General features: G+C 66.7%; 43 protein-coding genes (1 of these 43 running past the window's edge). 35 read left to right on the top strand and 8 right to left on the bottom strand.

Going from position 1 to position 57,671, the window contains the following annotated elements; genetic code table 11:
* From OG225_RS40720 to OG225_RS40605, 24 genes are all read left to right on the top strand, one after another.
* A protein-coding gene (locus OG225_RS40720) for a cutinase family protein (protein ID WP_331758385.1) crosses the window boundary here: on the top strand, positions 1-809 show its 3' portion. Its footprint begins 691 nt before the window's first position; the window shows 809 of its 1,500 coding nt (coding positions 692-1,500); its start codon lies off the left edge, out of view; its stop codon occupies positions 807-809.
* The gene (locus OG225_RS40715; RefSeq protein WP_331758384.1) at positions 806-1,645 is read left to right on the top strand and encodes a hypothetical protein; all 840 of its coding nucleotides are present in this window, start codon (positions 806-808) and stop codon (positions 1,643-1,645) included. The genes OG225_RS40720 and OG225_RS40715 overlap by 4 nt, the downstream gene beginning before the upstream one ends.
* A gap of 13 nt (positions 1,646-1,658) precedes the next feature.
* A complete protein-coding gene (locus OG225_RS40710; protein WP_331758382.1) occupies positions 1,659-2,354 on the top strand; it encodes a DUF6668 family protein in 696 nt (231 codons plus the stop codon).
* Between the two features lie 3 nt (positions 2,355-2,357).
* On the top strand, positions 2,358-2,645 hold the full coding sequence (locus tag OG225_RS40705) for a hypothetical protein (protein WP_331758380.1): 288 nt from the start codon (positions 2,358-2,360) through the stop codon (positions 2,643-2,645).
* 15 nt (positions 2,646-2,660) lie between these two features.
* The gene (locus OG225_RS40700) at positions 2,661-2,930 is read left to right on the top strand and encodes a hypothetical protein (RefSeq protein WP_331758378.1); all 270 of its coding nucleotides are present in this window, start codon (positions 2,661-2,663) and stop codon (positions 2,928-2,930) included.
* Between the two features lie 38 nt (positions 2,931-2,968).
* Positions 2,969-3,595, top strand: coding sequence for a hypothetical protein (locus tag OG225_RS40695; protein WP_331758376.1), 627 nt, complete (start codon positions 2,969-2,971; stop codon positions 3,593-3,595).
* Positions 3,592-4,461, top strand: coding sequence for a hypothetical protein (locus OG225_RS40690; protein ID WP_331758374.1), 870 nt, complete (start codon positions 3,592-3,594; stop codon positions 4,459-4,461). Before OG225_RS40695 ends, OG225_RS40690 begins: the two co-directional genes overlap by 4 nt.
* A complete protein-coding gene (locus OG225_RS40685) occupies positions 4,458-6,038 on the top strand; it encodes a hypothetical protein (protein ID WP_331758372.1) in 1,581 nt (526 codons plus the stop codon). The genes OG225_RS40690 and OG225_RS40685 overlap by 4 nt, the downstream gene beginning before the upstream one ends.
* 48 nt (positions 6,039-6,086) lie before the next feature.
* Positions 6,087-7,571: an SCO6880 family protein gene (locus tag OG225_RS40680; RefSeq protein ID WP_331758370.1), complete on the top strand. Its 1,485-nt coding sequence runs from the start codon at positions 6,087-6,089 to the stop codon at positions 7,569-7,571.
* Between the two features lie 3 nt (positions 7,572-7,574).
* Entirely contained in the window at positions 7,575-9,317 is a 1,743-nt protein-coding gene (locus tag OG225_RS40675; RefSeq protein ID WP_331758368.1) for a hypothetical protein, read from the top strand.
* Between the two features lie 126 nt (positions 9,318-9,443).
* A complete protein-coding gene (locus OG225_RS40670) occupies positions 9,444-10,235 on the top strand; it encodes a TnsA-like heteromeric transposase endonuclease subunit (protein WP_331758366.1) in 792 nt (263 codons plus the stop codon).
* The gene (locus tag OG225_RS40665) at positions 10,232-12,292 is read left to right on the top strand and encodes a helix-turn-helix domain-containing protein (RefSeq protein ID WP_331758364.1); all 2,061 of its coding nucleotides are present in this window, start codon (positions 10,232-10,234) and stop codon (positions 12,290-12,292) included. Before OG225_RS40670 ends, OG225_RS40665 begins: the two co-directional genes overlap by 4 nt.
* On the top strand, positions 12,289-13,377 hold the full coding sequence (locus OG225_RS40660; protein WP_331758362.1) for an ATP-binding protein: 1,089 nt from the start codon (positions 12,289-12,291) through the stop codon (positions 13,375-13,377). The genes OG225_RS40665 and OG225_RS40660 overlap by 4 nt, the downstream gene beginning before the upstream one ends.
* Positions 13,377-16,301 (top strand): TniQ family protein, encoded by a 2,925-nt coding sequence (locus OG225_RS40655; protein ID WP_331758360.1) that lies wholly within the window; start codon positions 13,377-13,379, stop codon positions 16,299-16,301. The genes OG225_RS40660 and OG225_RS40655 overlap by 1 nt, the downstream gene beginning before the upstream one ends.
* A gap of 185 nt (positions 16,302-16,486) precedes the next feature.
* The gene (locus OG225_RS40650) at positions 16,487-17,137 is read left to right on the top strand and encodes a hypothetical protein (protein ID WP_331758357.1); all 651 of its coding nucleotides are present in this window, start codon (positions 16,487-16,489) and stop codon (positions 17,135-17,137) included.
* Between the two features lie 43 nt (positions 17,138-17,180).
* A complete protein-coding gene (locus OG225_RS40645; RefSeq protein ID WP_331758354.1) occupies positions 17,181-17,381 on the top strand; it encodes a hypothetical protein in 201 nt (66 codons plus the stop codon).
* A gap of 5 nt (positions 17,382-17,386) precedes the next feature.
* The gene (locus OG225_RS40640) at positions 17,387-17,875 is read left to right on the top strand and encodes a hypothetical protein (RefSeq protein ID WP_331758351.1); all 489 of its coding nucleotides are present in this window, start codon (positions 17,387-17,389) and stop codon (positions 17,873-17,875) included.
* A 176-nt stretch (positions 17,876-18,051) separates the two neighbouring features.
* Positions 18,052-19,800: a hypothetical protein gene (locus tag OG225_RS40635; RefSeq protein ID WP_331758348.1), complete on the top strand. Its 1,749-nt coding sequence runs from the start codon at positions 18,052-18,054 to the stop codon at positions 19,798-19,800.
* 113 nt (positions 19,801-19,913) lie between these two features.
* Positions 19,914-21,614, top strand: a complete 1,701-nt coding sequence (locus tag OG225_RS40630; RefSeq protein ID WP_331758346.1) for an enoyl-CoA hydratase-related protein — start codon at positions 19,914-19,916, stop codon at positions 21,612-21,614.
* 162 nt (positions 21,615-21,776) lie between these two features.
* The gene (locus tag OG225_RS40625) at positions 21,777-22,769 is read left to right on the top strand and encodes a hypothetical protein (protein WP_331758344.1); all 993 of its coding nucleotides are present in this window, start codon (positions 21,777-21,779) and stop codon (positions 22,767-22,769) included.
* Positions 22,766-23,113, top strand: coding sequence for a transposase (locus tag OG225_RS40620; protein ID WP_405183633.1), 348 nt, complete (start codon positions 22,766-22,768; stop codon positions 23,111-23,113). Before OG225_RS40625 ends, OG225_RS40620 begins: the two co-directional genes overlap by 4 nt.
* Entirely contained in the window at positions 23,110-24,738 is a 1,629-nt protein-coding gene (locus OG225_RS40615) for a M23 family metallopeptidase (protein WP_331758338.1), read from the top strand. Before OG225_RS40620 ends, OG225_RS40615 begins: the two co-directional genes overlap by 4 nt.
* A gap of 75 nt (positions 24,739-24,813) precedes the next feature.
* Positions 24,814-25,368: a hypothetical protein gene (locus tag OG225_RS40610; RefSeq protein ID WP_331758335.1), complete on the top strand. Its 555-nt coding sequence runs from the start codon at positions 24,814-24,816 to the stop codon at positions 25,366-25,368.
* A 137-nt stretch (positions 25,369-25,505) separates the two neighbouring features.
* Positions 25,506-26,270, top strand: coding sequence for a helix-turn-helix domain-containing protein (locus OG225_RS40605; RefSeq protein WP_405183632.1), 765 nt, complete (start codon positions 25,506-25,508; stop codon positions 26,268-26,270).
* Between the two features lie 70 nt (positions 26,271-26,340).
* Here the strand turns inward: OG225_RS40605 and OG225_RS40600 are convergent, their stop codons facing one another.
* A complete protein-coding gene (locus tag OG225_RS40600) occupies positions 26,341-26,952 on the bottom strand; it encodes a TY-Chap domain-containing protein (RefSeq protein WP_331758328.1) in 612 nt (203 codons plus the stop codon).
* Between the two features lie 231 nt (positions 26,953-27,183).
* On the opposite strand from OG225_RS40600, the gene OG225_RS40595 reads away from it, so the two are divergent.
* Positions 27,184-28,509: an IS4 family transposase gene (locus tag OG225_RS40595; RefSeq protein ID WP_331758796.1), complete on the top strand. Its 1,326-nt coding sequence runs from the start codon at positions 27,184-27,186 to the stop codon at positions 28,507-28,509.
* A gap of 16 nt (positions 28,510-28,525) precedes the next feature.
* Here OG225_RS40595 and OG225_RS40590 read toward each other — a convergent pair whose 3' ends face one another.
* The gene (locus OG225_RS40590; protein WP_331758325.1) at positions 28,526-29,848 is read right to left on the bottom strand and encodes a DUF6301 family protein; all 1,323 of its coding nucleotides are present in this window, start codon (positions 29,846-29,848) and stop codon (positions 28,526-28,528) included.
* Positions 29,849-30,330: 482 nt separating this feature from the next.
* On the opposite strand from OG225_RS40590, the gene OG225_RS40585 reads away from it, so the two are divergent.
* From OG225_RS40585 to OG225_RS40560, 6 genes are all read left to right on the top strand, one after another.
* Positions 30,331-31,443, top strand: a complete 1,113-nt coding sequence (locus OG225_RS40585) for a hypothetical protein (protein ID WP_405183631.1) — start codon at positions 30,331-30,333, stop codon at positions 31,441-31,443.
* A 183-nt stretch (positions 31,444-31,626) separates the two neighbouring features.
* Positions 31,627-33,414, top strand: coding sequence for a hypothetical protein (locus tag OG225_RS40580; RefSeq protein ID WP_331758320.1), 1,788 nt, complete (start codon positions 31,627-31,629; stop codon positions 33,412-33,414).
* Between the two features lie 76 nt (positions 33,415-33,490).
* A complete protein-coding gene (locus tag OG225_RS40575) occupies positions 33,491-35,299 on the top strand; it encodes a hypothetical protein (protein WP_331758317.1) in 1,809 nt (602 codons plus the stop codon).
* Positions 35,300-35,490: 191 nt separating this feature from the next.
* Entirely contained in the window at positions 35,491-37,254 is a 1,764-nt protein-coding gene (locus OG225_RS40570) for a hypothetical protein (protein ID WP_405183630.1), read from the top strand.
* 85 nt (positions 37,255-37,339) lie between these two features.
* Positions 37,340-39,163 carry a type IV secretory system conjugative DNA transfer family protein gene (locus OG225_RS40565; RefSeq protein WP_405183629.1) on the top strand — a complete coding sequence of 608 codons (1,824 nt, stop codon included), beginning with the start codon at positions 37,340-37,342 and terminating at the stop codon, positions 39,161-39,163.
* A complete protein-coding gene (locus OG225_RS40560; RefSeq protein ID WP_331758308.1) occupies positions 39,160-40,038 on the top strand; it encodes a DUF4913 domain-containing protein in 879 nt (292 codons plus the stop codon). Before OG225_RS40565 ends, OG225_RS40560 begins: the two co-directional genes overlap by 4 nt.
* 108 nt (positions 40,039-40,146) lie before the next feature.
* On the opposite strand, the gene OG225_RS40555 is transcribed toward OG225_RS40560, so the two are convergent.
* From OG225_RS40555 to mobF, 6 genes are all read right to left on the bottom strand, one after another.
* Complete coding sequence (locus tag OG225_RS40555) at positions 40,147-41,013, bottom strand: pentapeptide repeat-containing protein (RefSeq protein WP_405183628.1); 867 nt, start codon at positions 41,011-41,013, stop codon at positions 40,147-40,149.
* 538 nt (positions 41,014-41,551) lie between these two features.
* The gene (locus OG225_RS40550; RefSeq protein WP_405183627.1) at positions 41,552-42,205 is read right to left on the bottom strand and encodes a hypothetical protein; all 654 of its coding nucleotides are present in this window, start codon (positions 42,203-42,205) and stop codon (positions 41,552-41,554) included.
* A gap of 136 nt (positions 42,206-42,341) precedes the next feature.
* Entirely contained in the window at positions 42,342-42,644 is a 303-nt protein-coding gene (locus OG225_RS40545; protein ID WP_331758299.1) for a hypothetical protein, read from the bottom strand.
* 168 nt (positions 42,645-42,812) lie between these two features.
* Complete coding sequence (locus OG225_RS40540; protein ID WP_331758296.1) at positions 42,813-45,407, bottom strand: LuxR C-terminal-related transcriptional regulator; 2,595 nt, start codon at positions 45,405-45,407, stop codon at positions 42,813-42,815.
* Between the two features lie 151 nt (positions 45,408-45,558).
* A complete protein-coding gene (locus OG225_RS40535; protein ID WP_405183626.1) occupies positions 45,559-45,798 on the bottom strand; it encodes a hypothetical protein in 240 nt (79 codons plus the stop codon).
* A gap of 147 nt (positions 45,799-45,945) precedes the next feature.
* Entirely contained in the window at positions 45,946-52,152 is a 6,207-nt protein-coding gene (mobF, locus tag OG225_RS40530) for a MobF family relaxase (protein ID WP_405183625.1), read from the bottom strand.
* Between the two features lie 397 nt (positions 52,153-52,549).
* Between mobF and OG225_RS40525 the strand changes: the two genes are divergently transcribed.
* From OG225_RS40525 to OG225_RS40510, 4 genes are read left to right on the top strand one after another with little or no spacing between them, the layout of a single operon-like run.
* Positions 52,550-53,311 (top strand): TnsA-like heteromeric transposase endonuclease subunit, encoded by a 762-nt coding sequence (locus OG225_RS40525; protein ID WP_331764093.1) that lies wholly within the window; start codon positions 52,550-52,552, stop codon positions 53,309-53,311.
* Positions 53,311-55,344, top strand: a complete 2,034-nt coding sequence (locus OG225_RS40520; RefSeq protein WP_331758849.1) for a Mu transposase C-terminal domain-containing protein — start codon at positions 53,311-53,313, stop codon at positions 55,342-55,344. The genes OG225_RS40525 and OG225_RS40520 overlap by 1 nt, the downstream gene beginning before the upstream one ends.
* Entirely contained in the window at positions 55,341-56,456 is a 1,116-nt protein-coding gene (locus OG225_RS40515) for an ATP-binding protein (protein ID WP_331758288.1), read from the top strand. The genes OG225_RS40520 and OG225_RS40515 overlap by 4 nt, the downstream gene beginning before the upstream one ends.
* Positions 56,453-57,580, top strand: coding sequence for a TniQ family protein (locus OG225_RS40510; RefSeq protein ID WP_331758286.1), 1,128 nt, complete (start codon positions 56,453-56,455; stop codon positions 57,578-57,580). Before OG225_RS40515 ends, OG225_RS40510 begins: the two co-directional genes overlap by 4 nt.
* Positions 57,581-57,671: the final 91 nt, after the last annotated feature.

The following is a 57,671-nucleotide window of genomic DNA, read 5'->3' as shown; positions in this document are numbered from 1 at the left end:
GTGGTCGGGTCGCGAGCTTCTGCGCGGCGGGGGACCTGGCCTGCGATACCCCGACCGACGCGCCGATCCTGCGGGTCGTCGACAACATCCTCGGCACAGCCGAGGACTCCGGCGGTGACCCGTTGCGGGCGTTGGCCTCGGTCACCCAAGCACTCGCATTCACCGCGATCAAGACCGTGACCTCGGTGGTCAACAACGACGTCTCCGGGACCTCGCTGTCGTCGGTGTCGCTGTCGTCACAGACCTCACTTGCGCAGCGGGTCGCCGAGGCCAGCGACCCCCGCACCCCCCTGAACATCGACAACGTGATGAAAGCGGTCCTCAAGATCGGCACCATCGCCGTCAACGCCGTCGTCACAGTCGCGAAAACCGTTCTCACCCCCGCCAATATCACCGAAATCGCCGCAGCCGGGTTGTCCAATCCCGCTGCGGGACTGGCGGTACTGGGCACCAAACTCCTCGGCGCGCTGCCACAACTGGTGCCGCCCTCGACCGCGACACGACTGGTCGGACAAGCCTTCACCGCGGTGACCTCCACCGTCACCGACAACACCGGACTGATCGACACGACGAACTGGGTCCGCTACAGCGACGCCCTCGCCTCGCGCGGCACCTACAAATCCGACCCGGTCACCGCGACCGGCCAGTCACCGGTCCAATACGCCACCGCCTGGCTCCAAGCCCTCACCGACGACCTGGCCGCCGCACCCGACACCGCCTCCGTCACGGCAACGTCCTCACCCTCGTCAATCCCGCCCTCGCCGACTCCGACGATCGCGACCACCACTCCGGCGCCGACGAGCCGATGACCACGACACCGGGACCACGACGAGCCGACGCGGCGGCAGATCCGTTGCGCGCCAGCGCCGAACACGGTTCCGCGCCCACCCCGGCCCGAGACAACCCAGCACGCGGGAGCTACCACCACGAGCAGCAGTGGCAGGACTGGATCACTCCGACACCGCCGACCCGCGCGAATTCCGCCGAACCCCGCGACAACGCAGACGGCTGGGGCGAGATCGGTTACGCCCAGTGGCTCGACCCACTGTCTGTCGCTCCTCCCTCGGCCCGGCCGGAGCCGTCGCCGCCCAGCGAAACATCCCCATCACGTTCACCGCTGTCGACCTGGATTCTCGGGAGCACCGCTGTCGTGCTGGTGGCCGCGCTCGTCGGTGCCGTGTTCTGGTTGATTCCCGAGCGGGCGGGCCCGGATTCCGATCGCGTGCCGACAGCGCTGGCTCCCACGGCGGTGACGGCCGCGAGCGCGCCACCGGCACCCGCGTGGTGCGCCAGCCTGGACAGTCCACAACGGTTGCGAGGCAACGGCGGCGGGTCACCGGAATTCGCGCCGCAGGTGATCCTGGCCTTGGAATACGCCTACTACATCACCCGCACCGCGAACGCGGTGCGCGCACTGCTGTCACCGGACGGACGTTTCGGCAGCGACGCCGAAATCCAAGCCGGAATCGACGCCGTCCCGGTCGGCACCGAGCACTGCGTGGAAATCACCCCCGCCGGTCCGGACCGGTGGACCGCGGTGATCACCGAGAAACACCCCGACGCCAAGACCGTGATCCACACCCAAACCATCACCACCACCTCTCGTGAGGGCCGCGCGTTGATCGCCGCGGTCGAGACCGCCTGACATGGCCGGGGCGATGAGCACCATGACCAGCACCGCGCACCCGAGCGACCCTGCCACCGCCACCCCACGACCGCGTGCCCGGAAACGGGAGCCGACGCGCGCGGTTCTCGCCCCGCCCGCCGACCAGCGCGCACCGATCTGGGATAGCCCGGTTCCCTTGGTGCACAACGCTACTGGTAGCCCACGTCCCCCGCTGCTGTGGCTGCTCGGTGCACACGGCGGGGCGGGTGTCACCACGCTGGCACGGTTGCTGGCTCCGGCGGCGGACTGCGGCCGCCGCTGGCCCGCGCCGGTCGCGGCGGAGTCCCCGTATGTGCTGGTCGTGGCCCGTGAGACCGCGATCGGGTTGGCCGCGGCCGACGCGCTGCTGCGCCAGCATCACGCCGGACTCGCCGGAGACAGCGAGGTGGTCGGGTTGGTGACCGTGGCCGCCCGGCCGGGGCGGATGCCGACCGGGATCCGCCGTGACCGCGACCTCTACAGCGGCCTGGTCACCCACCTGTGGCGGGTGCAGTGGCACGAGGAATGGATGCTGGCCCGCCACACCGATCTCCCGGTCTGGCACCCGGGCGACGCGGCGCCGGACAAACAGCGGCGCAGTAGCGAACTCGACACCGCGCCAACCGATATCGCCGATTTCGGGCGCGAACTGGTCGCGCTCATCACCGCACTGCATCACCACCGATATTCGACCGAAGGAGACGAATAGCTGATGAGCTGGTTACCGACCGTCTTGGACCACGGTGCCGTGCTGGCGCAGGTCAAGAACTACACCCCCGAACAACCGCCCGGCTCGGCAGGGCTGGAAAAACTCATGCGGTATCTGGCGTGGATCGTGCTGCTCTCCGGCGTCGCGGCGATCATGTTCGCCGGGGGCAAATTCGCCTGGGAAAAATGGCAGGGCGGGATGCTCGAGAGCCCGAAAATGGTGCTCGGCGCGCTGATCGGCGGCATCCTGGCCACCAGCGCGGGCACCATCATGAACGGCATCGTCAGCTGAGCCCGGCCCCCTGTCATGTTGTCGACGTTGCTGGCCTACAAGCAGTTACCCGACGAGGTCACCGAACAGATGGCACAGCTGTTCCGGTGGCTGTTGTGGATCGTCGAGGTCGGACTCATCGGCCGACTGATCTGGGTGGGAGGCCGCGCGGGCTGGGAACTGTACCGGCCCCCGCCCGGCCCGCCCCCCGCACCCGGCGCGGTCGTGCGCGCGATGGTGGCCTGGATCCTCGCCAGCGTCGCCTGGCCACTCGCCGCATCACTACTGATGAACCTCGCCTTCTAACACCCCGACATCCATCGGCGATCCAGAAAAGGTTGGCAATGACACGAATTCGGCGCTGCACGTACCTCGTGGCTGCGGTGTTCGCGCTCGGCGTCGCCGGTTGCGGAGACGACCAGCACCAGCACGACACCTCACCCGAGACGGTCGTGGATCCGAACACGGTCCCGGCCGGGTTGGGCTGGCGCGACTACCAAGGCGTCGCGGTTCCTGTCGGTCGGGACGGTCCCACCGTCCTCGAGGCGGGCAGCGCGACCGGGTTCGCGGCCAGCCCGGCAGGAGCGGCGCTCGCGGCGATCACCCACACCGTGCGCATGTCCCTGGCCACCGACCAGTACTGGGTGCGGGTCGCCGAACGCGAAATCGCTTTCGGGCCGGGCAAAGACGAATGGGTCACCTCCCGGGCGCTGTTGTCGATCACCACCCGTGCCGACCCCGCCCAAGCGCCACGCGTACGCGGCTACACGATCACCGACTACCGCCCCGACCGCGCCCGGGTCGAGATCTACACCAGCTATCCCGACAACTCGATCGCGGTCAACACTGCGGTGGTGGTCTGGCAGCACGGGGACTGGCTACTGCAACTGCCCGACCCGGCCTCCACCACTCCGGTTGTGCGCGCCACATCGACGATGGATGCCGCCGTGAAAATTGAGGCACCCCAATGACATCGGATCCGAAGAACTTGGCGCCGGAACGTCGGCAGCCGCGGATGGGGACCATCGTGTCCGGGGTGTTGGTGGCCGCGATCTTGATCGCTGCCGCGATCGCTTTCGCGGTACGCCAAACCAGCCCCGACCCGATCGCCGACCCGCAGACCGCGGCCACGCCGTCGGCGACGGCGACCCCGCTGCCGGGTGGGGTGGCCGGGTTCGCGGTGCCAGAGGTCGATATCTTCGGTCGCCGCGTCGACATCCCGCTGCACCCTGACGGGCAACTGCGCGAGCAACAGATCCCGTCGAAGACCTCGACCGACCGGGACTGGCTCACCGCGCCACCGGCGGGGTTGCGCGAACCGGGTGGTTGGCAGCGGGTGCACGGGGTCGTGGTGCCGTTCTCCACCTCCGACGGCCCGACCTGGATCCGTGACGGTGTCGCGGGCGGCTACGCCCACACCCCGCAGGGTGCGGCGCTGGCAGCGGCGATGAGCGTGTATCAGGTCGCCGCCCGTCCCGGCGACCGCGCGGTCCTGACCCAACGCCTGGTCCTCACTCCCGCCGATCAGGCACGTTTCGACGCCGGGATCGCGGCCGGGAGACTGCCGAGACAACAACCCGCCGCCCGCACCCGCGGACTGTTGGCCTATGACGCGTTCCGTGTCGAGAGCTACGCCCCCGACCTCGCCGTCGTGCGGCTGGCATCACGTTCGAACGAACCCACCACCACAGCTGCTGGTTCCTCTGCTGCCCGGGCCTGGATCACGGCGTCGGTGCCGATGGTGTGGAACGGCACCGACTGGCTGTTGCGCGGCAACGGCAATTCCTTGTCCACCAGCCAGATTTCGGACCTCAGCGGCTGGACGAGCTGGTCATGACCTTGCTGACACGCACCCTCGCCCTGGCCGCCGTCGCGCTCACCCTGATCCTCGGCAGCGCGGGCATGGCCTCGGCCCAACCGACCACCACCCCGACACCGGCTCCAGCTCCAGCGCAGGAGGATTCGACGACCTACGGGTTCGACGAAACCTGCAACCAGATCCACGACGCTCTGTCGGATATCCCGGTGATCGGGACCTGGGCGGGGAACACGAACGCACTCGGGTGCAAATTGGGCAACGCCGCCACCCATCCGGGCAGCGCCGTCGATGCCACCACGGCCAAGCTGTGGGATTCGACGTTCGGCAAGGTGACCGAGACGCTCATGGACGGCCTGGCCGAGGCCTTGTCGCTGAGCATGCTCTGGATTAAGTCCCCCAACGACGTGCTGCTCGAAGGCGCGGGTCCGGATGCCTCGGAATCGACCTTGTGGGGGCGGGTCGATTCCTACACCCGCCAGCTGCAGACGTGGGTGTTGGCGTTCTCGATCGCGATCTCGGCGTTACGGATCGGGATCGCCCGCGCCCAAGCCGCCGCCGAGCACGCCGAGGAAACGTTCAAGATGCTGGCGCGTTCGACCATGACCACCTGGGTCGCTGGCGCGGCGATCCTGGCCGCGGCGCGCATGACCGACGACCTCTCGGCGTGGATCATCACCGACGCCACCGGCGGCGACGCCGAAGGCGCAGCGAAACTGATGTTCGACACCGGCCGATTCGGCGTCTACGGGCCCGGGTTCATGTTCCTCGTCGCGATCGTCGGCATGCTCGGAGCACTGGCGATGTTCGTCCTCACGATCCTGCGCCAAGCATTGCTGGTCGTCGCGGTCGGGTTCTACCCGCTGACCGCCGCCGCCTCGGGCACCTCGAGCGGCAAACAGGCCTACGAGCGCCTCGGGGCCTGGATCATCGCGTTCCTGCTGTTCAAACCGGTCGCGGCGCTGGTGTACATGATCGCGTTCGTCACCGCCGACGCCACCGCCAACGATCCCGGCACCGAAGGCGTTTACAGCCTCGACGCTGCCCACCGTTCCTTCGTCGCGCTGGTACTGCTGTGCAGTGCCGCGTTCGTGCTGCCCGCCCTGATCCGACTGGTCGCACCGGCCCTGTCGGTTTTGGGGTCGGGAGGCAGCGGCGCGGGAGCCGCGGCTGCCCTGGCCGGGATCGGCGTCACCGCGGCCGCCGCAGGCATCGGCATGGTGGGAGCCCGCGGCGCGACCACGGGTGCGGGCACCGCAGGCCAGGTCCCCGCTACCGGTACACGGGCCGCTCCCGCTACGGGCGCACGCCAACTCCCTGCGCTGGGCGGCGGTAACCCAAGCCGCGGCGGCCTTCCGCCGGGTGCGGGCGCTCCCGGCTCGGGCGGGGTGGTGGTGGCAGGTCAGTCGCGACAGCCCGCGTCCCGCGCCGGTGGCGTCGCCAGCGCCACGGTCGCCGGAGGAGTACAGCGTGCGGGCACCGAATCCGTGCGCACCGCCGACGACGCAGCCGGTGGGCCACCAGCGCTACCCCCCGGGCAACGGCAACTTCCGCGGGGACCCAGTGGCACGGACGGCCCACATCGAATCGATCGATGAAACAGAGAGCCCCACAACGGATATCGAAAGAACCTTTGGAGGTGAGCGGTGAGTGAGTACGTAGAACGCACCTACAGTGCCGGTACCCGTCCGCGCGCGGAAGGCCTGTTCGGGCTCTCGGCGGTAGCGATGCTCACCGCCGGTGTCGTGATCGTCGTGGTCATCCTCGGCCAGGCGATGTTCGGATTCAAAGTCGCCGGGATCCTGGCCGGTGTCGGGGTGACCGTGACCGCGCCGTTGGTGGTCCAGATCGGGGGGCGCACCGGATATGTTCGTGCGCTGTTGCTGTGGCAGTGGTGGGGCGGGGTCCGGCGCAAGGAGCACTCCTACCGCTCCGGCTCGTTCTCCGCGATCCCGGGCGGCGCGACTGTTCTGCCCGGACTGTTGGCGCCGTCGCGGCTGTATCGCGGCCAAGCCGTGGACGGGCACAACTTCGGGATGATCCACCTCCCGAAATTCGGGGAGTACACGATCGTGCTGCGCGCCTGGCCCCAAGGCGGCGAAGCAGTCGATCAGGACCTGGTCGATCAGTGGGTCGCAGCCTGGGGCGCGTTCCTCGCTTCCTTGGGCAGCGCGCCGGATGTGAAAGCGATCGTGCCGGTGATCGACACGGTCCCCGAGACCGGTAACCGGCTCACCGCCGAAGTCGCGGCGATGATGCGCCCGGGTGTGCCCGAGGTCGCCGAGCGGGTGATGTGGGAACTGGCAGACCAACTCGCCTCCCAGCGAGTGCAGTTGGAGCCACGTCTGGCGATCACTTTCGAAGCGACCACGCCCGAACGGCGCAAGATCCCCGCCGAACAGGCCCTCGAGATCGGCCGTCGCCTGCCCGGCATCCTCGCCGCCCTCGCCGAGGCCGGTGTACGGGCCGAACCGATGACTCCCGAACAGATCATCGCCTTCGTCCGCCGCTCCTACGATCCGGCGTCGCAAGCCGACCTGGAAGCCGCCGCCACCGACCCCGACGGACACCGTCTGACGTGGGCGATGGCCGGTCCAGCTGACGAGCAGCAGCGCTACGACCGGCTCCTGCACGCCGGGGCGGTGTCGATCACGTGGGAGATGACCGCCGCCCCGCCCGGTGTCGTGACCGACCGGGTGCTGCAACGGCTACTCGAACCCAACCCCGAACTGCCCCGCAAACGCATCGCACTGGTGTATCGACCGCATTCGGCGGCCGAGGCCACCGGCATCGTCGACGACGACTGGCGCAACGCCCGCGTCGCTCAACAGAACACGAAAGGTGGCCTGGTCTCGGCGTCGGCGAGCATCCGGGTCGCCAACGCCGAACAAGCCCGCCAGGAACAAGCACGCGGGCACGGATTGACCCGCTACGGAATCCTGATCACCCTCACCGCCCCACGGGGCGCCGACATTCCCCGCATCGAAGCCCTCGTCCGTGACCTGTCCACCCAGGCCCGGTTGACGATCCGCCGGTGCAACACCTACCACTCCGCGGCGTTCGCCGCGTCCCTCGGCGTCGGGGTCATCCTGCCCGAACACGCCACCATCCCCGAAGCCCTGGAGGGCTGAACCATGCCCACCCCGACGTCGACTCGACAGCGCCCGGCCGCGACCGGACAGAGCCGAGGACCGCGGACTCTGGACGAGACCGCCCGCGCGAAACTCGAAATACGCCACCGCGCCGGAGGATTGCGCGCGATCTGGGCGGGAATGATGCTGTCGCGCGACGACCGCCGCCACCGCAACCGTGCCATGCTCGCCGACGCCGCAGTACACGACGACTTCGACCGGCCCGCACTGCGTCTGACCGACAGCGGCTACGCAGGACCCGGCGGGGGACGGGTCAGCGCGGTCGGGCGTCCGGCCGAATGGCGCGGCACCACCGCCCAGGTCGTCGGACTGTGGCCATGGGCCGTCGGTGCCGGAGCGCCCCTGGTCGGCACACCGTTGGGGCCGCATCTGCGCACCGGGGCCCCGGTGTGTTTCGACCCGATGAACTGGTTCCAGCGCGGCGGGTTCATCACCGCGCCGAGCCTGTTCGTGTTGGGGCTCAACGGCTTCGGGAAGTCCTCGCTCGTGCGCCGGATCGTGCTCGGCGGCATCGCCCAAGGCATCACCCCGTTGATCCTCGCCGACGTCAAACCCGACTACCGGCGCCTGGTCGAACTGGTCGGCGGCCAGGTCATCGACCTCGGCTACGGGTACGGGCACCTCAACCCGCTCGACACCGGCGTCATGGGTGAAGTCCTCACCCGTCTGGAAGCCGCCGAGAAATTCGAACAAGCCCACACCCTCGCCCAAGAACTCCGTGCCCGCCAGATCGCGCTGGTGTGTGCGCTGGTCGAACTCGTACGCGGCCAACGCGTCGCCGACTACGAGGAAACCGTCATCGCGACCGCCCTGTCACTGCTCTACACCCCCACACACGCGGGTGGTCCGGGTTTCGGGCCCGGCCGGGCACCGATATTGAGTGATCTGCTCGCGGTGATCGTCACCGGCGGTGACGAATTGCGTCTGGACGCGGCCGCCGACAGTGACGAACGTTATCAAGCGGCGATCGTGCCGTTACGGCAGTCGTTGCGGGCGTTGACCAAAGGCCCGTTCGGGCAGGTCTTCGACGGACAGACCAGCGTCGCGATCGACCTGGACTCCACCGCGGTCTGCATCGACGTCTCCCACATCCCCAAAGGCGACAAGAAACTCAAAGCCGCAGTCATGCTCGCCTGCTGGGGAGCCGGGTTCTCCGCCGTGGAGGCGTTGAACATGCTCACTGACGCCGGACTCGCCCCGCAACGCTACTTCCAGGTCGTCATGGACGAACTCTGGCAGGTCCTCGGCCTGGGAGAGTCCATGGTCGAACGCGTCGACGAACTCACCCGCCTGCAACGCGGCATCGCGGTCGCGCTGATCATGATCAGCCACACCATCAAAGACCTCCAAGCACTCGACTCCCCGGCCGCGATCAGCCGCGCCCTCGGCTTCCTCGAACGCGCCCGCGCCAAAATCCTCGGCGCACTACCAGGGGAGGAGATCAGCCGCCTGGAATCGATCATCCCGTTCACCAACGTCGAACGCGCCATGGTCACCACCTGGTCCGCACCCCAAGCCCTCACCGGCGAAGCGATCCGCCGCGACCAACCCCGACCCACCCCACCCGGCACCGGCAAATTCCTCCTCAAGATCGGCGAAGGCCGACAACCCGGCATCCCCTTCTTCGTCGAACTCAGCGAAACCGAACGACTGACAGGAATCCACGACACAAACACACGCTTCGCCGGATTCGACACTGCCGCTGCCGAGTCGAGCGACTTGTAGATTCCCATGATTTTTGTCGGTAGTCCCATCCATTTGTCGGTGACCTGTCGTTTACGACAGGTCGGTGGGAATCGAGTCCGGCGTGTCATTGCCCTCATATTCGGCGAAAGGAGTTGGGTGTCGGTCATGACTTATGAAGGAACAGCCCACTTTTGGGCCGGTAGCGCGGGTGTCGTCTCGGATTCTGATGTGGCCGTGCGCTTTCGGATGGACAACGGCGAGTTCGTAGATATGACCCTGCGGCGGTTGCCGTTTGACGATGTCTTGGCAGGTAAGCCTGTCCGCGAGTTCCGGTGGTGGAAGGGCAAGCGCCACTATTCGGGCTGGTACTGGTCATCGACGACCGGCGGGCATGTGGTCTACGAGAGTCGGTTGGAGCTGGCGAGGATTCTTCTGGCGGACCATGACGGGGATGTCGTGGCGATCGCTGCGCAGCCGTTTGTCCTGGAAGGAATCGACGGTGGTCGCGTGCGCAGGCACGTGCCGGACCTTCTGCTGGCCAGGGCGGACGGTGGGTTGACCGTCGTGGATGTCAAAGCAGTTGCTCGCCTGTCGGATCCGAAGGTTGCTTCGCAATTTGCGTGGGCACGAGATGTCTGCGAGGCGCACGGCGTCGGCTTCGAGGTCTGGACCGGTTGTGACCCGGTGTTGCTGAGCAATGTGCGGTTTCTGGCCGGTTTCCGGCGACCGGTGACGATCGCGTTGGAATGGGTCGAAGCGGTGATGTCGTTCGCGGTCGATCCGATCGAGTTCGGTTTGCTGGAGCGGAGTTTGGTTCGGATGGCGCCGCCTGCGGTGATCCGGCCGGTGATCTTGCATCTGCTGTGGCGGTCATGGTTGTCGACGGATCTGACGCGAAATCTCGGTCGCTCCACTGTTTTGGCCGCGGCTGCGACCCCGGCGGGGGTCTCGGCATGAACGCGCGCACGGTGAGGGTCGCGGTCGGCGCGACTTTGCTGATCGACGGGGAAGGGGCGCGGGTCGTCGAGTTCGACGGCCGCAAGGTGGTCGTCCGTTATTCCGATGACCGCTACGCCAGCTTCGCGATGGCGGAATTCGTTTCCCGGGCGAGGAGTCTGGAGCCCGTCGAGCGTGACTGCGACCCGGGGTTGGTGCTCGAGGGGTTGACGCTGCAGGAGCGGGAGCAGGCCGCTGAGCGGGGCGGGCACATCCGGGAGGTTCTGAGTGGCTATCGGTCGGGCTATGCCGAAGCTGCGGCGGAAGGCGAACCGCGTCCGGACTATGCGGCGGGGCAGCTGTTGGCAGCTCGGTGCGTGGCGAAAGCGCGGGAGTTATCGGTGTCGATGCGCACGATCGAGCGGTGGTTGGCCGCTTATCGGGACGCGGGGGAGGCGGGACTGGTCGATGACCGGGCGCGCCGGGGGCGGCGGTCGAGGGTCGATCCACGGTGGGACGCCGCTGTCCGGGCCGAGTTGGCGGCGCGAGTGTCGGACTCCACGCTCACCCGTTCGGCGGTGTTGCTACGAGTGGCACAGCGATTGGACCGCGAGCACGGAGTCGGCGTGGTCGCGATCCCGGCGAAGACGACCGCATACCGCAGGCTCGCGGAGCTGACCAAGGGCACCAACGCGGTCAGTGGTTCGGCGAAGGCCCGCCGGTCGATAGCCGATCGCCCGCAAGGGGTTTACGGTCGGCTGCGCGCGAGCAGGCCGGGGGAGTACCTGATCCTGGACACCCAGGATCTCGACGTCTTCGCGATGGAGCCGGTGACGTGTCGGTGGGTTCGCGCTCAGCTGACCGTCGCCCAGGACCTGTTCGATCGCCAGATCCTCGGGCTGAAGGTCACCCCCGTCTCGACCAAGGCGATCGACGTCGCCGGGGTCCTGTTCGAAGCGGTGACCGGTCGGGGTTCCGGGCGTCCGACGCTGGGGCCCGCGCACGGGCTGCCCGATCACCTGGTCTTCACCGAGACCGGCGAGATCTCCGAGATCTGGTGCCCGCCGGAAACATTGGTGATCGACCACGGCAGGGCGTTCTTGTCCTCGCATGTGATCGGGGTCTGCGCGCGGCTGGGGATCTCCATCCAACCGGCGCAGTCGCGCAAGCCGACCGACAAACCGACCGTCGAGCGGTTCTTCCGCACACTGCGCGAAGGGCTGATCCAGCACCTTCCCGCCTACAAGGGCCCGGATCTGCACAGCCGCGGTGAAGGACTCGAGGAGCAGGCATTCCTGTTCCTGCACGAGCTCGAGGACACCATCCGCGACTGGGTCACCACGGCTTACCACCGCGGCGAGCACGACGGGCTCGTGGTCGCGGACTGGCCCGAGCTGGAGATGTCGCCCAACGACATGTTCGCCGTCGGCATCGCGAAGTCGGGCCTGATGCGGATCCCGGCGGACCCGACGCTGGCCTTCGAATTCCTGCGGGTGGTCCACCGCAGCATCCAGCACTACGGCGTCGACATCGGCACGCGCCGCTACAACGGAGCGGGTCTGGACGGGCACCGCAACGCGACCAGCCCCTACGGCGGAGCCGAACCGGGGAAGTGGCCGATCCGGGTCAACGACGACGACGTCCGTTACGTCTGGTTCCAGGATCCAGACAGCGGTGACTGGCACCGGCTGGACTGGGAACACGCCCCGATGCTGGACACCCCGTTCTCTGACGAGGCCGCCCGCTACGCCCGCATCCTGACCCAACGTTCGGATCGCTTCGTCGATCCGGTCGAAGCCCTCGCCGAGGTGTTGGCTCGTTGGGACGTCGGGGAGGTCCTCGACCGCCGCGAGCGGCGGATGGCCGCGCGGCTGTCCGCCGAACGCGCTGGGCTGGCCGCAGCTGCGGAACTGGAGTCGGCCGCCGATCGGACACCAGCTCTGCCTGCCTACGTCGATCCCGGCGCAGCGCCACCCGGCGATGGCGACAACGAGGACGAGATATTCGACGACAGTGAGGATTTCGACAGCGCAGCAGCCGAGGAGTTCTACGCCGACGCGCTGGAGGTGCTGGAATGAGAGGCGGCTACAGCCTGTCCCGCAAGGACGGATGGCAGCGATTCTGCGACACTCCCGGACGCGTCCGCCCGGAAGTCCTGACCCGGAAAGCGCTTGCGGCGCTGGGGGAGGACGCGCTCGAGGAACACAACGACAAGCGGATGGACTGGCACGCCAATTTCGGCACCATCGCCACTCCGCAGCTGAGTCACGCGCGTGATCAGTTGGAGTTGATCGTCGATTCCAACCGCCAGGATTCGGATCGGGTTCGTGGCGCCGCGGTCATCGACGGCCTGCCGGGGCTGGGCAAGACCACACTGGTCAACCTGTTCGGGCGTGACTATCACCGCAAGGCGATTCGGCGCCACGGCCTGGTCACCGATGGCGGTGACGAACACATTCCGGTGTTCCGTGTCGGGCTGACCTCCCACACCACCCTGCGCGAGCTCAACCACCGGATCTGCCAGTTCTACGCCCACCCGGGAGCCGACCGCGGCAACGCCGCCCAGCTGGGCGCCTACGCGCTGGACTGCGTGCTGTCGTGTTCGACCCGCATCGGGATCATCGACGATGTTCACTTCATCAACCAGCAGTCCAAGGACGGGCTGGCGGTCTCCAACCATTTGAAGTGGCTGGCCAACGAGCTCCCGGTGACCTTCATCTATGCCGGGGTCGGGCTCGAGGAGCGGCGGTTCTTCGAAGAGGGGCTCTCGGGCCGGTCGAGTGCGCTGGCCCAGTCCGGGCGGCGCTGGACGCGCATCGGGGTCGGGTTCTTCGAGTTCGACGACCAGTGGACGGCGCTGATCAAGGCCATCGACAAGCAACTGATCCTCACCCGTTGGCGGCCGGGGCAGCTGTCGCGGCACGCGGAATATCTGTTCGACCGCACCGGCGGGCACATCGGGTCGTTGATGACGCTGGTCAACCGCGCCACCGTCCGAGCGATCCGCACCGGCGGCGAGGCGATCACCCGCGACCTGCTCGACACCGTCCCCATCGATGAGACCGCCGAGAAGGGACGGCGCCGCAACGAGGCCGTTTCCCGGCAGCGCAGACCGCGGCGCAAGCCTCCCGCATCCGGCGCGCCGCTGAAGGCGGGGCTGTGATGGCCGTGTTGCTTTCGCTGCCTTTGCGCACCCCGATCCGCGACGGGGAGAGCCTGGACTCCTGGATCGACGCGTTCGCTCGACGCAGTCAGATCTCGCCGCGGGAGGTGCTGCGCGCGTTGGGAATCGACTATCCCGCCCACACCGTCGCGCAACTGCTCGACCACACCAGCGACGCACGGCTGCGCCACATCGAAGCCGCCACCGGCTTGGCGCCGCACCGGTTGGACGCCGCGGTCGCGGCCGGGCTGGCCGGAGCCGCGCACCTGCGGTCGCGGGGCTCGCGTTACTGCCCTGCGTGTTTGGCCGAGAGTGGTGGCCGCTGGCAGTTGATCTGGCGAACCAAGTGGACCGTCGCCTGCCTGCACCACCGGACGTTGCTGCGCGAGACCTGCCCGGCCTGCGACACCATCCCGCGGCGAGGGTTGATCAGCGCCTCACGCGAGCGGCCACCCGCGCGCTGCGAACACATCCTCGACAAGCGGACACAGCAACGCTGCCGCACCGACCTGGCCGACGCGGTCACGGTGAGCGCGACCGCCGAAGCGATCGACGCCCAGACCTGGATCGAAACCCTGCTCGCCCAAGCCCACGATCGCACCGGCGCGCAAGCCCGGGGGATCATCGCCGACCTGCACGCCGTCTGCGCATGGTTGCTGCGCAACGACGAAGCATCACTGCTCGCCGCAGCCGACCGGATGGACCCCGGCCGCACCCGCAGCCGGGCGGCGATGGACGCCTCGGGAGGCGATCCGGCCCTGACCGCGGCCATGCTGATCCGCGCGAAAACGATCCTCGGCCCGGACGAGCACGTCGCGAGCCGCTCGATCCGCCACCTCGTGGACATCAGCGGGCGCGGCAAGAGAATTCCGCCACCGCGAATGAACAACCCCGTCTGGTATTCGGGCACCACCGCTCGATTCCAGAACCGTTATCTACGCGCCGTCGACACCGACCTGGCACCCACCGAACGACTGCGGCTGCGATCCACGTTGCCCGAGGCCGGCCTGCCCGGCGACCGAGCACCGTCACGGACCCACATGATCCCGCAACTGATCTGGCCGGACTGGGCAGGGCGCCTGCTGCCCTCGGAAGGGCATTGGGCCGACCTGCACCGCGGTGTGATGAGCGCAGCACTGCTGATTCCCGGCCACCCCGAACGCAATCAATCCGAGGAGATCGCGGGCTTCAACGCCCGGATCAGCCGCGCCGCCATCGCAATGCCGTTGCGCGGCCACGACCAGGTGATCCGGGCACTGGCCCGCATCGCGGCCTACCTCGACGAGCACGGATCGCCCATCGACTACCACCGCCGACGTCGGCGGATTCCCGGCGAAACGATCGACTGGCGAACTTGGTGGGAGTTGGCCTGCTCGGCCGACGCCCACCCCGGCGACGAAGCCACCGGACAACGACTGCTCAACGTCAACCGCTACCTCAACCAGTTGTTGACCGGCGCCGACCTCGCCGATCCACGACACCGGCTGGCATTCACCGGCAGTGACGACCGCAGCCACCACCTGCGCTTCACCCTCAACATGACCATGGGATTGCGGCAGGCACTGCGCGAACACGCCGCCGCGGTGCTCGCCCGGCTCGACATCGACGAGCCCTTGACCTGGTCGCCGCCCGCCGGTCTCGCCGACGGGCTCACCCTGCCCGGCATCGAGGTCGCTGAACTCGACATCGACAAGATCGAACAGCTGGTCATCGTCGAGAAACGGCGCCTGGTCGACGTCGCCGACATCATCGGAGTCCACATCGAACACATTCGCTTCGCTCTCGAACGACTCGACCGGCCCCAACGAGCCTGGCCCAAAGGCACACCGCCAGGGGCACGGCGACGCGAACAACAAGCCCAAGCGCTGCTGACCCGGGAATTCTTCGAACGCGAACACATCGACGGTCAGCGCAGCCTCAAACAGCTCAGCGCCGAAACAGGATTCAGCATCACCGAACTGTCCCAATACGCGCGACGCCGCGGCGTCACCATCCGCAAGGGACAGGCGCCGACCCGAATCGACCCGACCTGGTTACGGGAGCAATACCTCGATCGTCGACGCAACATGTCCGACATCGCCGCCGAACTCGGCACGATCCACGGCGTCATCGCCAACGCGCTGGAGCGATTCGATATCCCCGCTCGCCCCACAACCGGCGTCGCCAGCTGGACCGAGACCAACCGCACCTACGACAACCTGCCCGACGGCGTCCGCGCAGCCCTCGAAGGAACCTACAACGGCTGGGAACGCCTGCGCCGCTTCCAGATAACCATGCAGTTCCCCGCACTCAAACCCGCCGCCGCCTACCTCGGAATCAAACAGGCGAACCTGGCCAGCCAGCTCGAACTGCTCGAACGACACCTCGGCGACGCACTCTTCACCCGCTACAAACGCCCCACAGCGCAGCAACCGACCACGCTCGGGCGAAACCTGCTCGACGAGCTGGCAAGCGAACCGGTCCACACACAGATGGTCACCGCCCTCGGCGAAACCAACTGCCCACCGATGCCACCACCAACGTCACTCTCCACCATCCGTCCCTTCGATGACCTTGCAGTGCAACCACTCTCGCACTACCGCGGACAGGAAAAGCTACTACGGATCATCGCCGGCCACGGACTCGACACCGAGTTCTGCTGCATCGAAATCGCGGCACAAGCCAACGCCCACAACTCGACCACGAACCGACTGCTCATACGCATGGCCGCAGCGAACTGGGTGACACGACGCGAAGAGACCGAGACCGAACGCGAGACACGCGTGCGCACCAACAGCCGTGCACGCCAACGCATCTACTACCGCTTCACACCCGACGGCCACAAAGCCGCCCTCCGATCACTCCACCTCACAGAAAGCGACAAACCAATGAGAAAGCAACGGCGACAAAACGATGGGAAAACCCATGATTCGCCCAGGAGATAAACGCGGTGACCGCCAACTACGGGCGAAACCTACACGACTAGGTCCGCGGTGATGTCCGGAATTCGACGACGGCGCCACGCTCGCCGTGGCCGCGCGGCCACGCACTGCGCAGGTACGTGGTCGGCGGGTGCAGCCGATCCGCCCCGGTCGCAGGCAGCGCACGGTGGCCCGGCCCAGGAGCGGCGATGAGTTTCGACCGACCCGATCTTTCTCCCGCGCATACCCAGGCCGCGCGGTCGCGGACTGCGGGGTTGTGGACGGCCGAACCTTTCGACACTGCCGATCCCGCCGATGTGTGCAACCCGAACCATTACGAAGGAAAGACCGACTCGTGGGTCGAACAAGTCCTGCGCGCGGACTTCGCGCGCTACCACCAACTCCGCGACGCCGCAGACCGCTCGAACAGCCCCGCCGAGATCCAAGCGCTGACCACCCGCGCTGCCGCGATCGAAACCCCGGGGCTCGACCGCGCCAACAGTTGGACACGGACCTGGGAACACGCTGTCGAGGTCCGGACCGACTGGATCGACGCGCCGGACACGATGTCTCACCGGCTGGGAGCGCTCGAGGAAGAACGCATCCGCGGATGGCACACCCTCACCGATCTCGAACTGCGCACTCTCTACCAACTACGTGAACTGACCGGCAACGGCATCTGGGACCAGACCCAGAGCCCTACCGAGTCGGATCGACCGGTCGACGCCCAAGCCGCGCAGATCATCGAGGCCGCGCTGGTGCCCGAACTCCGCGCAACCTCCCACCTCCACATCGTCGCCACCGATCCATCCGAGGGTGCCGATGCCGAACGGTTCCTCGAGGAAGGACCTGGACGGTGAAGGGCCGAAACCGCCGCATATTCAACAAGATCCGAGGACAGCGATGATCAACCCGCCTGTACCGCCGCCGCCGCGATCCGCCCACCCCAGTGGGCCGATATCGGCGTGGCAGCCGTTCATCTGGATCCACGCACCGGTCGGGAACCTCACCCGGCTGGGGTACCTGCTGGCCGGGATCGCGTTGGAGAGCGCCTACCACGCCACTAGCGCGGCATTTCGAACACTCGTGACGGTCCGAGGCTGATTTCGTTGGAACATAACCGCATTCAGCTCGCCCCGCTGGACGATAGCGTTCCCGACCGCGAGGTATTCGTCGGTTGGGACCGGGCGCTGGGTACCTATTTCGTTCAGGTCTTCGACGGCCGTGACCGCGCGGGCGAGGACATTGTCCGCGTCGACCTCGGCAACGAGTTTGGTGAAATCACCACTCCCGCCCAGGCGATCGATGCGGTTCGCCCGTACGCGCAGATATCCGAGACCCTCGCTGATGTCCTCGACCAGCAGCGCAACGCCACCGTGTCTCTGCAGAGATCACCGTTCGAGTCGTGGGCTCGTGCATCATTCTTGCCGCAAAGCCGGGCAGCCGTCGACACCCCGGATGTGGACTTCGGATCTGGATTGATCGAGGCAGCCGGACTCGCTGACGGTAGGCCCATACGTCCTGCGACGGGCATCGACAGAACTACAGCAGATTCCGCAGCACCCATCCAGGCGCCGGACGTGGGGCCAGACCTATGACCTCTACAGCCAGCATCGCGTCCTGCGATCAGCCGGGCAGGACAGCCTGTCGCGAACGCAGCACGGATGCAGAGACGAAAGGGGGCTCTTCGTTCGACGCGGACCTGCGAATCCTCAGTCCGCTCGTCGGTAGGTACCCCGTCCCACCAAGCTCGACAACGATTCGAGGTAGACAAATGATCGAACCGCATTCGCCGGTGGCCCGTGAAGCCTCCGTCCGCGATTGGCAAGTGGCGCACAGGCAGCCGCTCATCTGGATCCACGCGCCAGCGGGCGGCTTGGTCCGGCTGGGATACCTGCTAGCCGGGATCGCACTGGAAAACGTCTATCGCTCCCACGCCACCCGGTCTCCGGGTCCGATCGACCCACATGCCCGTGAGGCGGCCGAGCAACGGCTGACCTCCCCAGATGCCACCGCGACCGCGTTCACCGCGTGCGTGGCTTTGGCCGACGCTCTGATCTGGCACGACGAGTCCGCTGTCGCGCGCGCGGCGCTGCCTCCGCTGATCGAGCACTACCGGATCGAGTACGGCGTGCTCATCGACACCCAAACCCCCGCCATAGCACTGGATCCTGAGTTCGACGACGACGCCACGCAACACACGCGCCAGACCCGGCGCGCCGACGAACGCGCCGCCCGCATGTGGCAAGCGTCCGCGCAGGTGTTGGATGTTGCGGGCGAAGCCAGCGCGGCTGCGTTGCGCGCGACGCAATCCGGACTGCATGACCAGCAACTCACTGAGGCGCTGGCGACGGCGGGTGTGAGTGAAACCGTTCGCCAGGCAGTGCTCTTCATCGACGCCTATCTGTTCGACTACACCGCCGGTATCGATCTGGAGGTGCCGCCACTGCCGCTGGTCGACCTCGCCGAAGAAGCCAAGAGCGTGGTGCAGTCCGGCCTGGACCGCCTCCAGAAGCCCTCCGAGGAAACCATGTCGGCACCGATCCCCGAAGAACTGAGACTGGATCCGGGATTCCGGCTCGCGTACTCGGTCCTATCGCCGCCGGACCGTGCGCGCGTCGACGCGGCACTGGAGGCGTTCTCCGACGACGGCGCACCGCCGGTGCTGTGGCCTCACCACCTGGACCGCAATCGCGCGGACGAGCTGCTGGTGCGATACAGGGACCGGAGTCAGAGCGTGCAGTCCTACGCCGCACGACTGCCCGCGGTGGTCGATGACGCCGAACACCACGCGCGGATCACCGGCTATGTCAGCGAACTCGCCGAGATGGCCGGTGTTCTGCTCGACGCCGCCCGCCACGGGCGTGGCCTGATCGGAATCGAACGCGAACTACTGATTCAGACGACGGCCGGGGCCGAGATCAGCGTGCGCACACCGCGTCTGCGGTTCGTCGGGGAGCTGTTTCTGTTCACCCAGGAAATGCGTGAGCACCAGGAGGCCGCAACGGAGTTGATGACCGACTACAGCACCGAACTGGCCTCCGCGGTCTATGAAGCCTTCGCCGAAGGTGACGACGAGTACCGCGAGCACTCCGCACCCGACAGCCTGCACGAACCGCTGTTGGAGGCGTTCTACCAGCTCGCCGACCGCCCCGACATCACCGGCTACGCCCACCACCGACACCGTGCCGCGCTCGCCAGGTGGGACGAATGGATGGCAGGGCAGGGCCATTCCGCCCTCGTGCGTCAGCAGGCCAGGGCATCGATCGCGGGCTACGTCGAAGAAGCGATCGGCCAAGCCGACATGTTGGCGCGGTCCCATCGGTTCTGGACCTCGAGATTCGAGCAATTCACTCACCGACAGCAGCCGGGGAACACACCCGCACCTGCCCGCGACCGATCCGAGCCCAGCGTTCGGACACATGCCGCTACCGCGACACATACCGATACCACCGAGCCACATGCTCGGGCAACAGGCGATATCGCTCACCACTTCGGCAGCTACCGCCCCCCACACCAATGACATGACCACACCTGCCGCAGTGCAGATCGCGCCTCGCGCCAGCTCCCGAGCCACAGCCACCGCCATCCGAGCCGAACATCGCCGCCCGTCGCTCACCCAGGAGGAAAGTTACTATGTCCCAACGTGTTCTGTTGATGTCCAGTGCCCGCAACGGGCTGACCCAACGAGCTGAGCTCGCGCTGCGCGGTCACGGTCACGGTCACCAGGTGCATACCGCTGTGGTCGCCGACGCGGCCGCGATGGACGCCGCTGTCGCCGCGCACGAGTTCGACGTGGTCATCTGCCCGTTTCTGACCACCGCGATCCCGCCCGGGATCTACGAGCATCACCGTGTGGTCATCATCCATCCCGGTCCGGTCGGCGATCGTGGACCCGCCAGCCTGGACTGGGCACTGACCGAGGGCCGCACCCGGTGGGGTGTCACCGCGATCGGCGCGGTCGCCGAGATGGACGCGGGCCCGGTGTGGGCGTGGCGCACGGTCACCGTCGAGTACCCGCAACGCAAATCCACCCTCTACAACACCGCCGTCGCCGACGCCGCGATCGAATGCATCCTGGAAACCGCCGCCCGGGCCGAAGACCCCGATTTCGTGCCGATCGACCAGGACCGCGCGCCGCGTCCGGTACCCGATGCCCGCACCCGGCCGCCGATGCGCCAACACGATCGACAGGTGGCCTGGACCGTCCCCGCCGCGACGATCCTGGCGCGCGTTCACACCGCCGACGGCGCCCCCGGACTCCGGACCACTCTGGCCGATCACACCGTGCATCTCTACGATGCCCACCCCGGCCGTATCGGAGTGGACGCCGAACCCGGAACGATCATCGGCCGCCGACACCACCTCATCGAAATCGCATGCGGCACAGGTGAAACGATCTGGATCGGGCATCTGCGGGCGCGGCTCGAGGACGGTCCGACCTGCAAAGGTCCCGCGGCCAGCGTGCTCGCCCATATCGGCGTCGATCTGGGGGCGGTGCCGGTCCGGGCGGAATCGGGATGCCGGGACATCGACTACCGCCGTGACGGCGCTATCGGCACCCTCACCGTGGACGCCTACAACGGCGCGCTGACCACCGAGCAATGCGACCGCCTCGCCGCCGCGCTGCACACCGCGGCCGCGCAGGACACCGATGTGCTGGTGTTACGCGGCGCTGGCTCGCATTTCTTCTTGACCGGCATCCACCTGGGAGCGATCGAACTGGCCCCCGATCCCGCCGCCGAGGGCTGGGCCAACATCAAAGCGATCAACCGGGTCTGCAAGGCGTTGCTGGCTTGCCCGCAGATCACCATCGCCGCGATCACCGGCAACGCGGGCGCGGGCGGGGTCGCGCTACCGCTGGCCGCCGACATCGTCGCGGCCCGACGCCGGGTGACGCTGACACCGGCGTACAAGCCGATGGGGCTGACCGGTTCGGAATTGCACACCGTCACCCTCCCGCACCGAGTGGGTGCGCAGACGGCTCGGGCGCTGCTGGAAAGCGGTGACGCCCTCGACACCGCCACCGCCCGCGATATCGGCCTGATCGACCACGTCGGCCCCGACAGCGGCGAATTCGACGGTTGGCTCGACGGGTTGGCGCGCCGATACACCGATCCGCAGTCCCGTGGAGACGCCCTGCGTCGCAAAGCCGCTCGGCTCGCGGCGCTCACCAAACCGATCGACGCCTATGAAGTCGCCGAACTGACCGAAATGGCCGAAGACTTCTTCACCGATCGCGGTGAGTTCCGAAGACACCGGCAGGAATTCCTCCGAGTCGGCGCAGCGTCGCCCGCATCGCACCTCGGGCGTCCGCTGGCCCGCAACAGTCACTGACCATCGCTGCACCGACACGACGTGAGGCACCGACAGGAGAAATCCCCATGGCAGGGCACAAGCGAGGTCCCCGGCGGCCAGCACCCCGAACAGACCTGACACACCAGCGCAGTGGAGGCGCGGCACCTCACAAGCGATCAACGCCGCGAGAACCGGCCTGCCGTGAGTGACACACGCAGCAAAGTCATGAACGCCGGTGCGCGGTTGTTTCACGGATCGGCGACCGCGGGCATCGCCCAGCTCGCCCGCGCCGAGGAAACCACCGTCGGGGCGGGGGTGTACCTGGCTGACGAGCCGACAGCCTGTGGATACGCCAGGCACCGAGCCGAATCCGGCACTCCGGTGGTTTATGAGGTCGAAGTCGACCGGCTACGTCTGGTCGATCTCACCGATCCCGGAACTGTCGAGCAGGTGATGACCGAGTTCCGCTCTGTTCTGTTGGGTGAACTCGTCGATGCCTCCCGCGCTGGCGCAAAGTACTACGTGACCGCGAGTTTGCTGCGGACGATCGAGGATATCGACAAAGGCCGCGTGCGCCCCGGAACAGTGAAGCTGGCCGCTCAACGATGCGACCAGTTGTTCTCAGACCATCTGAGAGGTCGGGGATTCGACGGTGTCCTCGCCCTCGAGGGCGGCGAGGGCGAGATCGGAAACCATCTGACCTACCTGGTATTCGACCCCGCAAAAGTCCGCATCCGAGAGGAGCGCACACTCACCCCTTCACCCCCACCAAGACGGGTCGACCGCGTGAGCGCGCGGGTGACCGGCACGGAGAACCCGACGCGATCCCGCCAACTGCGGTTGGATGCCGCACACGGTCCTGTAGATCTGATTTCCTCGGGATCAGAGCGCCAATCAGACGGTGTGACCGGTCTTGCCCCTGTCCACCGAAGCGACATCCTCAAGCAGGCCGTGCGCGCCTATTCGCTCGACTTTTCATTGCGGGACGCGCCTGCGGTGAGGCATGAGCCCGTGGTCCAGCAGCTCCGAACCGCCGAGACCGACGCTTCCGAACCAGCACACCCTGACAGCGGGGCCGACCTGATCGGCGCGGCACTGCCACTGCACGGAATTCTCGAACTGGATACATCGCGTTCCGTCGCCTATTCCGATGTCTGCGACACTCCTGCGCTTGAGCAAGGCCTGAGCCTGTGAGCAGCCCCGGATATGGGAGCAGGCATGGCGCGGGCGAGACGTTGGGTCGCTACCGCGATACCGACGCCGCCGTACGCGAGGCGGCGATCGCGGCGGTCGTTGCTCTCGAGTCGTACGGTCAGTCCGAGGCCGCTGCCCGGCGTGCGGTCGCCGAACAGATCGGGGTGTCGGCCAGCGCGGTCCGTGAGTGGGTGCGCGCGGCCGAAGGCACCCAACGCAATATCGTCTCCGCGTCCCAGCTTCGCCGTGAACTCGCCGACACCCATGCCCAACTGGCCGTCGCCCGCCAGCTCAACCGCGACCTCGCCGCCGCGCTGAACAACCGACGAGGAACACGGCGATGAAGCTGCTGGCTGCGGTGCTCGCGCTCTGGCTCGCCGCGCTCACCCTGGTGCTGCTGCTGGTGCTCGACGAACCCGAAACATCCTGCAAGGTCGTCGAATCTAGTACGACCCCACCGCTTCCGGCGGGTTCTCGGGTATCACCGATGAAATCGGGCACCTACACCCTGACTTCCGGGTTCGGAGTGCGTGGGGGCGGGGAGTTCCATCAAGGCGTCGACATGGCCGCCGCGGCGGGCACCCCGATCTACGCCGCCGCCGACGGGAAGGTCATCGACGCGGGACCAGCGTCGGGGTTCGGATCCTGGGTGCGGATCGCCCACAACATCGACGGCGCCGAGATCATCACCGTCTACGGACACATGTTCCCCGACGACATCTCCGTCACCGTCGGTGAGAGCGTGCGGGCGGGACAGCAGATCGCGCTCGTCGGCTACAACGGCCAAGTAGATCCTCCCGGCCCGCAGGGTGCGCATCTGCATTTCGAGACCCGACGCGGCGGCACGGCCGAGGACCCCGCCACCTGGCTCGCCACCGCCGGAGAACCCGGCGCGCCCACCGCGCCGTCCACGCTCCCACCGGACAGCAGCAGCCCGGATCCGCAGTCGGTCCCCGACACGGCCGTTGCCGAGGGCGGGTTGGCACCTTTGCCGCCACAGGTCGGGTCCGAGGAGCACCTGCAACCGAACGCGGTGCGGTTGGCACGCACGATCCTGACACGGTTCCCCCAGATCACCCGAATCGGAGGCTGGCGCGCGTCCGACCCGTTTCCCGACCATCCCGACGGGCGCGCGATCGACGTCATGATCCCCGACTACGCCAGCGGTGAAGGCAAGGCACTGGGCGACGCGGTCGCCGACTACGCCATCACCCAAGCCCCCTACCTGCGCGTGGAATACATCATCTGGCGCGGCGTCTACCGTCCCGCCACCGGTGAACCCTCCCCGAACTTCGACCCCGACGCCGGTGACACCGCCAACCATTTCGACCACGTCCACATCACCGTCACCACCGGCGATCCCGCCGACGGACCGGTCGCCGCGACAGCCCCCGCGACCAACGGTGGCGTGCCCGGATGCGGGCCGGAAAGGGGTGGCGGGTCGGTTGATGACGACCTGGCGCCCGGGTCGGTGCCCGCCGAATACGAGCAGTGGTACCGCCAAGCGGGGACCCTGTGCCCGCAGATCAAACCGTCACTGCTCGCCGCGCAGGGCCACGCCGAGTCCGGGTTCAACCCGCAGGCCGGATCCGGTGCCGGAGCGTTGGGGATCGCGCAGTTTCTGCCCGGCACCGCCGCGGCGAACAACCCCGACGACGGCCGCCCCTATGTCCTCGATTCCGACGGCAACGGCACCGCCAGCGTGTGGGATCCCGGCGACGCCATCATCGGCCAAGGCCGCTACATGTGCGCCATCGCCAACAAGGTCGACGCCTGGATCGCCGACGGCAGCGTCTCGGCACCCAACGGGGCCACGGAACTGTATCTGGCTGCCTACAACGCCGGAGAAGGCGCGGTGCTGTCCTCGGGCGGATTCCCCACCGGCGCCACCGATTACCAGGTCCAGACCCGCCCGTACGTCGACAAGATCCTCGCCACCGCACCCCAATACAGCAACCAACTCGACTGAACCGCAAGACAGGAGAATTTCCATGCCGCCCTCACCCATTGCGGACCTCGGCCGTCATGTCGCGGGACGTCGATCATGAGGAAACGCAACGGCATTCTGCTCGCCTCCGTGGCCACGGTCCTGATCGTGGTGACCGTCGCGACCCGGCACGATAGCCGATCACCAGATACTTTTCCGTCGCACCTCTCGGGCGGGGACGCTGACCACGCGCACCTCGGTCCGCAGCCACACGACGCGTCCCCGACCACAGTGGCCGAGCAGGGCTTGGCGTTGATGTTCAGTTGGCAGCCTGTCACCGATGCCACACCGGGTTCGGCGATGGTGCGGGCACGTGCCTGGCTGACCGCCGACCTCGCTGCCGCTGCTGCCACCGACCGCTCACCTGCTCAGGTTCGCACACCGGCCGTGTGGGAGAGCTGGCGACGATCCTCCGACATCGTCACGGCCACCACCCGTGCCGACCTTGCTCCTGTGTGTGAGCACGGCCATTGCACGGTCATCGTCCATCTCACCCAAACGGTGCTCCACCGAGACGCCACCAACACGCCCTACAGCGCGTCGACGATCGCCGCCGCCACGACACGCACTCCGGACGGGTGGCGCTTGGCCGGCTACCGCATCACCAACTGACCCGCCACCTCGGGGGCACCATCGCATCAGGAGAGAGGCCAATGCCCGCGCCGGAGCACAGACCGTCTTCGAGAACTGCTGCGGCCAGGTCTGTTTCACTGTCCTTGTCGTCTGGTGCGGCGTTCGGGGATCTGTCGGTGCCGAGCCTGGGACGGTTCCTGCGTCAAGTCCGCGAATCGACGCTCAATCCGCGCACTGGTCGGCCGATATCCCAGGAGACCGCCGCTCACCGGGTCGGACTGAGCACCGCTTATCTCGTCCAGATCGAGCGAGACCTGCGGATACCGACACCTCAAGCGCTGCAACTGCTCACCACCGGCTACACCCTGTCCGCCGCGCAGATACGTCATATCCGTGAACTTCGTGACCCGCCTATTCCGGTGCTGAGCACCGAGATCATGCGGGCACGTATCCGGCAGAGCACCGCGATCGCTGAACGTCTGAGGATCCTCGACGAGGCGGAGGTCCGCGCGGCCTATTTCGACCCGTTCTGGAACCTGCTCGCCGCCAACGCTGGTGTGCACGACATGTTTCCCGGGCTCGACGGGGTAGACAACTTGGTGGTCTGGCACTTCAGCGAGCACGCCCGCGATCGCTTGGCCGACTGGGGAAACGAAGCCGCGTCGGTGGTGAGCGCGTTGAAAGCGACGCTGGGTCTGCACCGACGTTCACCGGGTGCGCGGACCGTGCTCGGCCGGTTGCGCCACGACCCCGACTTTCAGGGGCTGTGGAACCGCACGACCCGTATCAGCTATCACCGTGACCTTGCGCTGCCGTTGCGGATTCGAACCGCCCACGAACAGTCTCGGTCGCTACACGTCGAGTCCAGCATCATCGCCGAGGTCCACGGCTACATCCGGCTCTTCCAGGCGATAGCGGCAGTCACCGACACTGCTGCCTGACGCGCTGGTCCACGTCTGCCACCGTCCGGTTGCTCGACTACCCGTGGTGGATGGGCAGCGGCGGGTCGATTCAGGACCAGGGCCACGCCACCGTATGCGTGGTCGCGGCTTCTTCGATGTGGATCTCGAGATCCTCGGGTTCGCAGGACTTTCGGGCGCGTAGCGCCCACGTCACGGCCCGGGCGAGTTTGACGTAGTCGGCGAATGTGGCGGGTAGGGGCAGGTGCCTGTGCCAGGTGGGGCGGGTGTCGCTGGGCTCGTACCAGCCCAGGTGATCGGTCATGAACTGGTGATGGCTCGGCAATCGCCAGCGTGGATCGAGGAAGTCGGGGTTGCCGAGTTCGACTTCGACCGTGTCGGGGTGGGCGGTGAAGCGGGCGAACCAGTTGTCGCCGCCGCCGAGGCGCAACCTCGACCCGGTCGGTAGATCGACGACGAGAAGGGTCGCGAGGTCGTCGTGCAGTTGGATCCACGATCTGCGGGCGATATCGGACGTGGCGTGGTGCAGCCATCTCGTTCGACCGTGTTCGATGACCGAGGGACCGACGAGTTGAAGGACGATTTTGTCCGACGGATCGCGAACCACCCCGACCACGACGCCGGGCAGATCCCAGCACAGGCCCATTGTGTGGTGCAGGGTGCCGTACACGGGATCGCCGAGTGCCTCACGTAATCCGACCATGGCTGTGTGGAGCGCGCGATCTAGATACAATGCCGCGTAGTTAAGGTTGCGGGTCTGTCGTCAAGTCGATGGGCTCGGTGTCGGGTGTTGATCGGCATGTGGTATCGAATGTTGTTGATGGCCAGCATGTCTGGGTGATGCAGAACAGCGGAACTCCGGGTATTGATGGGTGTGTCCTCGCAAGACAACCTGTCGCTACCGGTCGGAGTTCCGCTGTCTGCTCAGTCTGTCATCCCCCGTGTCGTCGCGGTAGCCGAGGGCGCGTTCGCGCCCGGTCATCTCGGCGAGCTGACCCGGATCGTGCCGTTCGAGATGGTCGATGCCGTTCTCGAAGAAACCAAGAGAACCCAGCGCCGTGTCCGGGACCTGCCCTCGCGGGTGGTGGTGTATCTGCTGCTGGGGGCCGGGTTGTTCACCGAGACCGGTTACGGGCAGGTCTGGGCACGGTTGACCGCCGGGTTGCAGCAAGCGGCGCGCCCGAGCAGCTCCGCGCTGGCCCAAGCTCGGCGACGGATCGGGGTCGAACCCCTGCGGGCGCTGTTCGCGCTGCTCGCGGGCCCGCCCGCCGGAGCCCGACGGTGGCGGGGTCTGCTGGTCTGCGCGATCGACGGCACCTTGATGTCGATACCCGACAGTGCCGCGAATCTGACCCGCTATACCCACCACACCTGCAACAACGGTGGCAGCGGATATCCGATCCTACGACTGCTGACAGTCGTGGCGTGTGGCACCCGCACCCTCATCGACGCCGTGTTCGGACCGGCCGGAATCGGCGAGACGACCTACGCCCCCGACCTTGTCCGCTGCCTGCGCCCGGGCATGCTCCTGTTGGCCGACCGTAACTTCGCCGTCGCCGCTCTGATCGCCGCGATCGCCGACACCGACGCGGATCTGCTGATCCGCTGCAAGAACAACCGCAGACTTCCCCCGATCCAGCGCTACCCCGACGGCTCCTACCTCACGATCCTCGCCACGGTGAAACTGCGTGTCATCGACGCGGAGATCGCCGTGACCGGCACCGGGAAATATCGAGCCAAGCGTCGCGTCGGACGCTATCGACTACTCACCACCCTGACCGACCACGATGCCTTCCCCGCCCGCGATCTCGTCGAGCTCTACCACCAACGCTGGGAAATCGAGACCTGCTACCTGGAACTGAAATCCAGCATTCTCGGTGGACGCGTCCTACGCGCCCGCACCCCCACCGGCATCGAACAGGAGCTCTACGCCCTGCTCATCACCTATCAAGCCCTGCGGTCGGCGATCGCCGACGCCACCACCAACCACCCCACCACCAGCCCCGACCAGGCAAGTTTCACCATCGCCCTACACGCCGCCCGCGACCAAGTCATCCACGCCGCGGGCGTCATCACCGACACCACCATCGACCTGATCGGCCGAATCGGACGCGCCGTCCTGGCCGACCCACTACCCCCACGCCGAACCAGAATCAGCCCACGCGTGGTCAAACGCGCCAACTCCAAACACCAAGCCCGAACAGGCATCGACCGCACCAACTACCAAACCCAAATCAACATCCAGATACTGCCCGGTTGACAACCAGACAGAAGCCCTAACTACGCGGCATTGGATCTAGATACCCGTCGTAGTGGGCGTATCCCGGGTCCTCGAGGTCGACGTCACCGAAATCGTCACTGATGGTGACCTTGACCGTCTCCAGGGTCTGGCCTGCCAGCCAGAACAGCGCACCCATCCAGCCAGCGGGGAGGTCGGTGTCGGCATAGACCTGACGATCGGATCCAGGACTTGAGTGGATAGACCACCCGAGTTGATGGGCGAACTGTGCCACGTCGACGGCAGTCCAGGTCCAGGGAAATGTCGAGGCCACACCGATCACCTGCAGGGCACCGGCGATGTCGAGGGTGATCTCGTCGTTCCAGTCCGAGCGGGTCAGGTCTGTGCCGTGCTCGTGGGAATCGGTGCGTTCGAACGGCTGCGGGCGGTCGTCGGCGGGACGGATCGAGTCGGTGTAGAGGGGGCGGTAGCCAGCACGCCAGGCTTGGGGATTCAACTGGGCAGGGGACTGAACGCCCATCGCCACGAGTCCGGCGACAGCGTGCCCGGCCAGGTCGAGATATCGGGTCGCCTCGATCAGTAACGGATATTCACGTATCCAGTTCTGGGAGGGATCGGCCGGTAGCGTCCAGCCGTTTTCGGTAAGGATGTCGGCGACCAAGGTGCCGTATCTGTACTCGGCGTCGACGTATTCGGCCCTGCTCAACTCCACCACCAACCCCTCGGAGTGCTTGAGGAACTGGACGTAGCGGTTCCCCGGCGCTTCGATGATCAGCACCGATTCGAAGCGGATGTCTTCGAGGAAGCGAGCCAGGGATTCGGCGTAGCGGTCCCACTGGGTCAACCCCGCACGCCGTGTCACCCGTGCGCGATGGCGCTGCTCCCAGAATTGTTGGCAGAGGGGACTGACCAGCATCAACTCGACCGCGTGGCGTGAGGTCACCACACCGAACGTCAGCTCCGGCGTCGCCCAGCGTGGCCCGTAGTCGCTGCCCAACGGTCCGAGGGTGGGTGCACCGAGCAACTCGGTGAGCCGATCGGTCAGCCGCTGCGCGGCTTCGGTGACCGCCCGGGCGGTGCCGTCTTCGAACTCGTCCGGACGGTCGGAGACGACCACGTGCACGCATTGCAACGCGGGGCCACGGTGCCAGAAGATGGCCGGAGCCCCCAATACCGCGAGCGGTATCGCCGAGAACAACGCCCGTGACGGGCCGTCCTGGATCTCCGCGGGCGGGCTCCACCGCACGGTATCGGCGAACCGCGCAGCATCCGGGGACGTCCAAGTCCAATCGAACGACAATGCCGCCCCGACGATCTCGACCGTTCCTGCGATATCCACCCGTACCGGAATCCCTGCCACGACCGCGACGCTAGCGCACCCCACCGACCAACCGTGTCCAGCGCCACGCACCAGAACTTCCCCCGGCCCCGTCCGGCCCGGAATCGGCAGCGCCGTATAGATATCGGCTGCGGCGACCGGGGATACCGCGACAGTGCGCGGTAACGGTTTGTACCGATGCTGGCCAGCATCGGTACAAACTGCATCGGCTGCGATGCTGGCCTGCTCGCGCCGGATTGGGTGTGATGGATGTGAGGACCAACATCGGCCCGTGACAACCAGTTTCGGTTTATCACGCGGTCCCCGAACTGGGTCGCTGTTGAGTCCTCACCCACTCTTTCGAACCACGGCCGCGAACGTCGCAGATCATGAGCCCGTCGGTTCGGTGCCATCCCCTGCTGCCATTCGCGCGCCAGCTGTCCGTGGGATCGCCGAACATCGACGGCCCGGAAAGCCATTGGGAGTCTTCGGTGAGCGAACCAGTCGACGAGATCACCCACTCGATGAGCGCGGGCTTCATCCAGGGTGTCAACCGGTCGCGTGCACTGGGCGATGCACTGCGGGGCGTTCTCGCCGACTCTCGATCAGCAAACGCCGACTCTCGATCAGCAAACGAAAGTGTGCTGCGGGCTGCGCTATCTCAGGCCCGAATCGCCGCCACGGTCTTGGAGGCAGATCAGAAGACCCAGCGACATGACCTCGACGTGGCCGGCAGGTACCGAGAGCAGCAGCGCCGCGATGAAGAACTGGAGTGGAAGCGCGATGCCAGCGTCCAAGCCAGCGCCCGTGAAACCGGGTTCACCAGCGCCCGCATCGGAGAAGTCAACCTGCGCGGGCGAAAGGTCGTGTTCGACGCCTTTCTCAGTGCACTGCAGGACGAGCGCCGAGCGGCCGAGCACAAGGCCAACCTCGACCTCGCCAACGCACGCACAGCTACGGCGCGAACCGAAGAAGAGATCAAGGTCGCCGAATTCGTGGAACGCCAAACCGACCGCGAAGCCGCCCGAGAGTTCACCGAGAAGAAGAACACGGCAGACCTGGACCTACGGACGAACCGGGAGACCCGGGACCAGCAGCGCCACGACCTCGAGATGCAACTGACCCAGCAACGCATCGACAAGCTACAACGGGCAGACGAATTCCAGACCGGCATCGCGCATCAGAACTCCGGCCGCAAGGCCAGCTACGAAGCCGCTGCGGGATACGCCGCCGCCGAGGGCAGCGCCGATCAGGGAGCCGAACAACAGCAACGCGCTGATGCGTACCGCGAACGGGTGGCCGCCGACGCGGAAATTGACCCGGACACCTTCACGACACAAGCGCAGTCCGACGCATCGGGCCCCGCCCCGGATCCCGAGTTCGTCGAGGCGGTCGCGACCGCCGCAGAGGATCTCACCGCACGCGAGTTCCTGCGGGATCGGGACGGCGAACAGAAGTCCTCCGAACCCGGGGTCGAGGACGGGACATCGATCGGGGAGACCATCAGCTCCGCGGTCCCTTCGCCAGAGGCAACCGCCGCCGCCGGAGTGCAACCCGGCGCCGCCGTATCCGCCGAACGCGTCATGCCGATTCCGGCTCTCGGCGCGGAGGCGGAGAACGGACCCGGCGCGACATGAATGCGGCCGAATACACGGTCGGAGGACACGGTCCAGCTTCGCCGCCGGACAGCGAGAACCGACCACGAGAACAGTTATTGCCCAACGGCTTTCATGAGAGCAGCCGAGGCAGCCGTACGACCAGCCGCGGTGTTCAGAAGGCTCCAGGTTCATCGTCGCCAAGAGGAATCGAGGAAAAGCGAGATGGTCGATCCCAGCAACACAGCGTTCCGGTGGGTACGCTCGCGCATCCGGCCCGCCGGCACCCGTCAGCATCTGGCATACCTGTTCGTCGTGGTCGCGATGCGACGCGGACTCGCCGGAATCGCCGCGCATCACCGACGAATCGACGGCGCGCCCGAAAACGTCCGTGCCACGCTGCAGACCGAGGCCGAACGTCGGCTCCTGGACTGCGACTTCGATTGCGGTCGTGAGGAACTCGCAGATCTGTTACGCACGGCGGTCCTGTGGAGCGGAACGTCGATGATCGCCGCCGAACTGTTGTCCCGCCTCGCGCGCCACTACCGCGACGAAGAAGGTCTGATCATCGACCTCGACACCGGAGTCGTACAGCTCGACGGATCCTTCGACGGCGATACCGAGCAGAAACGTCGACTGAACACAGCCCACCGAGGATTCCAGGATCGAGCGCGCGCCGTGGTGGCGCAACTGCTGTCCACCTCGACTGCGCTGGATACAGACGTCCTCGAATATCAGCTGCGGCCACCGACGTCGGTCGAGATGCGTGAGGTACTCGATGCCGACTTGCGCAGGCTCGGAGTCGGCGAGATCGAGCGCCGGACAGCAATATTCGTGCTCTCCTACCTGAGCAACACCACCATCGCCGGGCTGGACTATCGGAGCCATACCCCGGTGTTGGTCGACCCCGGCGAGGAAGTCAAATCCGCGGTGGTGCGCGATATCGCACGCTTTGCCGACCGGGGGCTGCCGTGGCCCTCGGAGGCGGATCGCCAGCGCTGGCAGCGCTACACCACCGCGATCTTGCGTCCAGCCGACCGCGCTCGCGCGATCAGTACCCGCAGCGAAGCCCTCGCGCTTCCGGGACAGGGAGTGTCCGATGGTTTGTGGCCGCGGTCCACCGACCGGCGAGCCTTGACGCGGTTGCTGTTCACCTACCGTGAGCGGTTGCACGCCGCGACCGGCATCGCCGCAGACCTGGCGGTGGTGACCGAACCGGGTCACCGCGATTGGGACTTCGTCGAAGCTGCGGTGACCGGTGTGGAACGCAGCCGCGAGTTGCTCGAGCGCGCCATCGATGAGCGCGGCCTCGCCCTTCTCGATATCGAGAAGGTCCGGTTGGCCAACACGATGACCTGTCTCGATCTCGGTGAGACGACGCTGGACCGGTTGGTGTTCGTCGGCGAACACGCGATGCGAGACGCCGAGCTGGATCGCCTACGTGATTTCGGTGATCGACTCGCCCAGACCGGCGCCGAGGAGATCGCCGCCGCGATCCAGACGGCCGGGCTACACGACAACGGCCCGGGACGTGACCGCGCCCCGCTCGCCCTGCTCGAGCCTGCCATGGTCGCGATGTTGTTGGCATCGGTAGCCCACGCTGAAGCGCCCGTCGAGGATCTCGCTCGGCTGAGCGCTGCCCTGGAACAGCGCCTGAGCGATACACAGCTACCGGGGGTGACCGCGGAAGCGTTGCGTCACACGATGAACGCGGTGACCTCGCGGGTCGAACGCCACGGCGTCGGGGTCCTCGGGTGCCGGTCAGCATGGGATCAACGCATCACCGAGGTATGCGCAGCCCGCGACAACGCCACCTTGGAATTCGAAACAGTCGTCGTTGCCGGTGTCTCGCTCCGCTCGGGTGTGTGCCCCCCGGCGTCCCATCTCACGGCCGCGCTCATCGGCGACGTCCTGCCCGATCAGGTCGACCGCTCCGGGCACGTTCCGCTGACGACCGTGCCCGACATCGTCGCCTCGCAGGGGCCCGCGACGGAAACGGTGGCAGGGCGATGACACCGGCCCACACCGCACCAGCAACACACACCGTCGCCGCTGTGTCAGCTTCGAGCAGTGCGGCCGGTGATCGACGATGACCGGGTTGCTACAGATCAAGACCGAATCGGTGCGGCTGGGGGCACGTCCGGTCGGCATACGTCAACAGCTGAGTTACCTGTTCGTCGTCGCGGCGTTGCGGGAGGCGTTCGCGGCGCTGGGGGCGCATCGGCACGTGATGGCAGAGGCATCCGAACAGGTCCGTTCGGCGCGCGCAGCTCAGGCCGAGGCGCGCTTGGCGAGGGTGAGGTTCGACGCTGCGGGGGAGTGGGTGGCGCACGCGCTGGGAGAGGCCGTGCTGTGGAGCGAACACTCCCCACCGGCGGCAGAGATTGTCCGGGACCTGACCCGGCACTACCGCGAAGAACACGGTCTGATCATCGACGTCGAGTCCGGGATTGTAGAGGTCGACCCCGAATTCTCGAGCGAGGTCGAGCAGAATCGCCGCCTGTCGATGGCCCTCGACGAACGCCAGCGTAGAGCACGCACCACGGCCGCAGCGATCGTGGAACGTTACTGGCCGCGCCTGAGCGAGCACGTGATCGGCGCGCTGTGGGTGCCGGTCGGCCGCGCGCGTCGTGACAGGCTGCGTGCTCAGCTCGCCGAGCGCGGAATTGCTGAGTTGGTTTGTCGGACAGTTGTTTTCGTTCTCGCCTATCTCAGTGGCAACACCTCCGACATGAGCTTTCTCGAGGAAGCGCCGCCGCTGATCGATCCGGGAGAGGAGATCAAAGCGGCTCTGGACAGCGACCTCGCGCAGATGAGTCGCCCGGAACAGGAGTGGGGATTCGGCGGCGCACCCGATTGGACCGAGCGCTATCCGTGGTGGGAATCCGCCACCGCGTTACTGCGTACACCCGACCGTGCTCGTACTGATGCCGCTCGCACCGCAGCGATACAGCAGTCGGTGGCCGTGTCGGCACTGTGGCCCGACCACACGGATCGGGCGGAACTGGGATATCTGCTGACCCGCTACCGCGAGCAGCTCGACAGTCTCACAACGACGGCGCATCACCTGGTCGAGCAACCCGCCACCATCGACGACGCCGCATGGGATTGGGTACAGGACCAACTCACCGGACTACGAGACACACGAGAATCCCTGGACGCCGTGTCAGTCCAGAACCGGGGGCTGCTCGAAATCGAACAGATCCGGCTACGCCAAGCGCTACATGTGTGCGACCTCGGCGACATCTACGTCGACGACGCGGTATTCGTCGGGTCGCTCTATCAACGCGGCCGTGACCAGAAACGACTGTCGCAGCGCGGTGAGGACTGGGCCGAACTGTCGGCTGCCCTGATCAATGACGCGCTGTTGGAGGCAGGCAAGGATCACGGCGACCTCGCCCTGGACTTCGAAGGCCCCGACGAGTACGCCGACCTCGACGAATGGTCGATCATGGTTCGGCTCTCCCGGATCGCGCACGGCGACCCCGATTCCGAGCAGAGCAGCCACGAATTGGTCGCAGCCGTGGACCGGATCATCGCCGACCACGCGATCAGTGAACAGGCCACCGCCCTGGTACGCGGCCAACTCCATGGATGCCTGGGATGGGCGCGAGCCGAAGGCGACCACCTCCAAGTCTGCCGGACAGGCTGGACCGAGCGCCTGTCCACCGTGTGTGCAGCACGCGACGCAGGCCAACTGCACTTCGGGCTCCTCGCGCCTGAGCCGATACACCTGCAGAGCAGTCCAGGGATCGAGGTCGGCGACCGCGACCAGCGCTCGATCATCGGTGCGGCGATACCGCACGAGATCACCCGCCACTCCCACCTCGACCCGCACGCCTCGACCGAGCAGGCCGCCCAAACCCGTCCCGGCACCGAACAAGGCGCACAGCCGTGACACCCCTGCATTCCGCGCACAGCTCGGCCACACGACGCACGACCCGCCCGGGGCGCTCAGGATCCGCTGACGCACGGCGCAATTGATCAGGCACCGGCCCACCTGCGGGCTGCTGTCGACCAGCCCGGCACTCGGGCAACGGAAACCACAGCGAGATCGGGACCTCGCAGCACCGGAGAGAGGTGACCTCAGTGAGCCAAACCCAGGATCAGAATGCCGGCCTGGAAGCCTCCCGCCGTGGCCCCCGCGGAGCACGCCAACAGCTGGCATACCTGTTCGTAGCGGTCGCCCTGCGTGAGGCGGCCCGCGGAGGCGTGATGCGCAGGCAGGCGATGGCAAGCCTTACCGCGCAGGACCGCGCTGCCATGCGCACGGCGGTGGAGGGCCAGTTCCTGGTCCCACGTACAGAAGGCGGGCGTGAACAGGCTGCTGACCAGCTGCGTATTGCGTTGATGTGGCGCGACACCTCCAGCGTGGCCGCACGGCTCGTCGAGGACCTCGTTGCCGACTATCGGGTCGAGGAAGGGCTGATCATCGACGTCGAGGCGGGCACCGTCGACGTCGATCCTGCTTTCGACGCTCCCGCCCAGCAGAAGCGTCGAGCCTTGACCGTGCAGCACAACCATCACCTGGAAGCCGTCTTCACGGCGCTGACGTTGCTGCGCCGGTCGTCGGAATCACTACCGACAGGGGTGGAGTCCGCGCTGGTGGTGCCGGCTTCTCGTGCCAAGCGGGTCGCGCTCACCGCCCGGCTCCGCGAGCTCGGTGTCGGCGAGTCCGACAGTAAGACAGCGGTATTCGTTCTGGCCTACCTCAGTGGCGAGACCGCGGATCTGGACTATCTGGTCGAAGCGCCGACTCTGATCGACCCCGGCGAAGAGATCAAACCCGTGGTCGCAGACGCCCTCGCCGACCTCATACGCCAAGTGGACACTCCCGCGCTCGACCCCGACCGGTGGACGGCGCTGACCGGCCTGCTGAGCCCGGACGACCGCGAACTGGCCGATACGACACGCACCGCGACCCTCACCGGTACTCGGCTACAGCCCATCCCGCCCTGGACCGACCTCAACGTAGACCGCCGCGCGCTGTCGCGGCGGGTGCGGGAATACCGTGACCAACTACGCACCGCAGTTTCGTTCGGCGCCACGGTCGCCGCGTCCCCGCACATCGACGATCGGGACTGGGAAATGGTCCAGGGCCACGTGGCAGCGATGCTGAGCAGCCGTTCCTGGATCGAGAAGGACCTCGCTCACTCCGGGCTGCTCGGAATCGAAGACACACGACTGCGCCATGTCATGGACCTATTCGACGCCGGCGACATCCGAGCGGATCGGCTGCTGTTCGTCAGCGAACTCGCCCTTCGCGAGACCGACCTCTCCCTTCTGAACGGTCGAGCAGAACGGATCGCCACCACAGGCGCGGCCGCCATCACCAATGCCTTGGACAGCCTCACCGCACCCGAGAACCGCACGGCCGCCACGGCGCGACCTGCCACCCTGGACCAAGAATCCCTCACCTGGCAGTTGTCCGCCATCGCCAACGGTCATCCATCGAGCGCGCAGATCTCAGCGGAACTGACCGGCGAGATCAGCAAACTATTGACCGAATCCAGAGCCTCCGAAACCACAGCGACCGTAATCACCAGCGAAACGAAGGCATGGCTGCAACAAGCAGACGGTCAAGGACAGCAGATCGTCGCCTCCAGCACGGCGTGGTCGATGCGCATCACCGAGGTCTGTGCCGCCCGCGACACCGCCAGCATCCGGTTCGCCGGGCGTGAACTCGGGTCGCCGCCGGCACAAGCCTCCGCGAGCGTCGATCATCACGCGGGCTCGCTCATCGTGGCTGCTCTCCCAACGGCCACCCACCGCACCGCGCCCACCTCCATCGATGCTGACATCGACGGCAGGACATCGACAGATCCCGGTGTCGAGGCGGAGGCGCAGCTATGACCGCACCTGCAGTCGAGCAGCGCCGTCAGGTTCGGTGGCGTGATGCGCTCCCAGGCGAGACACCCTGTGTGGCAGGCGGTGTCCGGTGAGTACGGGACGAGAGACGCGGCGACGTTCGACGTCGGGTATGGGCCCGGAAATGGCGCGGCTTCTCGTGGCGTTGGCGGTGATCGGAGCCGGTCTCGGTGTGTGGGCGGCGTTGAGTATCGGCAGCCTGGTCGCGGGGCAACCCGTGAATTGGAACCCCACCGCCGCATTGCTGGAGGTCTTGTTCGGTAGCCGGTCGTGGCCGTGGCAGTCCTGGCTCGTCGCGATCCTCGAAATCGTCGTAACCGCCACTGTCGTGATCATCTGGCGGGGTCGGCGCACCGTCGGGCCGTCGGTGGACTCGGCGGCGCGCACCATGCAACGCCCGAAGGATCTGCGAGTGGCGCGGGTGGCCGACAACGCGGCCGCGGCGCCCCGCCTGCTCAAGAACGCGGGCACCGACATCCAGGCGATGAAGGGACCACTGCTCGGATACACCGTCGCAGGCAACCTCGCTCTGCACGTCCCGGCCGAACTGGGGGTGTTCATCGAGGCCGGTACCCGCACCGGCAAGACCATGGTGTGGGCCATCCCCGCCGTACTGGCAGGGTGGGGGCCGGTCGTCGCGACCTCGAACCGCCCGGACCTGTACCGGCACACCTGCGCGGCACGACGCGAACGCGGGCAGGTGTGGCTGTCGGACCCCCAAGCCGTCACCGGCCGCGTCGAGATCGGGTTCTGGGTCGACCATCTCCGCCATGTCGATTCCTTGTCCGCGGCACGGAAGTTGGCGTCGTTCTTCGTGTCGGCGTCGAAAGAGAAAGACGCGAAGATCGACGCGTACTTCGACGGCGGCGCCCAAGACCTGCTGGCGACCTACATGCTGGCCGCGGCCTGCGCGAAGGGAGACCTGCTGCACGTCGCGGACTGGCTGGGATCCGACCAGGACCAAACCCCGGCATTGATCCTGCGCCACGCCAAGAAATATCGGGCCGCCCGCCGCGTCACCGAATACCAGGCCCTCTACGCGCGCCAACGTGACGGCCTCTACGACATGGCGCGACGGTTCCTCAACGTACTGTCCGACGAGGTGTACGCCTGCATGGTCATCCCACCCAGGCGACGCACCATCAGCGCCTACGAGTCCGGCGAAAAGGTCGTGGTCAAGGCAACCCTGCAACACGAGACCATGCACGACCTGCCTGAGTTCGATCCCCGAGCCTTCGTCACCTCTACCGACACCCTGTATGCGTTGAGCATGGCCGGACCCGACTCGGCCGCACCCTTGACCGCCGCGCTGGTAGGGCAACTGTTGGAAGCATCGCTGGCCGTGGCGAGAGCCCGCCCGGACGGGAGGCTGACGGTCCCGATGCTGGCCGTACTCGACGAGGCCGCCAACTGCTGCCCGATCGCCGCACTGCCCAACTACTACACCTACGCAGGCGGACACGGCGTCATCCTGATGACATTCCTGCAAGTACTCGAACAAGGCGAAGACCTGTGGGGCGCCAACGGATTGAAAACCATTCGCGCCCAAGCCATCGAGGTCTACGGCGGCGGCATCGGCGAAACCGAATTCCTACAGCAATGGTCACGCATCGCCGACGAACACGACGTCGCCGACCACTCCTACAGCATCGGCCCGGGCGGCCGTAACCGCACCGTGAACTGGCGCGCCGAACCGAACCTGTCCGTCGCAGACCTCGCCGCCCTACCCAAATCCCGCGCCGTGGTGCGCCTACCAGGACACAAACCGATCCTGATCCGCAAGGTCACCTGGTCCGAAACCGAATACGCCGACCACGTCCGGGCCTCCCTCGCCGAATTCGACGACAACGACGACCCGTCAGAAACCCTGGCGGTCAAAGGATTCACACTATGAACGCACCCGCATCAGCACCGCAACAGGGCACCGAGGCACCGAAGTACGCCGACTTCGTCACCTTCGCCGAGAACTGGCTGCTGCCCGTCGTGACCGTGCGGCTGGCCGAGAACCGCCGCGAGAACACCTTCACCTGGTGCACCCAATGGTGGCGACACCGCGCGGTCACGGTCCGCGTCGCGCACCTACACCGAGCGTTCGAAGCCGCCCGGATCCGCAAGGACGGCGCCGCAGTCAACTCCTACCTGCTCCACCACGTCGATGCCCACTTCCGACGAATCCTCGACGCCGCCAACGGGCCCCTGCACGCCTGCACCCGCGCCCAGCACGTCGCGTTGGCGTCACTACCATTCGATCCCGTTCCACTCGGATGGTTCGGCCCCGAAATCAGCAGGACAAAACCCCGCGCCACCGAAGCCGAAAACGCAGACACGCCGCCCCCTCCGCCGATGCGGTTCCCTGTCTTCTTCGACTTCGTCGAACAATGGCTGCTGCCCGTGATCTCGGTGCGACTGGTCGGCAAGAACCGCGAACAGACCTACACCTGGTGTCGCCAATGGTGGCGCCACCGCGGCGTCGCAATGCGCTTCGCCGCCCTACACACCGTCTTCGAAGCCTCACGCCTGAGCGAAGACGGATTGGCGATGAGCAGCCTGTTCACCTCCCACATCGACCCACAGATGCAGCACATCCTCGACGCCGCCAACGGACCCCTGCACCGCTGCACCACCGAGACCCACGTCGAACTGAACGGTTTGCCCCACGCCGTGATCCCTCCGGCTTGGTTCGGGCTCCCCGACACCGAAACACCGGTCGAGGACCTGGGTTTCGGCCCCGACTTCCGCGCCATGAACCCGCGACTGCGCCGCACCTGAACAAGTATCGAGACAGTCCCATGCTGAGTTCACCGGTGTCGGGCGGTGCGGCGTAGCACGCGCCGGGTTGTCGGTTGAGGAGCGAAGGAAAGTTACGCGGTCCCTACCTCATCGACTGGGCGGGGGCGTGAACCCTTCGGGCCACCGAGTGTCGTTGTCGTACATCGTGCCGGTGAGGTTCGCGTCGGTGAGGTTCGCGTCGGTCATATTCGTATAACGCAGGTCGACGCCGGCGAGGTTCGCGCCGGTGAGCTTCGTGTTGATGAGGGTCGCGCCGGTGAGGGTCGCGCCCGTGAGGTCGGCGCCGATGAGGTGAGCGTAGGTCATATCCGCGTAGCGCAGGTCGACGCCGGTGAGGTTCGCGTCGGTGAGCCTCGCGTTGGTGAGATCTGCGTGAATCAGGTTGGCGCCGATGAGGGATGCACGGTGGAGGAACGCGACGGCCAGGTGCGCGTTGTCGAGATCCGCGCCGGACAAGCAGGTCCTGCGCAGGTCCAGCGGTACCAGCGTTCGGTCGACGGTGTCGTGGACGACTTCGCGACGGCCGATAACCGTCAGCGCGGTTTGGATGTCGGCCGGTGGTTCGTCAGCCGGTGATTGGGGGGTTCCGCACGCGGATGCGGTGGTTTGGGTGCGCAGGAACGCCGCAAGTACCGCGAACACCGTCGGATGGTCGGCGGGTGAGTCCTTGGCGAGCCGTTCGAACAGGTAGATGCCCGAGATCCGGACACTGATCTTGTCCGAGGCCAACTGATCGGCGGCCAGCCGGAACCGGTCGGTGACCGCGGTCTGTTGAGCCAGACTGATCTGGCTGTTGGTCGCTCGTAGCGACTGCCCGGTGAACCACAGAGCACCGATCGCCGCGCCCGACGCCCCGAGTGTGCCCACAATCGTCGCCAGTGCCGCGACCTTCACCCACCCCGGCCAGTGCAGTAGTCGCCCGAACCGCCCAGTCGCTGCGGGGGGATCCGACACCGGTGGGGGTTGTGGCCGGTCGGGCGGAGCCGGTGGCCTCATCGAACGGCCACGGCGCCGCGCTGGACTGGTCGGCCGCCTGGGCGGCACGCCTCCCGTCGTCATCGTGATCTCCTCAGCCGCATCAACCGTAACTGTCTGACGAGCACCGACTGAATAATGGCAGTCCTGGTCCTACTATGCGACGAAACGAAGCGGTTTCCAGTTAGCGACGCGGCCGACGCTACCGACAGCGCCCCTATCGCGACCGACGCAGCTGGACCGGCCACTTGTGGCATGTCCGGTAAATGGGACCACCTGATGGTCTGGTCCCTTTATCGAGGACCGGTCACCTGCGTGACGAGCAGACCAGCGTTATCGTGGACTGCTCGTCGCCGAGGGCCTCGGCGTAGGCCAACCGTGAGTGGTCATTCGAGTGCGATGTGCAGGTAGGTGCATCCGAACGGACGGATTTCCGAACTCGGCTGTGACTCGTGGGGAAAGGGGGTGGTGTTCCCGCGAGTCTGCGCCCGGGGATCGTTCACCGCGTCAAGTTCAGCTAGTTCACCGGGTCGATGAACGCGACGTTGGTGAGGCCCACGCGAACCAGTTCCAAGTTGGTGTGGGCCTGCCCGCCGCCGAACTCCGCAAGTTCCACGATCAGTGTGTTGCGAAGGTCGTCGTCGCTCATTTTCCCGATGGCGGCATCATCGCGGATACCCGCCTGGCGGATGAACACAAGTACGGCACCGGCACCGGCGAGGTCGTCGTCATTGAGCGACTGGTAGTGACTCACGGACTGATCGGTTCGGTTGGTCAGCTCGGTGATGAGCGTGTTCCGCTGGTCTTCGCGCTTCATGGTGTTCAGCTGCCGGTAGGTCCGGAACCGTCCGATTTGCAGGGCACCGCGAATATAGGTTTTCCGTTTCCCCAACCCCACGAGTACCAGTTCCGAATTCGTCAGACCCTGAAGTTGCGGGACGGAGACACCTGTCTGTAAGTTCACCTCGACAATCAGTGTGTTGCGAAGATCGTCATCGCTCATGCTCTCGATTTCCAGGTCCGTGCGGATACCCGCTTGACGGATGAACACAAGTACGGCACCGGCACCGGCGAGGTCGTCGTCATTGAGCGACTGGTAGTGGCTCACGGACTGATTGGTTCGGTTGGTCAGCTCGGTGATGAGCGTGTTCCGCTGATCATCGAACCTCATCTGCTTCAGACTGCGAAATGTCCGGAACCCGCCAATCTGCAATACGCCGCAGAGTGGAGGCGTCGGAGGGATGTTCTGATTGGGAAAAAATACATCCATGGGGGTAACCTCGTTTCTTTCTGATACCAATAGACCGCTATGGTCGGGAGTAAGTGATGTCGCTGATTCGGCGCCATGCCGATACGGCGACCAAGAATCCGGCGATTTTGGGGCCTTTGGCGAAGATGCCCGCGTGTTCGCGCACCTTGCTTTCTGCCCAGACCCCGACGAACTTCTCACTGGTGCCCGAGACTCCGGCGTTGTCTTGGCTGTCGCCTTTGACGCCGTTCCAGGTCGTGCTTTTGCCGTGGACGCCGACTGCGGTGCTGCTGGTGCCGGTGATGCCGTCTTCGTTGTCGGAGTTGCCGAATGAATGTCCCATGTCTTCCTCGCCTGGCATCCAACGATGTTTGCTTCAACTGTCTCGAGCGGTCGTTCCTAGACAGTTTCGGACCGACGCGGACGGGCCGTGCGAGTATGTCGACACTCGAAATCGGAGGCCGCCACCACGACACCTACTCGATGCGCGACGACGACCGTTTCTTCCTGGTCATGGATGGGTGGGCGTCTACTCGCTGTGGAGGCCGAGCAGCGCGGCGAACTCGTGGCGGCCGGCGACACCGAGTTTCCTGCTGACCCGGTAGAGATGCCCTTCGACGGTGCGCGGTGACAGCGTCAACCGCGCGGCGATCTCCCGGTTGGTCAGGCCCTGGGCCGCCAGGGTGATTATCTCGCGTTCACGCTGCGAGAGCGGTAGCGGATTGGCCACCAACAACAGTGCCGGGCTGCGTGCGCCGCCGCACGCGGCGGCCAGCCGCAGAGCCCGCGCCGCGGCGAGGTTCGCCGAACCACGCCGGCCGTGGCGAGTAAACGAGTCCGCGGCATGCGAGGCGGCATCCGCGGCGCAGAGTCGGTCTCCCATGTCTTCGAATGCTGCCGCAGCGGCGTTCAGCGCGGCAGCGTCATCAGCGGCCAGGGCTGCGGCGTGTGCGGCTGCGGCACGGGCTCTGGGGCCCCGCACATGGGTGGCCAACTCGGCCAGTTCCGCTGCGACGGTCCGGTCCCCGAACCGGGCGGCGGTGTGTAACGCGATGACCGTGTGCATGTGCTGGCCCAGCCGCCGCGCGATCGCAGCGGCACAGTGTGCGCAGGCGATGGCCGCGCTGACATTGCCCTCGGCTGCGGCAACCCAGGCGTCGGCGAGGTGTTCGAACGGTTCATGGAACGCAGTGGTGGGATTGGGGTGACGCCGGGTTCGGGCTTGGCTGACGTGCGCAGCGTCCAGATTGCCGAGGATTGCCATGCACGGCGTCAAGGCTGTCAAGGCACCGCGGTACGCGCCACCGCCGGAACGGCCCAGCGGTGCCAATCGTCGGCACTCCTGCTCCAATTCACGCTGGGCGGTCTCGAGGTCCCCGCACGCGAGCCGAGTGATGCCTACCAGGTATCCACCCTGCGCATAGGGCGAGTCCGCGACCGACTCCCGATACTGCACGGCCGCTGCGGCGGCGCGATCGAGGTAACCGGCCCAGACGAGACCACTGACATACGTGACGGTCAACGGCGCCCGGAAGTTCGCGAACTCGGCGACTCGTTCGCTGGCGATCGTTCCTCGGGTCATGTGGTCGGCCAGCTCGTCCCGGCCGGTGGTCGCCGCCCACATGACCATGGCCACCGACGCCAGTAGTATCGCCGCGTCGTCGGCGGTGGGTGAGGCCAGGATCTCGGTTGCGACGTCCCGTCCCGCCTCCTGTGCGCCGCTCGAGGTGTCGATCATCGCGTGCAGGGCACGCAGAGTGTCGCGCGGGCCCGGCGCCGAGACCCGGGCGGTTTCCTGGTCCAGGATCGCGCGGGCCCGGTCGGGGTAACCGAGCATGTAGGCCAGATTCGTCGCTCGTGTCACGGTGGCCCGCACGAACTGGTCGTCGTCAACGGCGAGTTCGGTCAACATGGCGAGCTCGGTGTCGGTATTCTCGGGCCGGCCCGACCACAGCGCCGCAAAGGCCACGATCGCTTGCGCGGGGAATCCACCGCCGTCGGCGGTGGCCGCGCGGCCGAGGCGTTCGGCGAGCCGGAAATCGGACAACGCCAGCGCCCGTTCACCGACCTGCACGAACAGTGCCACGTCGGCGGCGAGATCGGACTCGAGAAGCAGGATCGCGCGGCGCTCCGGTGCGTCGATGTGCCAGGAACCCTTGTCCGCCAACGCCGTCGCGATCTCGCCTCGCAATCGTCGTGCACGTAATACGCCCATCCCGGCGCGGCGGACCTCTCCGAACAGCGGGTGAGCCAGCCGCACGTTGCACGGGATTTGGCCGGACTCGATCGTCACGACCGCGCAGTCCTCGGCTTGTTCCACCGCGCCGGGCTCGACCGCGTCGTCGACCAGTCCGACCGGAAGTGGCTCACTCAATGCCAGCACATCGATCACCGCGCGCACCTGCTGCGGAAGCGTCAGGATCCGGGAATTGACCATGTCGGTCAGCAAAGGTGGCACTTCGACCACCTCAGCAGACCGCCACACACCCGCGTCCCAGCGAAGTGAGCCCGGGACGACGAGTTGACGCAGAAACAGCGCATTGCCTCGACTGAGCTGCCACAACCGCCGCATCGTGGCAGCCTCCACATGACCACCGAGCGCGGCCGCCACCAGAACCTCGGTTTCGCGTCGCGACAACGGCTGGATCTCGAGCCGTTCGAGATGCTCTTCCTTCCAAACCGCCGCGATCGCGTCCGGAACCCGCTCACCGGTGCGCACCGTCACCACCACCGTCGCACGTTCCTGCAGCACGAGATGATTCACCACCAGCGCCGACAGATCGTCGAGCAAATGCGCGTCGTCGACAGCGACTACGACCCGGCCGGGCTCACCCACGATCCGATCCACGACCCGGCGCACCAACGTGCGCGGATCACCGGTCTCGGGGACGAACTGCGCGAACGTGCCCAGCGGCACCGCTCGCGCGCATTCGGTCGCGGTGACCCACCACACCCGTGCGCCTCGACGCCTCTGTAACTCGCCCGCTTCGCGCGCAAGACGAGTTTTTCCTACCCCCGCGGCGCCTGCGAGCACGACCCCACCGGACCTGTCACGCCGCTGCATCGCCGCGTCGATGACCGCCAGCTCCTCCGCGCGGCCTATCAGCGGCCACTCGTGCCTCACAGTCACAGATGCTACAAACCCCGTCTCGGTCCTGTGCGGAAACAGCCTGCGCGCTCAGGCATTGCGGCCAATACCTCGATGCGCGCTCACGAGGTCCGCAACGTCGGCAACCGCACGAGAATGACCCGACCCACCGCGCGCCACAGCACCGCTAAACCGTGTCCACACCGGGCCCGGTCTCGTCGCCGGCCGGTTCGGCCGACAAGTCGATCAGGGCGGCGAGTTTCGTCTCGGCCAACCGAAGTACGCCTTCCAGCGACTCGGGCTCGACCCCGACATACTCGCAAATCAGCGCGGAGTCCATCCCGCCCTCACGCAGACGCAACGCCAGCGAGTAAGGCAATGGCAACAGACGCATGGCCTGCTCGCGGTCGCTCAGCTCATCGGACACATCCCGATTGTGTGTCGGGTCGCAGTTCGTTCGATCGAGTAGTTCGCTACCCCACCGCGCTGCGGTCCTGGGTCCACTGGTTCGTTCTCCGAATGGGTGGATCTGTCCGAGGCACGGTACTTCGGTGCGAACCTTACCCCTTCGGTGTCACAGGTCGATCCCGTAGTCGATGGTTGGATCGGGTTGTTGCCGTGGGGTCGGATCAGTGTCGAGGGCTGGTTGGTCGGTGCGCACGGTCGGCCGGGTCGGGACGTCTCGAATGTCGAGGTCTCGGCGTCGGTCTTGTTCTGTGTGCAGGAGGGTGAGCTGTTCTGTGAGGGCGCTGAGGTCTGTCGCGGGTTGGACCGTGCGGGACTGAGGCGCCGGAACAGCGTCCGGGCGGATGCTGGGTTTGGCCAGGATCGCGTCCCACTGGTCGGCGGGTCCGGCGAAGAATTCGGCGTGGCGGCGGGCGCCGTGTTGTTCGCCGCGTGCACGGTCGAGTTCGACGAGTAGTGCCTGTTTGGTGGTGCGTAGCGCCGTCAGCGTGGCATCGATGTCTTTCTGCTGTTTGCGTCGTGCGCCGACTCGCTCGGTTCGTGCGGCAGCCATTTGTCCTGATACGTCTCGGACTCGCGCCGTAATGGCGTCGACTTCGGCGGTGGTGGCGCGGGCGTGGTTGATGGCGTCGATCGCGGCGATGTCGTTATTGCGCTGCTCTTGTGTCGGCGGCTGCGAGGGCGCGGAGACAGCGGCGTCGATCGCGCGGAGCGAGGCGATGTGCTGTGTCAGTTCGATGATCTCGCGGGCCAGTTCGGCATCGGTGAGCTGCTGCGGTGTCGGCTCCACGGGGGATGCCGGTTCGTCGGCGACGGCGGGATGGGAGTCGGCCTCGGCTCTCGCGGACAGGTCGTGGTCTTCTACCCATTGTCTGATGATCAATCGGGCACTGAGTGGCGCTCGGTGGAAGTCTCTGCGCAGGAGAGCGATCGCGGCTGCGGGTGTACGGGTTTCGGTGATGAAAGCGCAGCGGGCTTCGAGGTAGTGCGCGGGGTCGTGCGGTGGGATGCCTGGCTCGCCTTGTTCGCGGCAGTCCGAGCACAGTCCGTCGGGGTGATCCATGCGCCGCGTGTTCGGATTGAAGCGGGCTCGGTCCTGCACCGGCAGATCGAGTTCACAAGCCACGCACGGAAAGTTGCGGGCACTCGTGTCGGTGTAGTCGGGGCCTTCGCCGCTGCCATATACCGGATCGCGGTGGGTACGTTCGTCGCCCGCAGGATGGATGACGTCGTCGAGAACGAAGGTGCGGTCTATACCTGCGGGGCGGATGGTGTCATCGTGGTCGGTTCCGAGTATCTGGCGGTGCCGGTCGGTGGCGGCTCGTCCGCGTTGCCGTTGTTCGTCGCGGTCGCGGATCTGGGTGCGGTCGCGGCGTCGCTGGTTGTCGCGGGGCGGTTCCCACCGCGGGCCTTGTTCACGTCGGTATAGGCCGGGGTCGGTGTCGGGAATGCAGGCCACGATGATCGGTTTCAGGCTGTCATCGACAGTGGCGGCGTGTAGGAGCCGTGCCTTTGCGACAGGAAAGGCGTACTGGCGCAGGGTTTTGGCGACGCGGCGGATGATGCTGCGGTCGGACTCGGTCAGCGGTAGCGCCGTCAACAGTTCATAGGCTTGGTCGGGATTGCCAGCGGCGAATCGGGTGGCGACCTCTCGGATCTGCGCGGCGATCGCGGCGTATTCGTTGTTCTGGCCGGTGTCTCGGGTGTCGGGCTCGTCGTCTGTTGCGGTGGGATCGGTGTCGGAATCCCCGGTGGCGTTCGTGGGCTCGGCCATGGTGTGCTCCGCTGCGGTGGTGAGGAATTCGGCGACGTCTTCGGGGACCGGGTCCTCTTCCGGTTCGAACGCGGGATCCGGCGGTGGTTCGTCGGAGTCGTCGGGGGAGTAGGTGGGGCGATGGTGTGCGATGGCGTCAATCCGCCAAGCCAACGCGGTGGCGAGTTGATCGGGGCGGAGCCGGTCGCGGTCGGATCCGCGGCCGTCGAGTAGCAGGTCACCGGCCAGGGTGAGAAGTTCCAGCGCCGTCCATGGACGCTGCTCGGTGTCGTGTCCATCGTCGGCAGCCGTGGTGGTGAGGGCGTGTTCGACGGCGGCGACGACCGAGGTCCAGGCGGGGTCGGCGAGGATCCTGGCGGCTGTCTCCTCGCCGAGGGCGGCGACGACATCGGGGGTCCACGGCGGCCGTAGTCCACCGTCGGGACCGCTGGTGCTGGAAAGGGCACCGGGGTCGAGGTCCAGGCGCGACCACAGTGCGGCGGCGGGCATGTCGTCGGGCAGCGGTCGTCGGCCGGCGGCTTCGGTGAGCAGGGCAGTGACGTCGATTCCGGCGCGGTGGGCGGTGTCGAGCCGCTCGGCAAGGATCGGCCAGAACGGGTCATCGGTGATTCGCTCGTCGAGTTCCTTCACCACAGCCGCCCAGTGTGTGGCCGCGAGGTTGGCGTCACCGATGGCTTCGTTGGCGAGCAGCGCGAGCCGATGGTGGTAGCGATGTTCGGCCACGGTGTGACGGGCGGGCCCGGCCGGGCGCAGGTCCTGGGACGCTACCCGGGTGGCGGCACGCCACACCAGCAGATCGGCGAGGAGCTCAGGGGCAGAGCCGACCAACGGTCGTGCCCACACCGGCGCAGTGGAGACTGTGAAACCCGCTGCGGTATCGCGGAGTTTATGGGCGAGGTCGGTGACGATGCGGGCGTGCGCGGCCAGGTAGTCGCCGAACTCGGGATGTTCGGCGAGTCCGGCGGGGATCCCTGGGAGCCACGGCAGTGGGCCAGGGGTGCTGGAATGGTGGCCGGTGGTGTCCAATCGCCAGTCCAGCACTGCGGCGATGTTGTGCGCGGTGGACAGTTCACGCCCTGTGGCGGCCGCGCGTAGCGCGGAGATGGGGTTACGTCCGGACAGGGCGAGGGTGGCGAGGTTTTGGCGCAGTACCGGCCATCCCGCACCGGAGGTCAACGTCGGCAGCAGGGCTTCTGCGTCGGCATCCAACCGGGCCATCGCGTCGGGTCCCAGCGCCTGCACGGTCGCTACCCCGAGCGACTCGAGGTAGACATCGACGGCGCGTCCCATGCGTTGCAGGGGGTCGAGAGCTTCGCGGAGTTCGGTGTGCGCGGATGCGGTCGTTTCGGTGCGGCCAAGGATCGCGACGAGGATGTCGGTGGCGGTGCGCGGTAGCACGGCGCGTTCGGTCCAGAACGATTCCTCGGGAGTGCCGTCCAGGGCGGTGGTGACGTACAGGTGATTGGCGAGGCGCCCGCGGGTGAGGGCGACGTAGAGCTGGTAGCGGTTCTCTGTTCCGGTGAGCACGGTGTGGCTGGTATCGACGGTGACGCCTTGGACGGAGCCGATGGTGGCCGCGTAACCGAGTCGGGTGTGGGCGACGACGTAGTCGGCGGGCAGGTACACCGATTCACCGTGCCGTCGGCGCGGGAGTTGCCGGACCGCGGTGATCGAGCCGTCGGGATGGACCGCGGTGACCGTCCACTGGTAGCCGTTGCGCACGAAATCGTCCTCACCGACCGGCAAGCGCCGGTCGTTGAGCGTGGTACGGATCGTGTCACCGACCGAAGCGCGTTGATCGTTGGCCAGTTCGACCTCGGGCCCCGGGTTCTCGAGACCGGAGAGCCGGTAGTCACGGGCGAGGGTATTGAGCTCGTCGACCACGACGTGGGTGGCGGCCAGCATGATGCTCTCACGCCCGCCGGTGTGGTCGGCGATCCAAGCGTGGAAGGCCCCGTCGACAACCGAGGCGGGACTGCCGACATGGATCCGATCGCGATCCAGGTAGAAACCCAACCCGGCCGGATCGCCCTCACGCACGGCGAGACTGGCGGTGGCCTCGGCCTTTTCGTTGAAGCGCACGACGTGGGTCAGAGTCAACGCGTCGAGGCCGGCGACGTGGATCATGTCGCGTGCCGCGCCGCCCGCGTCGATGGCTTGCAGTTGCCACTGGTCGCCCAGCAGGCGCACGGTGGCACCGCGATCGAGCAGGAAGATCAGGATCCGTAAACGGGATAGGTCGGGGATCTGGACGTGTTCGTCGATGATGACCAGGGTGGTGTCGTCGATGTCGAGGATCCATTGCGGCAACGGGGGTGGGGGTGCGTCGGAGTCGAAGATCACCGACTCGAGGGTGGGTGTGTGGCTGTCGATCACGTGCAGGAGTTTGTCGACGGTGTTGACCGGCGCGGAGATCTCCGCGCTCAACTCCCCGGCCGCTTTCGCCGTCGGCGCCAGCCCGCACACCCTGCCACCGGACGCGAGCCATGCGCTCGCCAGAACCATCATCGCGGTCGTTTTGCCGGTTCCGGCGGGGGCATCGGTGATCTGGATACCGCGACCCGAGGTCGCGAACGCCCGCACGACGGCTTCTTGCCCCTCGTTGAGCTGACGGTCACGGTGATCGGGATGGAGGTTGTAGGCCGCGATCGCCGCCTCGACGACCGGTGTCGGCACCGCTCGGCCGCGGGATTCGGTGATCATCGAGATCAGTTGCGCCTCGGTGGAAAGTGTCTCCACCGAGGTGTAGAGCTGACTACCGGCGGTGGTGAACACGCTCATCCCGTTCGCGCGACGCAACGCCTGCGGCGGTGTACGCAGCGCCGGTTCGGCGCGCCGGTCCGGGTCACCGCGGGCGACAGACCTGGTCGGCGCGAGTGCTTCGGCGACGAGCGCGTCGACGACCCGTGCCCAGTCCGGCGGTGGGACCCGGCCACGGATGACACGTTCGGCTTCGCTGCGCACATGGGTCGCCTGCCACACCGATCGTTCACCGGCGATCGTGGCGAGCACCTGATCGGCTTGCGCGGTGATCCAACGTTCGTCGATGTGCGGGCGTGACACTCGAATCGGTTCCAGGACTCGAGTAACCATCGCCGTGACCGCCTCGAGGCTTCCCAAGACCTCGATGGCCTGTTCGAGCCAGGTGGCGCGCTGCTCGGCCAGTGAGCGGGGAGCGTGTTTGCGCGGGCGGGTCTCCAAGGTCGCCCGCTGCATCAGCCCGTACATTTCTCGGGTGGTCGGATCGCGGCCGAGTTCGCGTTGGAACCGCACGGTCAGTTCCCCCAAACGCGCGGTAATGCGCGCGTCACGGCGGGAGAAGTATTCGATCAACGCCAGGTCCAGGCCGATGATCTCGCGGATCGGGCGTTTGCTCGGGTCGGTGCCCGGCCGGGGCGCGAATCCGAGGCCGAGCTTCGTCTCGAGGTGATGTTCGAGGCGGGTGTTGTAGATCTCGCTGGCGGTGACAACGGACTTGTAGAACATCGTCCCGTCCAGGGTGCGCCACTGACCGTCCTCGATGGCGCGCACCCGGTTGGCGACGACGATGTGGGTGTGGAAATCGGGGTCGCCGCTGCGGGAGTCGCGGTGTTCGAAACTGGTGGCGATCAGCCCCTCGGCATCGACCTGACGCACCCCGTGCCGCCCGAGCCGGGTGTAGGTGGCGTTGGCTTCGAGGTAGTCGATCGCGTCCTGGACCGCCGCACGCTGCGCCTGTTCGATCACCTCCGAAACCTGGCGTGGTGCTAGCGCCCACAGCACCGACACACTTTTGGGCGGGGAGAAACACCATCCGTACCCGGCGACAGCGGTCGTGCGCTGGCGGCTGTTGCGTGCCACCCACCCCGACAGTTCGCGTTCGTTGAACGGGTCCCGTCCCAGTTCGTATCGGAACATGCCACGTGCGACCGCGGTGCGGATCCGCGCTCGGACTTCCTCAGGCAAAGGGTCGGTGGCCGCGAGGCCGTGGGCGGTGTTGTACTCGGAGAACGCACGCGCACACTGCTGACGAAACGGGTTGTCGGCGTTGTGGACCTGGAACGGGCGACCGAGCCGGGATGCTTTGGCCGCAGCGCGTTCCGCGTTTGCGCGGGTGGCGCCGAGCGCGACCTCGAGGGCGACGATCTCGCCGGTGATCGCCGCGGCCTGGGGATGCATTCCCAATCCGAACAGCGCGTGCATCTGTTCTTCGGTGACGATGTCGCCGGCGTTCACACGGGAGGCATCGACTTCACGGACCGGGTACCGATCGCGGTCCGGATCGAGCGGCGGGGCAGGGTGCTTCTTGACCTCGTTGTCGGTTGCTGGGGCTTCGGGTTGCTGTTCGGGATCGACGCTGCGGTCTCGATAGGTGACAGTGAGTCCGGGCAGCCCTGAGCCGAGCCATGTTCCAGGTGTTTCACCGCGTGCGGAGTAGTAGTCGGCCAGCGCCGAGTGCCCCCGCTCGGAGGAATCGTGGGCTGCGACTTGCCGGGTGAAGTACTCATAGCCATCGCCTGCGGTGACCTTGTGCAGGGTCGCCGTCACCACTCCATCTGACAACCCGAACATGCTCGGCGCCAGCGAACTTACCGATGCAGCTTGTACAGATGCGCGCCAGCATCAGTAGTTTGTCATCGTTTCGTTATCCCGGGTGCAAGAGGTCTGCACGTAACCAGAGGAAAAACGAAAGGCGGCGCGATGATGAGGCGGCACGTGTCCGTTACAGTTTTAGTTGGCGAAGTCCAGATGTAGTTGGCGAGTGAGTGGCGAAGTCCAGGTTTTGTTGGCGAGCAGAGTACGCGAAGTGATCGGCTGACCGGTACAGGAGTCGGTGCGATTTTCGGTCCACCGCGTCGCTTCGCTTCGCCGACCGGAGGTCGGCGGTGTTCGGAGGTTCGTGGGCGAGCTGGGTGGTACGCGTTGCGCTGTGCTGCTGGGTGGTTGAGAATCACAGCCCGTGACGTCGGCGGGGCTGAACGTGGTTGAAGGGGGCGCGCGATACGCGCTGTCGGTGTTCGAGTTGTCCTACTCGGCCGATGCGGTCGGCGAGGTGCGGGTTCCGTTGGCGGAGGCGTGGTCGCTGCGGTTGGAATCGCTGCGGCCGGTGCGTCGGTTCCGTTCTTATCGGGGCCAGAGGCATTTATCTGGTCAGTGGTGGTCGGCAACGACGGGGCGGCACGTGGGGTTCGAGTCCTGGCTGGAACGTGACCAGCTGGTGGCGCTGGACTTCGACCCGGCGGTGGTGGGTATTGCCTCGCAACCGTTCTGGCTGTTCTGGTCGGCCGAGGAACCGGCTCCTCGGCCGCGGTCACACGCCCCGGACTATTTTGTCCGCAAGGTCGACGGGACCGGGGTGGTGATCGACTGTCGACCGGTGGATCGGCGCGGGCCGCGTGACTTGGCGGCGTTCGAATCGACTCGCCGTGCTTGCGAGCTCGTCGGGTGGGAGTATCGGCTGTTGGGTGCCCCGGACCCGATCGTCACCGCGAACCTTCGATGGCTGAGCGGGTATCGGCATCCTCGTCATCGGATCTCCGAGATCGCCGAGCGACTTCGTGCTGCGTTCGCTGATCCGCTGACACTGATGGACGGCGCGACGGCGGTGGGGGATCGCATCGCGGTGTTGCCGGTGCTCTTTCATCTGATCTGGCAACACGAACTGAACGCAGACCTTTCCCTGCCGCTGCGCGGGGAGACGATCGTGACGGCGATGCGATGATGGCCCAGAGGGATTCGGTGCTCCGGGTCGGTGACTGGATAGTGTTCGACAACACCGAGCATCAAGTAGTCGCTGTGAGCGGGACCTCGGTCCGGCTGCGGGCCGGTGACGGCGTCGAGACCGTCGTGCTCGCCGCCTATCTGATGGGTTCGGCGGACTTCGAAGTCGTCGGATCCGAACCGCGGCAGCCGATGACACCATTCGGGATCCTGGACTCGCTACCCGAATCGGCCCTGGCTACGGCCCGTGAGTGGGAACAACACATCATCGAGATCACCACCGGCGTCGCGCCGGACGGGGCTCGCCGCGCGACCTACGATCCGCTGACGCGGACACAGCATGAGCGGGACACGGCAAAGGCGGCCGAGCTGACCGACGCGGGTCGGCGGGTCGGTGTCCGGACACTCCAGCGGCTGCGCGCCAACTATGCAGAGCAAGGACTCTGGGGACTGGTCGACCAACGGGTGCTGCGCGAGTCGACGGCGGTCGGTCGGGTCGATGAGCGAGTCGTCACTGCGGTCCGCCGAGAGTTGGACGCGCAGACCGGTGCTTCGACAGGCACGCGGTCGCGGGTGATCCGGCGGGTGAGCAAGGCTCTGGAGGAAGAGCACGGTCCAGACGTGGTCCCGTTGCCGGGCCGCAGCACCTTCTATGCGTTGATCGAGGCGTTATCGACGGGGCGGCACAGCTTCGCCTCGGCGGTGACGCGGCGGCAGGCAGCGAATCGTCCGGCGCGGCCGTTTACTCCGACGTTGGCGGCTCGGCCTGGTGAGCAGATCCAGATCGATTCGACACCGCTGGATGTGATGGTGGTGTTGGAGCCCGGGGTCCTCTCGCGCGCGGACCTGACGATCGCGGTCGACGTCGCGACCCGCACGATCTGCGCGGCGGTGCTGCGACCGGTCGGAACGAAGGCGGTCGATGCGGCGCTGCTGCTGGCGCGGATGCTGGTTCCCGAGCCGATGCGACCGGGATGGTCGGCGACGTTGGCGATGTCGGCGTCACGGCTGCCCCACGATCGGCTGATGTCGGTCGATGAGCGGATGGCGCGCGCGGCAGCCAAGCCGGTGATCGTGGCGGACACGATCACGATCGACGGCGGGAACGTCTTCATCTCCGAGACTTTCACCCGGGCCTGCGAACGCTTGGGCATCTCGATCCAGCGCGCACGCAAACGCACCCCGACCGACAAGGCGATCGTCGAAGCGACGTTCGGATCGATCAACACTCTGTGGTGTCAGCACCTGCCCGGTTATACCGGCGCCAACACCAGCCGCCGCGGGGAACGCGTCGACGAGCAGGCGGTCTGGACGATCCCGGAGTTGCAGGAATTGCTGGACGAATGGGTGATCGCGGGCTGGCAGCCGCGCCCGCACGACAGCCTGCGGGATCCGGACTTCCCGCGCAGAGCGTTGTCGCCCAACGACGCCTATGCGGCGATGGTCGCGGCGGCGGGCTATCTGCCGGTGATGCTGACCGGGCTCGATTACCTCGAGTTGCTGCCGGTGACCTGGCGGGCGATCAACGACTACGGCATCCGCCTCGACTACCGCACCTACGACGCGAAAGCGCTGGAGCCACACCGACGTCAGCCCTCGGGCAACGCCGCGAAGAGGGATCTCTGGGAGGTGCACTACGACCCCTACGATCTGTCGCAGGTGTTCGTCCGCACCCCCAACGGCTGGGTCACCGCCGAGTGGACGCACAAGCCGATGGTGAGTGCACCGTTCGCTGACTTCACCTGGCGCGAAGCTCGCCGACTGCTCGCCCAACGCGGCGTCGACGACACCGACGAGACCAACATCGCTCGCGCCCTCGATGATCTGCTGACCCGCAGCGAGAACGGACCGGTTCGGCCGAACGAGCGCGCCGGCCGCAGAGCCGCTGCCCGCGGCAGGGTCGCTGCCGCGACACATCGCCCACCGACATCCGATGCTGAACCGGTCGAACCGACCTCGATCGAATCTGTTGAGGCGACGGTGATCCCGTTCGGGATTTTCGACGCCGCCACTGAAGCCGAGAAGTGGAGATGACGAGCAGAACCCGCAAACCGGTCCGCCGACGCGAGTCCGCCTACACCCCGGCGTCGTCCGCGAAGACCATCACTGCGATCCCGCCTGACAGCCCGTTGACGACCAAGGAAGGATGGGGCCGTTTCGTCGGGCACACCCCCGCGCCGCCACCGTTGCTCACTGCCGCGCAACTGCTGGGCATGACACCGCAGGATCGCGCCGCACACGAGGACCGATTGTTGGACTACCACGCGGATCTCCCGTTGGTGAACACTCCGACGATCCAGGAAGTGATCTCGGCGGGACGGCTGCTGGTCCAACTCAACCGCCGTCAGATCTCGGCCCGACGCGGGATGGTGATCAGCGGCATGTCGGGAACCGGCAAGACCACCGCGCTCACTCAACTCGGACGCGCACACGAAATCGCGGTCCGCCGACGCTATCCCGGCCAAGGTGAGCGGTTGCCGATCATCTACGTCACCGTTCCACCGGCGGCCACACCGCGGATGCTGGCCGTCGAGTTCGCGCGCTTCCTCGGCCTGGACTTCCCGACCCGCGCCAACGTCACCGACATCACCGATGCCGTCTGCTCGGTCGCCGCGCACACTCACGTCGACCTGGTCCTGGTCGACGAGATCCACAACATCTCCCTGACCAGCCGCTCCGGCGCGGAAGCCTCCGATCAACTCAAATATTTCGCCGAACGACTTCCGGCGACGTTCATCTACGCCGGGGTCGAAGTCGAAGCACAAGGATTGTTCGCCGGTCCCCGCGGCCGTCAGATCGCTGGGCGGTTCACCGTCGTCCCGGCCACGTCGTTCGCCTACGGCACCGCCGAGCAACGCACGCAATGGCAAGCCCTGGTCGCGGCGGTCGAGTCGACGCTGCGGTTGCGCGACCACATCCCGGGAACGCTGGCCTCGATGGCCGAGCAGCTCTACCGCCGCAGCGGTGGCATGATCGGCAGCCTTTCCCAAATCATCCGCGGCGCAGCGATCCTCGCGATCGAGGACGGCACCGAGAAGATCACCAGCAACCTGCTCGACCTGGTCCCGGTCGACTACGCCGCACAACGCAGCAACCTACCGATCGCGGCATCGACATCGAGGACGTCTGCGGCAGCGCCCCGGTGAGGCGCGCGCTTCCGCGGCGCCTGCCGCGCACCGCCGCCCCCGCCCATCATGAGATCGTCGCCTCCTACCTGGCGCGCTTGGCTGCGCTGAACCACCTCGACGGCGACGAACTCTGGAAAAGCGTGAGCGTTCCCGGCCCGACAGCGGCCCGGCGGATCGTGACCGCCGAACGAATGTCGGCACTGACCGGCCGACCAGCCGAGCATCTGGCGGGAGCATTGCCCGAGCTTCGGGCCACCGCGGAGCACTGGCCGCTGTTTCGGCATCGTCCGCAACCGGGCTGCCCACGCTGCGACGCACGCCACCCGGGCGGACCGGTCTGGCGGATCCTGCCGCATCATCGCTACGTCTGCACCCGGCACCACTATTGGATCGGCCCACCCGACAACGACAGTCACGGTCCCTCGCTGCGGGGAAACCGGGAGGTGATCGCGGCCCAGCGCAAACACCTGCGCCTCGTCCAACACTTCGGCCCGGGCGCGACCTACGACGCCGTGCTGACCGCCTTCATGATCTGCGCCCATCGATGGGAAATATTCCGCCCCACCAGCGGACTACACCGGCAACAACAGATCTGGAGAGAACGCAGCTTCCAGTTCATGCCCGCGGGCGCTGAACTGTCGAGTTTCACCGCGTCGAAACTATTCGCCTGCCTCTATCCCGAAGCGGTCGATCTCGCCCCGCTGATCGCCGCGCCCCGCTGGCGACAATTCGCCGCAAGCGGCGGGGACCAACTCACGCGGTTCGTTGCCGAGGTTCGTCGGAGACTGCGTGACCACGACTACCAGCCACAGGCAGAACAAGACGCCATTGCGCACTGGATCGCGACCGACTGCTGGCGACCACCGACCACGCCGCCGAACACCTTCGCCACCGCACGAGGAAACCGCAAACCCAGCCAGGTCGGACGAATGAAACTACCCAGCGCAGAACGGACCATCCGATCCGCGGCATGGTTCGCGCTGAAAGACCGCCGCGGGATGGGTGACGCCGTCCTGCACCACGTCACACTTCGCCCCGTGATCATCCGAGAATGGTCACCCGACATGCAGGAGTTCCGCGGCGCGATTTGGAACAGCCAACGAACTGACAAGCGGTTCAGGCAGCCACAATCCGCCAACTAGACCTGGACACCACCATCAAACATCGTCCAGACCAAGATGGCGAACCGCAGCTCACGAGCAACTCGCACACCAACAAAACTCGGAACGGACA

It is taken from the genome of Nocardia sp. NBC_01377 (genome assembly GCF_045040005.1).
GTDB classification, from domain to species: domain Bacteria; phylum Actinomycetota; class Actinomycetes; order Mycobacteriales; family Mycobacteriaceae; genus Nocardia; species Nocardia noduli.
The sequence above is the reverse complement of the archived record's forward strand: the minus strand, read 5'-3'. Positions and strand labels throughout refer to the sequence as shown.

Bases quoted from the DNA above. Each gene is read 5' to 3' on its own strand.
- OG225_RS40715 (WP_331758384.1), top strand. From the start codon at position 806: ATGACCACGACACCGGGACCACGACGAGCCGACGCGGCGGCAGATCCG.
- OG225_RS40710 (WP_331758382.1), top strand. From the start codon at position 1,659: ATGAGCACCATGACCAGCACCGCGCACCCGAGCGACCCTGCCACCGCC.
- OG225_RS40705 (WP_331758380.1), top strand. From the start codon at position 2,358: ATGAGCTGGTTACCGACCGTCTTGGACCACGGTGCCGTGCTGGCGCAG.
- OG225_RS40700 (WP_331758378.1), top strand. From the start codon at position 2,661: ATGTTGTCGACGTTGCTGGCCTACAAGCAGTTACCCGACGAGGTCACC.
- OG225_RS40695 (WP_331758376.1), top strand. From the start codon at position 2,969: ATGACACGAATTCGGCGCTGCACGTACCTCGTGGCTGCGGTGTTCGCG.
- OG225_RS40690 (WP_331758374.1), top strand. From the start codon at position 3,592: ATGACATCGGATCCGAAGAACTTGGCGCCGGAACGTCGGCAGCCGCGG.
- OG225_RS40685 (WP_331758372.1), top strand. From the start codon at position 4,458: ATGACCTTGCTGACACGCACCCTCGCCCTGGCCGCCGTCGCGCTCACC.
- OG225_RS40675 (WP_331758368.1), top strand. From the start codon at position 7,575: ATGCCCACCCCGACGTCGACTCGACAGCGCCCGGCCGCGACCGGACAG.
- OG225_RS40670 (WP_331758366.1), top strand. From the start codon at position 9,444: ATGACTTATGAAGGAACAGCCCACTTTTGGGCCGGTAGCGCGGGTGTC.
- OG225_RS40665 (WP_331758364.1), top strand. From the start codon at position 10,232: ATGAACGCGCGCACGGTGAGGGTCGCGGTCGGCGCGACTTTGCTGATC.
- OG225_RS40660 (WP_331758362.1), top strand. From the start codon at position 12,289: ATGAGAGGCGGCTACAGCCTGTCCCGCAAGGACGGATGGCAGCGATTC.
- OG225_RS40655 (WP_331758360.1), top strand. From the start codon at position 13,377: ATGGCCGTGTTGCTTTCGCTGCCTTTGCGCACCCCGATCCGCGACGGG.
- OG225_RS40650 (WP_331758357.1), top strand. From the start codon at position 16,487: ATGAGTTTCGACCGACCCGATCTTTCTCCCGCGCATACCCAGGCCGCG.
- OG225_RS40645 (WP_331758354.1), top strand. From the start codon at position 17,181: ATGATCAACCCGCCTGTACCGCCGCCGCCGCGATCCGCCCACCCCAGT.
- OG225_RS40635 (WP_331758348.1), top strand. From the start codon at position 18,052: ATGATCGAACCGCATTCGCCGGTGGCCCGTGAAGCCTCCGTCCGCGAT.
- OG225_RS40630 (WP_331758346.1), top strand. From the start codon at position 19,914: ATGTCCCAACGTGTTCTGTTGATGTCCAGTGCCCGCAACGGGCTGACC.
- OG225_RS40615 (WP_331758338.1), top strand. From the start codon at position 23,110: ATGAAGCTGCTGGCTGCGGTGCTCGCGCTCTGGCTCGCCGCGCTCACC.
- OG225_RS40610 (WP_331758335.1), top strand. From the start codon at position 24,814: ATGAGGAAACGCAACGGCATTCTGCTCGCCTCCGTGGCCACGGTCCTG.
- OG225_RS40600 (WP_331758328.1), bottom strand. From the start codon at position 26,952: ATGGTCGGATTACGTGAGGCACTCGGCGATCCCGTGTACGGCACCCTG.
- OG225_RS40585 (WP_405183631.1), top strand. From the start codon at position 30,331: ATGAGCGCGGGCTTCATCCAGGGTGTCAACCGGTCGCGTGCACTGGGC.
- OG225_RS40580 (WP_331758320.1), top strand. From the start codon at position 31,627: ATGGTCGATCCCAGCAACACAGCGTTCCGGTGGGTACGCTCGCGCATC.
- OG225_RS40575 (WP_331758317.1), top strand. From the start codon at position 33,491: ATGACCGGGTTGCTACAGATCAAGACCGAATCGGTGCGGCTGGGGGCA.
- OG225_RS40560 (WP_331758308.1), top strand. From the start codon at position 39,160: ATGAACGCACCCGCATCAGCACCGCAACAGGGCACCGAGGCACCGAAG.
- OG225_RS40550 (WP_405183627.1), bottom strand. From the start codon at position 42,205: ATGAGGTTCGATGATCAGCGGAACACGCTCATCACCGAGCTGACCAAC.
- OG225_RS40545 (WP_331758299.1), bottom strand. From the start codon at position 42,644: ATGCCAGGCGAGGAAGACATGGGACATTCATTCGGCAACTCCGACAAC.
- OG225_RS40520 (WP_331758849.1), top strand. From the start codon at position 53,311: ATGGCCCAGAGGGATTCGGTGCTCCGGGTCGGTGACTGGATAGTGTTC.
- OG225_RS40515 (WP_331758288.1), top strand. From the start codon at position 55,341: ATGACGAGCAGAACCCGCAAACCGGTCCGCCGACGCGAGTCCGCCTAC.